54 protein-coding genes and 2 pseudogenes (2 of these 56 running past the window's edge) are annotated in these 55,850 nt (G+C 69.5%); 22 read left to right on the forward strand and 34 right to left on the reverse strand.

Annotated elements, in window-relative coordinates; translation table 11 throughout:
* The 3 genes in view from ACFXKG_RS28580 to meaB are tightly spaced (at most 11 nt apart) and all read left to right on the forward strand, a layout consistent with a single transcriptional unit that may run on beyond the window.
* A protein-coding gene (locus ACFXKG_RS28580) for a methylmalonyl-CoA mutase family protein (protein ID WP_384845078.1) crosses the window boundary here: on the forward strand, positions 1-1,013 show its 3' portion. The gene continues 835 nt to the left of window position 1, outside the view; the window shows 1,013 of its 1,848 coding nt (coding positions 836-1,848); its start codon lies off the left edge, out of view; the stop codon is at positions 1,011-1,013.
* Positions 1,013-3,148, forward strand: coding sequence for a methylmalonyl-CoA mutase (gene scpA, locus ACFXKG_RS28585; protein WP_384845081.1), 2,136 nt, complete (start codon positions 1,013-1,015; stop codon positions 3,146-3,148). The genes ACFXKG_RS28580 and scpA overlap by 1 nt, the downstream gene beginning before the upstream one ends.
* An 11-nt stretch (positions 3,149-3,159) precedes the next feature.
* Positions 3,160-4,158, forward strand: coding sequence for a methylmalonyl Co-A mutase-associated GTPase MeaB (gene meaB / locus ACFXKG_RS28590; RefSeq protein ID WP_384845084.1), 999 nt, complete (start codon positions 3,160-3,162; stop codon positions 4,156-4,158).
* Here the strand turns inward: meaB and ACFXKG_RS28595 are convergent.
* Positions 4,118-4,567, reverse strand: a complete 450-nt coding sequence (locus ACFXKG_RS28595) for a MarR family winged helix-turn-helix transcriptional regulator (RefSeq protein ID WP_384845087.1) — start codon at positions 4,565-4,567, stop codon at positions 4,118-4,120. The genes meaB and ACFXKG_RS28595 overlap by 41 nt on opposite strands.
* 45 nt (positions 4,568-4,612) lie before the next feature.
* Here ACFXKG_RS28595 and ACFXKG_RS28600 point away from each other — a divergent pair, with 45 nt between their 5' ends.
* The 8 genes from ACFXKG_RS28600 (at position 4,613) to ACFXKG_RS28635 (ending at position 12,156) form a co-directional block, all read left to right on the forward strand.
* A complete protein-coding gene (locus tag ACFXKG_RS28600) occupies positions 4,613-5,689 on the forward strand; it encodes an ABC transporter substrate-binding protein (protein ID WP_384845090.1) in 1,077 nt (358 codons plus the stop codon).
* Positions 5,690-5,910: 221 nt separating this feature from the next.
* On the forward strand, positions 5,911-6,981 hold the full coding sequence (locus tag ACFXKG_RS28605; RefSeq protein ID WP_384845093.1) for a HoxN/HupN/NixA family nickel/cobalt transporter: 1,071 nt from the start codon (positions 5,911-5,913) through the stop codon (positions 6,979-6,981).
* Positions 6,982-7,093: 112 nt separating this feature from the next.
* The gene (locus tag ACFXKG_RS28610; RefSeq protein ID WP_384845096.1) at positions 7,094-8,620 is read left to right on the forward strand and encodes an amidase; all 1,527 of its coding nucleotides are present in this window, start codon (positions 7,094-7,096) and stop codon (positions 8,618-8,620) included.
* Between the two features lie 39 nt (positions 8,621-8,659).
* On the forward strand, positions 8,660-9,361 hold the full coding sequence (nthB, locus tag ACFXKG_RS28615) for a nitrile hydratase subunit beta (protein ID WP_384845099.1): 702 nt from the start codon (positions 8,660-8,662) through the stop codon (positions 9,359-9,361).
* An 80-nt stretch (positions 9,362-9,441) separates the two neighbouring features.
* Complete coding sequence (gene nthA / locus ACFXKG_RS28620; protein ID WP_384845102.1) at positions 9,442-10,059, forward strand: nitrile hydratase subunit alpha; 618 nt, start codon at positions 9,442-9,444, stop codon at positions 10,057-10,059.
* The gene (locus tag ACFXKG_RS28625) at positions 10,059-10,430 is read left to right on the forward strand and encodes a nitrile hydratase accessory protein (RefSeq protein WP_384845105.1); all 372 of its coding nucleotides are present in this window, start codon (positions 10,059-10,061) and stop codon (positions 10,428-10,430) included. Before nthA ends, ACFXKG_RS28625 begins: the two co-directional genes overlap by 1 nt.
* 512 nt (positions 10,431-10,942) lie before the next feature.
* The gene (locus ACFXKG_RS28630; RefSeq protein ID WP_384845108.1) at positions 10,943-11,086 is read left to right on the forward strand and encodes a hypothetical protein; all 144 of its coding nucleotides are present in this window, start codon (positions 10,943-10,945) and stop codon (positions 11,084-11,086) included.
* 266 nt (positions 11,087-11,352) lie between these two features.
* Positions 11,353-12,156, forward strand: coding sequence for an ABC transporter ATP-binding protein (locus ACFXKG_RS28635; protein WP_384845111.1), 804 nt, complete (start codon positions 11,353-11,355; stop codon positions 12,154-12,156).
* Between the two features lie 201 nt (positions 12,157-12,357).
* On the opposite strand, the gene ACFXKG_RS28640 is transcribed toward ACFXKG_RS28635, so the two are convergent.
* On the reverse strand, positions 12,358-13,242 hold the full coding sequence (locus ACFXKG_RS28640; RefSeq protein WP_384845113.1) for an NAD-dependent epimerase/dehydratase family protein: 885 nt from the start codon (positions 13,240-13,242) through the stop codon (positions 12,358-12,360).
* A 134-nt stretch (positions 13,243-13,376) separates the two neighbouring features.
* On the opposite strand from ACFXKG_RS28640, the gene ACFXKG_RS28645 reads away from it, so the two are divergent.
* Together ACFXKG_RS28645 and ACFXKG_RS28650 are read left to right on the forward strand one after the other, a co-directional pair.
* The gene (locus ACFXKG_RS28645) at positions 13,377-14,276 is read left to right on the forward strand and encodes a LysR family transcriptional regulator (protein ID WP_384845116.1); all 900 of its coding nucleotides are present in this window, start codon (positions 13,377-13,379) and stop codon (positions 14,274-14,276) included.
* 395 nt (positions 14,277-14,671) lie between these two features.
* Positions 14,672-15,298, forward strand: a complete 627-nt coding sequence (locus ACFXKG_RS28650; RefSeq protein WP_384845119.1) for a GPR1/FUN34/YaaH family transporter — start codon at positions 14,672-14,674, stop codon at positions 15,296-15,298.
* 155 nt (positions 15,299-15,453) lie between these two features.
* On the opposite strand, the gene ACFXKG_RS28655 is transcribed toward ACFXKG_RS28650, so the two are convergent.
* The 16 genes and pseudogenes from ACFXKG_RS28655 to ACFXKG_RS28730 form a co-directional block, all read right to left on the reverse strand.
* Positions 15,454-18,900, reverse strand: coding sequence for a S8 family serine peptidase (locus tag ACFXKG_RS28655; protein ID WP_384845122.1), 3,447 nt, complete (start codon positions 18,898-18,900; stop codon positions 15,454-15,456).
* 112 nt (positions 18,901-19,012) lie between these two features.
* Positions 19,013-19,207 (reverse strand): hypothetical protein, encoded by a 195-nt coding sequence (locus ACFXKG_RS28660; RefSeq protein ID WP_384845125.1) that lies wholly within the window; start codon positions 19,205-19,207, stop codon positions 19,013-19,015.
* Between the two features lie 57 nt (positions 19,208-19,264).
* Complete coding sequence (locus ACFXKG_RS28665; RefSeq protein WP_384845290.1) at positions 19,265-22,366, reverse strand: AAA family ATPase; 3,102 nt, start codon at positions 22,364-22,366, stop codon at positions 19,265-19,267.
* Between the two features lie 104 nt (positions 22,367-22,470).
* A pseudogene (locus ACFXKG_RS28670) lies at positions 22,471-22,780 on the reverse strand (S-(hydroxymethyl)mycothiol dehydrogenase); the annotation flags it as partial.
* A gap of 114 nt (positions 22,781-22,894) precedes the next feature.
* Complete coding sequence (locus ACFXKG_RS28675; RefSeq protein ID WP_384845128.1) at positions 22,895-23,554, reverse strand: 3-oxoacid CoA-transferase subunit B; 660 nt, start codon at positions 23,552-23,554, stop codon at positions 22,895-22,897.
* Positions 23,551-24,222 carry a 3-oxoacid CoA-transferase subunit A gene (locus ACFXKG_RS28680; RefSeq protein ID WP_384845131.1) on the reverse strand — a complete coding sequence of 224 codons (672 nt, stop codon included), beginning with the start codon at positions 24,220-24,222 and terminating at the stop codon, positions 23,551-23,553. Before ACFXKG_RS28680 ends, ACFXKG_RS28675 begins: the two co-directional genes overlap by 4 nt.
* A pseudogene (locus ACFXKG_RS28685) lies at positions 24,219-24,428 on the reverse strand (3-oxoadipyl-CoA thiolase); the annotation flags it as partial. The pseudogene ACFXKG_RS28685 and the gene ACFXKG_RS28680, both read right to left, overlap by 4 nt.
* Positions 24,429-24,514: 86 nt before the next feature.
* Positions 24,515-25,171: an MBL fold metallo-hydrolase gene (locus ACFXKG_RS28690; RefSeq protein ID WP_384845134.1), complete on the reverse strand. Its 657-nt coding sequence runs from the start codon at positions 25,169-25,171 to the stop codon at positions 24,515-24,517.
* Positions 25,171-26,271: an S-(hydroxymethyl)mycothiol dehydrogenase gene (locus tag ACFXKG_RS28695; protein WP_384845137.1), complete on the reverse strand. Its 1,101-nt coding sequence runs from the start codon at positions 26,269-26,271 to the stop codon at positions 25,171-25,173. Before ACFXKG_RS28695 ends, ACFXKG_RS28690 begins: the two co-directional genes overlap by 1 nt.
* A gap of 51 nt (positions 26,272-26,322) precedes the next feature.
* Positions 26,323-27,357 carry a phosphotransferase family protein gene (locus tag ACFXKG_RS28700; RefSeq protein ID WP_384845140.1) on the reverse strand — a complete coding sequence of 345 codons (1,035 nt, stop codon included), beginning with the start codon at positions 27,355-27,357 and terminating at the stop codon, positions 26,323-26,325.
* Positions 27,354-28,664 carry a phosphopyruvate hydratase gene (eno, locus tag ACFXKG_RS28705; protein WP_384845143.1) on the reverse strand — a complete coding sequence of 437 codons (1,311 nt, stop codon included), beginning with the start codon at positions 28,662-28,664 and terminating at the stop codon, positions 27,354-27,356. Before eno ends, ACFXKG_RS28700 begins: the two co-directional genes overlap by 4 nt.
* Positions 28,661-29,653 (reverse strand): C-terminal binding protein, encoded by a 993-nt coding sequence (locus ACFXKG_RS28710; protein WP_384845146.1) that lies wholly within the window; start codon positions 29,651-29,653, stop codon positions 28,661-28,663. The genes eno and ACFXKG_RS28710 overlap by 4 nt, the downstream gene beginning before the upstream one ends.
* Positions 29,654-29,668: 15 nt before the next feature.
* Positions 29,669-30,721, reverse strand: coding sequence for a fumarylacetoacetate hydrolase family protein (locus ACFXKG_RS28715; RefSeq protein WP_384845148.1), 1,053 nt, complete (start codon positions 30,719-30,721; stop codon positions 29,669-29,671).
* On the reverse strand, positions 30,718-31,737 hold the full coding sequence (locus ACFXKG_RS28720; RefSeq protein WP_384845150.1) for a LacI family DNA-binding transcriptional regulator: 1,020 nt from the start codon (positions 31,735-31,737) through the stop codon (positions 30,718-30,720). Before ACFXKG_RS28720 ends, ACFXKG_RS28715 begins: the two co-directional genes overlap by 4 nt.
* A 40-nt stretch (positions 31,738-31,777) precedes the next feature.
* Entirely contained in the window at positions 31,778-33,037 is a 1,260-nt protein-coding gene (locus ACFXKG_RS28725; RefSeq protein ID WP_384845153.1) for an NAD(P)/FAD-dependent oxidoreductase, read from the reverse strand.
* Positions 33,034-33,357 (reverse strand): 2Fe-2S iron-sulfur cluster-binding protein, encoded by a 324-nt coding sequence (locus ACFXKG_RS28730; RefSeq protein WP_384845156.1) that lies wholly within the window; start codon positions 33,355-33,357, stop codon positions 33,034-33,036. Before ACFXKG_RS28730 ends, ACFXKG_RS28725 begins: the two co-directional genes overlap by 4 nt.
* A gap of 241 nt (positions 33,358-33,598) precedes the next feature.
* On the opposite strand from ACFXKG_RS28730, the gene ACFXKG_RS28735 reads away from it, so the two are divergent.
* Positions 33,599-34,144: a cupin domain-containing protein gene (locus tag ACFXKG_RS28735; protein WP_384845159.1), complete on the forward strand. Its 546-nt coding sequence runs from the start codon at positions 33,599-33,601 to the stop codon at positions 34,142-34,144.
* A 116-nt stretch (positions 34,145-34,260) separates the two neighbouring features.
* On the opposite strand, the gene ACFXKG_RS28740 is transcribed toward ACFXKG_RS28735, so the two are convergent.
* The 3 genes from ACFXKG_RS28740 to ACFXKG_RS28750 are packed head-to-tail and all read right to left on the reverse strand — an operon-like array spanning position 34,261 to position 37,133.
* Entirely contained in the window at positions 34,261-35,037 is a 777-nt protein-coding gene (locus ACFXKG_RS28740) for a polysaccharide deacetylase family protein (protein ID WP_384845162.1), read from the reverse strand.
* An 8-nt stretch (positions 35,038-35,045) separates the two neighbouring features.
* On the reverse strand, positions 35,046-35,903 hold the full coding sequence (locus ACFXKG_RS28745) for a fumarylacetoacetate hydrolase family protein (RefSeq protein WP_384845165.1): 858 nt from the start codon (positions 35,901-35,903) through the stop codon (positions 35,046-35,048).
* A 57-nt stretch (positions 35,904-35,960) separates the two neighbouring features.
* On the reverse strand, positions 35,961-37,133 hold the full coding sequence (locus ACFXKG_RS28750; RefSeq protein WP_384845168.1) for a cytochrome P450: 1,173 nt from the start codon (positions 37,131-37,133) through the stop codon (positions 35,961-35,963).
* Between the two features lie 120 nt (positions 37,134-37,253).
* Here ACFXKG_RS28750 and ACFXKG_RS28755 point away from each other — a divergent pair, with 120 nt between their 5' ends.
* The 3 genes from ACFXKG_RS28755 (at position 37,254) to ACFXKG_RS28765 (ending at position 40,055) form a co-directional block, all read left to right on the forward strand.
* A complete protein-coding gene (locus ACFXKG_RS28755) occupies positions 37,254-38,195 on the forward strand; it encodes a LysR substrate-binding domain-containing protein (RefSeq protein ID WP_384845171.1) in 942 nt (313 codons plus the stop codon).
* A 173-nt stretch (positions 38,196-38,368) separates the two neighbouring features.
* Complete coding sequence (locus tag ACFXKG_RS28760) at positions 38,369-39,454, forward strand: alcohol dehydrogenase catalytic domain-containing protein (protein ID WP_384845174.1); 1,086 nt, start codon at positions 38,369-38,371, stop codon at positions 39,452-39,454.
* A 70-nt stretch (positions 39,455-39,524) separates the two neighbouring features.
* Entirely contained in the window at positions 39,525-40,055 is a 531-nt protein-coding gene (locus ACFXKG_RS28765) for a VOC family protein (protein ID WP_384845177.1), read from the forward strand.
* A gap of 78 nt (positions 40,056-40,133) precedes the next feature.
* Here the strand turns inward: ACFXKG_RS28765 and ACFXKG_RS28770 are convergent, their stop codons facing one another.
* The 3 genes from ACFXKG_RS28770 to ACFXKG_RS28780 form a co-directional block, all read right to left on the reverse strand.
* Positions 40,134-41,045 (reverse strand): alpha/beta hydrolase, encoded by a 912-nt coding sequence (locus tag ACFXKG_RS28770; RefSeq protein ID WP_384845180.1) that lies wholly within the window; start codon positions 41,043-41,045, stop codon positions 40,134-40,136.
* Between the two features lie 67 nt (positions 41,046-41,112).
* A complete protein-coding gene (locus tag ACFXKG_RS28775) occupies positions 41,113-41,673 on the reverse strand; it encodes a TetR/AcrR family transcriptional regulator (protein ID WP_384845183.1) in 561 nt (186 codons plus the stop codon).
* Between the two features lie 202 nt (positions 41,674-41,875).
* Positions 41,876-42,226 carry a winged helix-turn-helix transcriptional regulator gene (locus tag ACFXKG_RS28780; RefSeq protein WP_384845186.1) on the reverse strand — a complete coding sequence of 117 codons (351 nt, stop codon included), beginning with the start codon at positions 42,224-42,226 and terminating at the stop codon, positions 41,876-41,878.
* Between the two features lie 108 nt (positions 42,227-42,334).
* On the opposite strand from ACFXKG_RS28780, the gene ACFXKG_RS28785 reads away from it, so the two are divergent.
* A complete protein-coding gene (locus tag ACFXKG_RS28785) occupies positions 42,335-43,459 on the forward strand; it encodes an IS630 family transposase (RefSeq protein ID WP_384845188.1) in 1,125 nt (374 codons plus the stop codon).
* A gap of 7 nt (positions 43,460-43,466) precedes the next feature.
* Here ACFXKG_RS28785 and ACFXKG_RS28790 read toward each other — a convergent pair whose 3' ends face one another.
* The 5 genes from ACFXKG_RS28790 to ACFXKG_RS28810 all read right to left on the reverse strand — a co-directional run bounded on the left by ACFXKG_RS28790 (position 43,467) and on the right by ACFXKG_RS28810 (position 46,931).
* Positions 43,467-44,153, reverse strand: a complete 687-nt coding sequence (locus ACFXKG_RS28790) for a maleylpyruvate isomerase family mycothiol-dependent enzyme (RefSeq protein WP_384845191.1) — start codon at positions 44,151-44,153, stop codon at positions 43,467-43,469.
* A 710-nt stretch (positions 44,154-44,863) separates the two neighbouring features.
* Positions 44,864-45,520, reverse strand: a complete 657-nt coding sequence (locus tag ACFXKG_RS28795) for a VOC family protein (RefSeq protein WP_384845194.1) — start codon at positions 45,518-45,520, stop codon at positions 44,864-44,866.
* Between the two features lie 152 nt (positions 45,521-45,672).
* Entirely contained in the window at positions 45,673-45,852 is a 180-nt protein-coding gene (locus ACFXKG_RS28800) for a DoxX family protein (RefSeq protein WP_384845293.1), read from the reverse strand.
* The gene (locus tag ACFXKG_RS28805; protein ID WP_384845197.1) at positions 45,853-46,023 is read right to left on the reverse strand and encodes a hypothetical protein; all 171 of its coding nucleotides are present in this window, start codon (positions 46,021-46,023) and stop codon (positions 45,853-45,855) included. It lies immediately after the preceding gene.
* Between the two features lie 119 nt (positions 46,024-46,142).
* Positions 46,143-46,931 carry an oxidoreductase gene (locus tag ACFXKG_RS28810; RefSeq protein WP_384845200.1) on the reverse strand — a complete coding sequence of 263 codons (789 nt, stop codon included), beginning with the start codon at positions 46,929-46,931 and terminating at the stop codon, positions 46,143-46,145.
* A gap of 1,010 nt (positions 46,932-47,941) precedes the next feature.
* Here ACFXKG_RS28810 and ACFXKG_RS28815 point away from each other — a divergent pair.
* Entirely contained in the window at positions 47,942-48,598 is a 657-nt protein-coding gene (locus ACFXKG_RS28815; RefSeq protein ID WP_384845203.1) for an FMN-dependent NADH-azoreductase, read from the forward strand.
* Between the two features lie 128 nt (positions 48,599-48,726).
* Here the strand turns inward: ACFXKG_RS28815 and ACFXKG_RS28820 are convergent, their stop codons facing one another.
* Entirely contained in the window at positions 48,727-49,359 is a 633-nt protein-coding gene (locus ACFXKG_RS28820; protein ID WP_384845206.1) for a TetR/AcrR family transcriptional regulator, read from the reverse strand.
* Between the two features lie 48 nt (positions 49,360-49,407).
* Between ACFXKG_RS28820 and ACFXKG_RS28825 the strand changes: the two genes are divergently transcribed.
* The 3 genes from ACFXKG_RS28825 to ACFXKG_RS28835 all read left to right on the forward strand — a co-directional run bounded on the left by ACFXKG_RS28825 (position 49,408) and on the right by ACFXKG_RS28835 (position 51,302).
* Positions 49,408-50,115 carry a DsbA family protein gene (locus tag ACFXKG_RS28825; protein ID WP_384845209.1) on the forward strand — a complete coding sequence of 236 codons (708 nt, stop codon included), beginning with the start codon at positions 49,408-49,410 and terminating at the stop codon, positions 50,113-50,115.
* Positions 50,108-50,290 (forward strand): hypothetical protein, encoded by a 183-nt coding sequence (locus ACFXKG_RS28830; RefSeq protein WP_384845212.1) that lies wholly within the window; start codon positions 50,108-50,110, stop codon positions 50,288-50,290. Before ACFXKG_RS28825 ends, ACFXKG_RS28830 begins: the two co-directional genes overlap by 8 nt.
* A gap of 148 nt (positions 50,291-50,438) precedes the next feature.
* The gene (locus ACFXKG_RS28835) at positions 50,439-51,302 is read left to right on the forward strand and encodes an SDR family oxidoreductase (protein ID WP_384845215.1); all 864 of its coding nucleotides are present in this window, start codon (positions 50,439-50,441) and stop codon (positions 51,300-51,302) included.
* Between the two features lie 629 nt (positions 51,303-51,931).
* Here the strand turns inward: ACFXKG_RS28835 and ACFXKG_RS28840 are convergent.
* The 4 genes from ACFXKG_RS28840 to ACFXKG_RS28855 form a co-directional block, all read right to left on the reverse strand.
* Complete coding sequence (locus ACFXKG_RS28840; protein WP_384845218.1) at positions 51,932-52,582, reverse strand: TetR/AcrR family transcriptional regulator; 651 nt, start codon at positions 52,580-52,582, stop codon at positions 51,932-51,934.
* Between the two features lie 445 nt (positions 52,583-53,027).
* Entirely contained in the window at positions 53,028-53,702 is a 675-nt protein-coding gene (locus ACFXKG_RS28845) for a lactate utilization protein C (RefSeq protein WP_384845221.1), read from the reverse strand.
* On the reverse strand, positions 53,699-55,189 hold the full coding sequence (locus ACFXKG_RS28850; RefSeq protein ID WP_384845224.1) for a lactate utilization protein B: 1,491 nt from the start codon (positions 55,187-55,189) through the stop codon (positions 53,699-53,701). The genes ACFXKG_RS28845 and ACFXKG_RS28850 overlap by 4 nt, the downstream gene beginning before the upstream one ends.
* On the reverse strand, positions 55,186-55,850 hold the 3' portion of the coding sequence (locus ACFXKG_RS28855) for a (Fe-S)-binding protein (protein ID WP_384845227.1). 91 nt of this gene lie beyond the right edge of the window; 665 of the gene's 756 nt are visible here — the last part of the coding sequence; its start codon lies off the right edge, out of view — the gene reads right to left on this strand; its stop codon occupies positions 55,186-55,188. The genes ACFXKG_RS28850 and ACFXKG_RS28855 overlap by 4 nt, the downstream gene beginning before the upstream one ends.

Here is a 55,850-nt window from a genome sequence, read left to right on the forward strand (position 1 = left end):
GCGCGGCCCGCCTGGTGTGGTCCCGGGTGGCGGAACTGTGCGGCGTCCCCGAGGCCGGAGCCCAGCGCCAGCACGCGGTGACCTCGCAGGCCATGCTCACCCGCCACGACGCCCGCACCAACATGCTGCGCGCGACGGTCGCGTGTGTGTCGGCCGTGGCCGGCGGCGCCTCGGCCATTACCGTGCTGCCCTTCGACGCGGCCGGCGCCACCCCCGGCGACCTGGGACGACGGGTGGCCCGTTCCACGCACGCCATCCTGCGTCACGAGGCTCACTTGGGCAGGGTCTCCGATCCCGCGGGCGGATCGCCCTACATCGAAACCCTCACCGACGCTCTGGCGGAAGCGGCCTGGGAGCACTTCACCGCCGTCGAACAGTCGGGCGGCATGCAAAGCCACCTGGACAGCGGGCAGTTGCACAGGGACCTGGCCGCAACGGCCCGGCGACGCCGGCGCGCCGTCGCGGTGGGGCAGCGCCCCCTCACCGGGATCTCGTCGTACGCCGTCCTGGACGACCCCCTCCCCCACGGACACGATCCCGCGCCCCGGCCCCCGGGCGCACTGCCCGAGGTGAGCTACGGCGAGGAGTTCGAGGCACTGCGCGACCGCAGTGACGCCCATGTACACCGCACCGGCGCCCGTCCCGGCGTGCTGCTCGTCGCCCAGGGCACGCCGGCCCGAAACAGCCGTGTGCTGGACAGCGCCCGCAATATGTTCGCCTCGGGCGGTATCGCCGCCGATCAGACGGTCGGCGCTGTCGACGAGCTGACAACCGTGCTGCGCGAGCGAGCCGCACGGGCGGTGTGCATCTGCGCGGCCGACACCGAGGGACTCGGCGCTCTGGCCGCCGCGGCCAGGGCATCCGGCGCGTCCGTCGTGTACGCCCTGGGGTCCACACTCCCGGCGGAGGAGCGGCAGGCCGGCTACGACCTCGACATCACCTTCTTCGGGCCACCCGGCGGGGACGTACCCGCACGGCTGCGACAGGTTCTGAACGATCTGGAGGTGCGGTGATGACACTGCCCGACTTCTCGGCCGCGTCCCTGCGCGGGGACGGCACCCCGGCCGATGCCCCGGGCCCGGTACCCGCGCCGTGGACCACCCCCGAGGGCCTGGAGATCCCGCCTGTCCACGGCCCCGCCGACCTCGACAGTGCCGGCTTCCTGGACACTCTCCCGGGCTTCGCGCCGTACGTCCGGGGTCCGTACCCGACGATGTACACCGCCCGGCCCTGGACCATCCGCCAGTACGCGGGCTTCTCCACCGCCGAGGAGTCCAACGCCTTCTACCGGCGCAACCTCGCCATGGGCCAGAAGGGCCTGTCGGTCGCCTTCGACCTGCCGACGCACCGGGGTTACGACAGCGACAACCCCCGCGTCGTCGGCGACGTCGGCATGGCGGGCGTCGCGATCGACTCGATCTACGACATGCGCCAGCTCTTCGAGGGCATCCCGCTGGACCGCATGAGCGTGTCGATGACCATGAACGGAGCCGTGCTACCGATCCTGGCGCTCTTCATCGCGGCGGCCGAGGAACAGGGCGTCAAGCAGGAACAGCTCACGGGGACGGTCCAGAACGACATCCTCAAGGAGTTCATGGTCCGCAACACCTACATCTATCCGCCCGAGCCGTCGATGCGGATCATCAGCGACATTTTCGCCCACACCAGTGAGCGCATGCCGCGCTACAACTCCATCTCGATCTCCGGCTACCACATCCAGGAGGCCGGTGCGACGAGCGATCTCGAACTCGCGTACACGCTCGCCGACGGGATCGAGTACGTCCGCGCCGGTCTCGCCTCCGGTCTGGACGTCGACCGCTTCGCACCGCGTCTGTCCTTCTTCTGGGCGATCGGCATGAACTACTTCACGGAGATCGCCAAGCTGCGGGCGGGCCGGCTGCTGTGGGCCCGGCTGATGGCCGGCTTCGGGCCGCGCGACCCGCGTTCCCTCTCCCTGCGGGCCCACTCGCAGACGTCCGGCTGGTCGCTGACCGCCCAGGACGTGTCGAACAACGTGGTCCGCACCTGCGTCGAGGCCATGGCGGCGGTCCAGGGGCAGACACAGTCGCTGCACACCAACGCCTTCGACGAGGCGCTGGCCCTGCCGACGGACTTCTCCGCGCGCATCGCCCGCAACACCCAACTCCTGCTGCAGACGGAGTCGGGCACCACGAAGGTCATCGACCCCTGGGGCGGCTCCTACTACGTCGAGAAGCTCACGCACGATCTGGCGGCCCGCGCCTGGCAGCACATCCAGGAGGTCGAGGCACTGGGGGGCATGACGAAGGCCATCGCGCAGGGCCTGCCCAAACTGCGCATCGAGGAGGCCGCCGCGCGCACGCAGGCCCGGATCGATGCCGGTCTCCAGCCCGTCATCGGTGTCAATCTGCACCGCTCGGAGACGGCGGAGGACGTCGACGTCCTGCGCATCGACAACGCCAAGGTACGCGAGCAGCAACTGGCCAAGCTGCGCCGGCTGCGCGCGGAACGGGATCCGGCCGCCGTACGGCGCACGCTGGACACGCTGACGCACGCGGCGTCGACCGGTGACGGCAACCTGCTGTCCCTGGCCGTCGACGCGGCGCACGCCAAGGCCACCGTCGGCGAGATCAGCGACGCCTTGGAGAAGGTCTACGGACGCCACTCCGCGACCGTACGTACCGCCAGCGGCGTGTACGGCGCGGAGGCCGGAAGGCAGGAAGCCACGGAACGCGTGCGGCGGGCCACCGATGCCTTCGAGGAGGCACACGGCCGCCGGCCGCGGATCTTGGTGGCCAAGATGGGGCAGGACGGCCACGACCGGGGACAGAAGGTGGTGGCGACCGCCTTCGCCGACCTCGGCTTCGACGTCGATGTCGGTCCGCTGTTCTCCACTCCGGAGGAGGTTGCCCGTCAGGCGGTGGAGTCAGATGTCCACATCGTCGGCGTCAGCTCACTGGCGGCGGGGCACCGCACGTTGGTGCCCCTGCTGCGCAGGGCGCTGGACGCCGAGGGAGCCGAGGACGTCCTCCTCGTGGTGGGCGGCGCGATCCCGGCTCAGGATGTCGACGAACTGCGCGCGGCGGGCGTCGCCGAGGTGTTCTCGTCCGGCACGCCCGTCGGTGAGTCGGCGCTGCGGGTGCTCGGCCTGCTCGACGGCCGGCCGTGACCGTGGTGGACGTGACCGCCGTGGACGTGGCCGGTCTCGCCGAGGGTGTGCGGGCCGGGGGCCGCGCCGCGGTGGCCCGCGCCATCACCCTGGTCGAGTCCCGGCACCCGGTTCACCGTCCCCCCGCCCAGGAGTTGGTCACCGCGCTGCTCCCGCACTCCGGGAACGCGGTCCGCCTCGGGGTGAGCGGTGCCCCGGGGGCGGGCAAGTCCACGTTCATCGACGCGCTGGGTATGCGTCTGGTGGACGCCGGCCACCGGGTCGCGGTGCTGGCCGTCGATCCGACCTCGGCCCTCACCCGCGGCAGTGTGCTGGGCGACCGCACCCGGATGGCCCGGCTGGCGGGACGCGAGGCCGCTTTCGTCCGGCCGTCCCCGAGCGGTGGAACGCTCGGTGGGGTGGCCGCGGCCACCCGTGAGGCCATGGTGGTCGTGGAGGCGGCCGGTTACGACGTCGTGATCGTCGAGACGGTGGGGGTGGGGCAGTCGGAGTTCGTGGTGGCCGACATGGTCGACACCTTCCTCCTGCTGACTCTGGGCCGCACGGGCGATCAGTTGCAGGGCATCAAGCGGGGCGTCCTCGAACTCGCCGATGTCGTCGCCGTGAACAAGGCGGACGGCGAGTACGTCGCCGAGGCACAGCGTGCCGCCCGCGAACTGTCCACCGCCCTGCGGTTGCTGCGCCCCGAACCCGGGGCCTGGCAACCGCCCGTCGTGGCCTGTTCAGCCGTGACCGGGACGGCACTGGACGAGGTATGGAGGAAGGCCGGAGCGCATCGCCGGCATCTTCTCGACCGGCGGCTCTTCGAAACCAAGCGCCGCCGTCAACTAATCAGCTGGACCGCCGAGTTGGTGCGCGAGGAACTCCTGGAGACGCTGTCCCGGCGCGAGGTGAAGGAGCTCACGGCTCGGCTGACGGCAGAGGTGGGCGCACTGCGGATCACACCCCGGCACGCGGCGGCACGCATCGTCACCGCGGCATGGGCGCAGGCGGGGGCGCCGCCGCCCTGAGGAGGTCGTGGGAGCAGGCGCCGCCGAGCAGTTCCGTCAGCTCCGCCCGGTGTGCTTCCAGCAGTGAGAGGGCTCGGTCGTAGCGCTCGTAGCCCGTCCTCGACAGGTAGACCACGAACTTGCGCGCGTCCTCGGGCTGCGGCCGGCGGAAGACGAGTCCCAGGTCGGTGAGCTCGTCGACACAGCGCGTGGTCGTGGCCGGGGGCAGCACCAGCGTGCGCGCGAGCTCCCCCATCAGCAGCCCGTGCGTGTGCGCCAGGGCGTCCATCACGCGCCACTGGTCCTCGCGCAGCCCGTCCTCGGCGAGGATCGCCTTGAGCAGCTGGCTGAGACCGCGCGCCGCAGCGGTCAGGCGGGCTATGCCGTCGGGCAAACTCGCGCCCGGCCCGGGGGCATCCGGATCCGCCATGTCAAACCTTTCCACGCTGCGGAAACCTCTTTAGACTACGGTGGTATGTCGTTGAGTGTCACCCTCGCCGACCCTCTGGAGGCGATGGTGTACGGGCCGTCCGCCAGGACGCTGCGCGTCGGCCTGGTCATCCCTCGCTCGGGCGTGATGGGCCTGGTGGGCCCCTCCGCCCTGGAGGCGGCGCTGCTCGCCGCCCAGGAGGTCAACCGCGCGGCCGGACCGGACGGCCGCCCTGTCGAACTTGTCGTCGCCGATTCCGGCGGCGATCCGTCGCAGGTGGCCAGGACGGTTTCGGATCTCGCCGCGAGCGGGGCGGTCGAGGCGTTCGTCGGACTGCACACCAGCCGCACCCTGCTCCATGTGGAGCGGGCCCTGGACGGACGCCTCCCATATGTGTTCACGGCGGGCTTCGAGGCGACCAGGACCCGGCCGGCGGTGTACTGCCCGGGGGAGACACCCGAGCAGTTCGCGGTCTCCCTGGGCCGCGTCATCAGGGAGCGAGGCGTGCGCGACTGGGCGATCCTGGGCACCGACTACGTGTGGCCCCGGGCGATGCGGGTGGCCCAGTTGCTGGCCGTCCCCCGGTACGACGGCCGCGTCGTCCTGGACCGCACACTGCCGCTGGGCCGGGCGGGCGAGGTCGCCGACGTCGTACTGGACGAGCTGCTGAGCAGTGGTGCGGGCGGCGTCGTCCTCAACACACCGGGCCGCGACCAGGTCGTCCTGCTCAAGGCCCTCCGGCGGCGCGGTCTCGACCGCAAGCTGGTGCGCGTGTCGGGCTGCCTGGAGGAGAACACCCTCTACGCGATCAACGGGGACGGCTCCGGCAACCTCTACGCCAGCTCGCACTCCTTCGACACGCTCGCCTCGCCCAAGCGGCTCGACCTGGAGGACCGCTACCGGTCGGCGGTCGGCGAGGAGGCACCGGTACTCAATGCCTGGGCCGAGCACTGCTACGACAGCGTGCATTACCTGGCCCGTTGCGACGCGCGCGGGCTGCTGACGGCCGAGGCGTTCACCACGCAGGTCACCGCGGAGGCGGGCAGTTCGGAGGCCGCGCCGCGGCCCGAGTACGACATGCACCTGGCGGTGGCGGAGGGTCTGTCCTTCACCGTGCTGTAGGACACGGCGAACCGCTACCGACACCGTCCTGTAATCAGCGCGATTCACGGACGTAACCTCCCCTCCATATCTTCTTCGAGATATCTTCCAAATGGAAATACCTCGTCGACGTTACTACGCTTGAGGCCGGCCCGTGAACGGCCAGACACGTGAATTTCGGCGTACGACGCCCCCAGCGGCTTCCGCTTCCCGCACTTCCGCCTGCTTCCACAGGAGGCCCCGTGTCCGACTCCCCCTCCCCCAGCCGGTCCGCCAGAGCCCGGCTGGCACTGATCGCCGGCATCATCCTGCTGCTGCATCTGGCGGGCTGGCTGCTGTACCGCACCGCCGCATCCGACCCCCATGTCCCGGCGGCGTTTCTCGGCGCCGGCGCACTCGCCTACGTGCTCGGCGTCCGGCATGCCTTCGACGCCGACCACATCGCCGCCATCGACGACACCACCCGGCTGATGATCCAGCGCGGGAAGCACCCGTACGGCGTGGGCTTCTTCTTCGCCATGGGGCACTCCTCCGTGGTCCTGGTGATGGCAGTCCTCGTCGCGGTCGTGGCCAACACCACCGCCGCGTCGGGCTTCGCCCACCTCCAGGAGATCGGAGGAACCGTCTCCGGCCTGGTGGCCCTGAGCTTCCTGACCCTGGTCGCGGTGCTCAACGCCCTCGCCCTGGCCGGCGTGGTGCGCTGCTGGCGGGATCTGCGCGCGGGGCGACTCGACGAGGAGGAGGTGGAGCGGCAACTGGCCAGGCGCGGGCTGCTCAACCGTCTGCTGCGCGGGCGCGCACGGGGCCTGGTCCGCTCGTCCTGGCACATGTTTCCCGTGGGCGCCCTGATGGGCCTGGGCCTGGAGACGGCCTCGGAGATCACCCTGCTGAGCCTGTCGGCGAGTTCCGCGAGCAACGGCGCGTCCTGGGCCGCCATCCTCGCCCTGCCCCTGCTCTTCGCGGCCGGCATGAGCCTGTTCGACACCCTCGACAGCCTGCTCATGACCCGCGCGTATTCCTGGTCGGCCCGCAACCCGGCCCGCAAGCTCTTCTACAACATGGCGACGACCTGGGCGACGGTGCTGGTCGCGGGGGTCATCGCCACCGTGTATCTGGCCGGCTTCCTCGCCGACGACCTCGGCGTCGCCTTCCTCGCGCCGTACGCCTCCCTGGGTGACCACTTCGAGGCGCTCGGCTACGCGACGGTCGGCGGCTTCGCGGCCATCTGGATCATCGCGACGCTCGCCTGGCGCTTCGGCCGCTTCGACCGCGAGCAGCCCCGCGCCGCGGTCGCACACAGCGGCACGCCCTGACCACCCCGGGACCCTCTTACGGAAAAGAGTCTCCCAACATGGTGACGTAACACACTTCCATATGCTTCCATCTGGAAATAACCTCCCGGCCATCCGTCCGAAAGCTGGTCACATGACGATCCCCGCCCCCACCCACCAGGACATGCTCGCCATCTCGGAGCGACTCGGTCTCGGGATCACCGAGGAACAGTCCAAGATCTACGCCGAGGTCGTCGCGAAGAGCATCACGACGTACGGGCCCGTGGCCGAGATCTCCGCCGAGGACACCCCCCTGCGGCCGGCCGGAGGTTCCCGCGAGCACACCGTTCCCACCGCGGAGGACAACCGCCACAACGCCTGGTTCGTGCGCTCGTCCATCACCGAGAAGAGCACGGGGCCGCTGGCGGGCCGCACCGTCGTCGTCAAGGACAGTATCCCGGTGGCCGGGCTGCCGATGATCGCCGGCTCGAACCTCTTCGAGGGATACGTCCCCGACTTCGACGCCGAGGTCGTACGCCGCGTCCTCGAAGCCGGCGGTACGGTCTCCGGCAAAGCTCACTGCGAATACCTCTGCTTCTCCGGTGCCAGCCACACCAATGTGACCGGCCCCATCCGCAACCCCTGGGGGGACGGATATTCCACGGGCGGCTCGTCCTCCGGCTCGGCGGCCCTCGTCGCCCTCGGCGAGGCCGACATGTCCCTTGGTGCCGACCAGGCAGGCTCGATCCGGATGCCGTCCTCGTTCTGCGGCATCGTCGGTCTGAAACCGACCACCGGTCTGGTGCCGTACACGGGTATCCCCTCACTCGACGCCGAGTTCGACCACGTCGGCCCCATGACCGCGGACGTCGCCGACAACGCTCTTCTGCTCAGTGTGCTCGCCGGCCCCGACGGGATCGACCCGCGCCAGCACGGGGTGGAGCCCTCCGACTACCAAGGCGCGCTCGACCAGGGCGTGAAGGGGCTGCGGATCGGCGTCCTCAAGGAGGGCTTCGAGGTGCCGGGCACCCAGCGGGCGGTGGCCGAGCGGGTGCGGGCCGCCGCGGACGTGCTCGCCCGGCTGGGTGCGACGGTCCACGAGGTGTCCGTGCCGCAGCACCGGCTCGGCCTCGACATCTGGTCCACGATCGGATGGACCGGAATGACGGAGACCGCGCTCAGGCACAACGGCATCGGCATCTACCGCGACGACCACTACCCCGTCTCCCTCATGGAGTGGGCACACCGGCACGGCTCCGCCATCGACCAGGCCCCGCCCAGCGTGAAGCTCTTCTTCGTCATCTCCGAGTACGTCACGAAGCACATCGGGTACGCCGGCTACGGCCGCGGCGTCAACGCCGCCCGGGTGCTGCGCGGCAAGTACGACGAGATCCTGAAGGACGTGGACCTGCTGCTGATGCCCACAACCCCGATGACGGCGCTGCCGCTCCCCGACCCGTCGTCCGGTATCGAGGACGAACTGAGGACGTCCCACCCGATGGCCTTCAACACGGCCCCCTTCGACATCACCCACCATCCGGCCCTCACCCTGCCGTGCGGCCCGGGCGACAACGACATGCCGGTGGGCCTGATGCTCGTCGGCAGGCACTACAAGGAGGCGACCGTGTACCGCGCCGCGAAGGCGTACGAAGACACGGGCGAAGGCGCCTTCCGTCCCTGACCACCCCCTCCCCCGAGGAACCATCAGCAAGGAGTCGTCATGATCGGCGTTCACGATGTCGGCGGATATCACATGGGTCCCATCCAGACCAAGGACGACGTCGTCTTCCACGAGGACTGGGAGGGCCTGACATTCGCCCTGCTCCTGGTGAGCGGAGTCCAGGGCACCTGGGCGCTGGACGAGTTCCGGCACATCATCGAGCAGATGCCCCCGGCCGAGTACCTGGAGACCCCGTACTACATCCACTGGCTGGAGTCGATCGAGGAGCTCTGCGTCCGCGACGGCTTCGTCACCCGTGACGAACTCGCCGCACGCCAGCAGGACATCCGCGAGGGCAGGGCACTGCCCGCCGTCACCGGCGAGCCGGACCCCGAGGTCGTCGAGAAACTGCGGGAGGGCACCCGCGGCATCGCCTACGTCGGCCTCGGAGCCCGGCGCCCGGACCAGCCGCAGAACTTCACGGTGGGCGACCGGGTCCGCGCCCACGTCCGCGCGGTGCCCGGCCACACCCGGCTGCCCTGGTTCGTGTGGGGCAAGACCGGCGTCATCGTCGCCTACAGCGGCACCTACCCCCTGGCCGACACGGTGGCGCACCGCGAGGGCGAGAACCCCGAACCCACTTACGCCGTCCGCTTCGAGGGCACGGATCTGTGGGGCCCGGGGGCAGAGCCGAACACCAGCGTGACCATGGACCTCTACGAGTCCTACATGGACGTCGTCACCGAGTCCGCAGCCGCGTAGCCGTGTCGGTTCCGGCGGCCTTTCCCGGTTTCCGGAACCGTTCCGTACTCCCGTAAGTCCGCACGAGAAAGACATCCGACATGAGCGAGAACCACCACCACCGCGAACTCTCCGACGGCGAGGTCCGGGCCAGGGCACTGGAGTCGCTGCTGCGAGAGAAGGGCGTGCTGCAGGGCAACGTCGTCGACGAGGTCGTCGACATCTACACCAACGACATCGGCCCGCTGAACGGGGCCAAGGCCATCGCCAAGGCGTGGACCGACCCCGAGTTCAAGAGCCGTCTGATGGCCAATGCCACCCGGGCCGTCGCCGAGCTCGGTATCAGCGGCATGGAGGGCGAGAACCTGGTGGCCGTCGAGAACACCGACGACCTCCATCACGTCATCGTCTGCACCCTGTGCTCCTGCTACCCCTGGCCCGTGCTGGGACTGCCGCCCCGCTGGTACAAGGACGCCCCCTACCGGGCCCGGGTCGTGCGCGAGCCCCGGAAGGTCCTGGCCGAGTTCGGCACCGTCCTCCCGGACGGCAAGGAGATCAAGGTCCTCGACAGCAACGTCGAGGTCCGCTACTTCGTGATCCCGCAGCGCCCCAAGGGCTCCGAGAACCTCTCCGAGGAGGAACTCGCCGAACTGATCACGCGCGACTCCATGGTCGGGGTCACCGTACTGCCGGACGTCGAGCCGAAGGTGGCCGCGTGATGACCGAGAACCCGACCCTGTGCGCCACGGACACGCCCGGCGCCGAGGTGGACCGCAACGTCAGCTCCATGCGGGGCGCGGTCGCCATGCCCCGCTCGAACGGCGAGCTGGTCTTCGACGAGCCCTGGCAGAGCCGCGCCTTCGGCATGGCGGTCAGCCTGTCCCAGGCCGGCTTCTTCGACTGGGACACCTTCCGCGGCCACCTGGCTGCGGCCATCGCCGAAAAGGGACAGAACGGCGTGGACGAATACTACGAGCGCTGGCTGGACGCCCTGGAGCGCTCCCTGGCCGGCAATGAATTCCTCGACGGCCCCCTCCTGCACGAACGTGAGGCAGAGTTCCGCGCCCACGCGCGAGACGAGGTCTTCTGACAGCAGGCCTGTGGGCATCCCGTTCCGGCTCGCGCGACCGTCTCCGGCCGCGCGCGCCGGGGCCCCAGCGCCGCCGCAGTACGAAACTCCGCGGGCGGCGGCGGCCCCCCACCTCCACCATGGTTTGCTACTGGCCCGCCCCACGGCGTGACACGTGGTTTTCTCACAGCCGGCGGGGGGCCACCCGGCCCGGCCCCCCCCCCCCGCCCCCGCCGGCGCCCCCCGGGTCCCCAGCGCCGCCGCTGTACGAAACTCAGCGGGCGGCTGCGCCACAACACCGGCCTCGGTGAAGAGGCGACAGCGTACGGGCCCTGGGCGGCTCCAACGGCCAGCCCGTCGGCCCCCTCCGAACACGACCCCGCCGGTGCGCGCGCCCTGAGCACCGGCGAGGTCGAACAGTTGCGAGATGACTTCATCACCGCCGCGCCGACCGCTACGGCGGCGACGTCGAAGGCCGCTCGCGGTTCCTCTTCGAGCTCTTCGACTGCGGCGAACCCGACTTTCCCCGGCAGGTGCGGGCCGACCATTCCCACGCCGCACCCGCCCTGCCGGTCACCGACGACTACCTGCGCGACCAAGTCGGTCTGAACCTGGCCTTCACCGACTACATGTGGCACTACAACGGCTTCCTCACCACCGCAGACGCCTCTCGGTAGTGCTCCAGGGGACTCCGCCCTTGGAGCACAGCTGACAGGCGGGAGGTGGCGGAATCACCAGGGGTTTCCGCACAGCTTCCGAGCAGAACCCAACCTCAAGTAAACAACGCCCGCCAGGTCTTCCGACGTAGGTCCCCCGAAGAGATGCTTAGATCTGCACATCAACCGTGTGGTATTGCCCGTTGTCAAAGGGTTGATGCGGATCCGATGCTGGACAGCGCCCGCCATGCAGGCTGGGCTACGCGGATCGACCACACTGAGGAGTCATGAACCCCACCCCGGTGCTTCAGGCCGACCGAGTCGATGTCGTGCGCGACGGGCGGCTTCTGCTGGACGGAATCTCGCTGACGGTACGCCCCGGAGAGCACTGGGCACTACTCGGGTCCAACGGCGCGGGCAAGACCACTCTGCTCAGCCTGCTCGGCGCCGTCGGCCACCCCACCCGGGGGCAGGTCGACATCCTCGGGCACACCTTGGGCCGCGTCGATGTCCGCGAACTACGAGGCGTGGTCGGCCACGTGAACCCCAGGCATCCACTCACTTCCCCGCTGAAGGTGTCCGACATCGTGCTCACCGGGCTCACGGGCACCGTCGAACGCGCGCCGCGCTGGTCCCCGACACCCGAGCAGGAAGCACAGGCGGACAAACTGACGGCCATGCTCGGCCTGTCCGACCGCGCCGACACGCGCTGGCCGGTGCTCTCCCAGGGCGAACGCGGCCGTGCGCTCATCGCCCGTGCCCTGATGCCGGACCCGAGCCTCCTGCTCCTCGACGAGCCCGCCACCGGCCTCGATCTGGCTGGCCGGGAACAACTTGTCGAGAGCATGGGCACGCTGCAACGCTCCCGGAGCGAGCTGGCCACGGTGATCGTCACGCATCACTTGGAAGAGCTGCCGCCCGGCACCACTCACGCCATGCTTCTCCGCGCAGGCCGAGTCCTGGCCTCGGGCCCGGTCGACGAGGTGCTCACCAGTGACAGCGTCAGCACCTGTTTCGGCCACGCGGTCCATCTCACCAGGACAGCCGGCCGACGCTGGCACGTGGAAACCCGCCGGGCCGACCTCCCCTGAGCCCCGCGGCCGCGGAAGGGTGCTCCGGACGGCCCGGAGCACCCTTCCTCCCGGCCCGGCAGTCCCGGCTCCGGACTCGGTCCGAGGTCCCGCCGGCCCCTGCCGCGGAGGCCGACCAGGCATCCGCTGTCCCTCTGCGACTCATCATGGAGCGAATGCCCCGCAGATCAGGGTGTCACCCTCGGCAGCGCACCGATTCCCTCATGTCTGGTCGTAGCCACCGCCAGTGATCACTTCGAGAAGCGACGGCCGAGTGGGATTCCATCCCAGGATCTCGCGCGCCGCGTTCCCGGTGGCTTGCTGATCGAGCAGAAGTGCCTCGCCGAAGGCACCAAGTCGCTCGAACGTCGAGGCACCGTCCTCGGCTACGACACGGCCTTCGAGGCCCCGGCGCCAGCTGGCCGCCTCACCCATCTCACGCACGGTCGGGTTGATACCGCTGACGCCGATAAAGCGGGAACCGGTCTCACCCTGCTCAAGCGCTGCCACATAAAGCTCGGCCAGATCGCCGACGTGGACGGTGCTCCAGTGCTGCGTCCCCGGACCGATCAGCCGCAGGGCCGGGAAGTCGCCACCGGTCGCCTCTGCGGACATCACGACGTTGGGAATTCCTTTCCCGTGGCCGTAGACGATGCCAGGCTCCACCAACAGGGAACGGACCTGGGAAGCCGCGAGAAGTCCGGCATCGATTTCCGGGCGCCAGGCCACGATGTCAGGTGCCTTGATCGGGGAGCCCTCGGTGATGTCCTCACCGGCCCCGTACACCCAGATGCCTCCGGTTCGCACGAACGCACTGCCCCTGCGAAGGCCCGCGAGGACAGCCTCGGCGAAGTCGATTTCAGCGGCCGCACTGGTCTCGTCACCGGGCGAGGCCGTAGTGATCACCGCGTCAGCCTGGGCCGCTAGCTGACGCACCACGTCGCGAGCACGCATGTCAGCGACAACGGGCAGGACACCCCCGCGTCTCACCGCCGCGGCCTTTTCCTCACTGCGAACAAGAGCGGTTACGGAATGGCCGGAGGAAAGAAGAGCCGAAAGGACGCCAGAGCCGATGTAGCCGGACGCGCCTGCCAGGAGAACGTTCATGATGTCACTGCTCCTGATGAATGAAGAGAGATCAGATGTCTGCTGGAAGTGTCACCGGGGCAGACCGTTCGAGAGAAGCGAACACTCTCGAACAGTGTCATCGCTGTCGGCGATAGCTGCCTTATGGTGGTCGCATGGAGCAGCGACAATTACAGTTCTTCGTCGCCGTGGCGGAAGAGCTCAACTTCACCAGAGCCACACAACGCACCCACGCTGTCCAGTCGACGGTCTCGGCAAGCATCCGCGCGCTGGAGGGAAGCCTGGGCGTGCCGCTCTTCGAGCGCAGCACCACGCGTGTCTCACTCACCGAGGCGGGAAAAGTCCTGCTGCCAGAAGCGCGGCGATCCCTCGACTCATTCGTCCAGGCACGTTCGGCAGTCGAAGGGCTACGCACCGGGGTCACCGGCAGCCTGCGTGTCGGAACTCTCTCAGGACTCACCGCGGTGGATCTCCCGGGCCTGGTCCAGGACTTCCGCCGACTCCACCCTGGAGTACGTCTCAGGCTCAGGGTGGATACCGGCGGCACGGACGGGTTGCTGCGAGCGCTGCGTTCACATGCTCTTGATGTCGCGTTCGTCGGCGTTCAGGCATCGAGCATCCCTGACATCCACCTCGACCACATCACCTCGTTCCAACCCCGACCGCTTGTCGCTGCCGACCATCCGCTGGCAGGCCGTGAACGAGTGGCTCCGGCCGAAGTAGCAGGGCAAGCATTCATCGACCTTCCCGCAGGCTTCTGCAACCGAACTCGATCTGACGACGACTTCAGACGTGCCGGGATCACCCGGATGATCGCCGTAGAGGTCAGCGACCTCAGCACCATTCCTGGATACGTCGAGTCAGGCACCGGCCTGGCTCTGGTTCCTCCGCTCGCCGCAGAAGCCGGCGCGCGCGTCGTGCCGATCGCCCTCGACCCGCCGGCGCAGACGTGGACGCTGGCTCTGGCCCGCAACAGCACCGCGGCACCGACGCGGGCGACGCGTGCCTTCACCGAACTGGTCGACAAGTACGTCGTACGACGCGACTGCTACTGACAAGGTCAAACCGCGGCCTGCGAACGGTAACCACCGACCGACTGATCGCGTCGCCAGACCCAGAGACGCGTCCCGCCGACCTGATGACGAATCCAGGTGCCCGTTCCACTCGACGTGCACCCGTGCACACGAGATGTGCGTATTTTGACGCTTGGAGCTGTGCGCACCGGATGGCACCCTGCTGTGAAGCACGACACCCCGAACGGGAACCGGATCACGTCGTCACCACGCCTGCGGCCTGCTCGCGACCGCCTGAGGCGCTGCCGCACATTCCCTGCGCGCACGCCTGAGCCCGAGCGACACGACTCCGCGTCTCCAGCCCCCCCGTCTTCGGCGGACCAAGAACGCATCGAACTCGGGTCACGCACGCCATCTCCAGAGCAAGGAGTCCTGCTATGTCACAACGACTCGCCGAAACGACCACGACCGCTCCGGCCGCCACCGTCCCGGCCGGCAATCCGCTCATCGCCGGTCTGCCGGGCTTCGTGGTCGGTTCCATCGCACTGGCACTGCAACTCACCGGGTTCGTCCCGGCCGACGCCGCCTCCGCGGTGCTGCCCATCACCTTCGGTGCGAGCGCCATCAGCACCCTGATGGCGACGATCTGGGCCACACGTGCCGGCCAGAACGCGGTGGCCTGCATCTTCGTCGCGTTCACCGGCTTCTGGGTGAGCTACACGCTGCTGGTGATGGGGCTGACCCACAACTGGCTCGCGATCCCCGCCGATCACATCGTCCGCGCGCAGACGTTGTTCCTGCTGTGCTGGCTCTTCGTCATCGGAACGCTGACATTGGGCGCGCTGCGCCTTCCGCTCGCGTTCACAGTCACGCTCCTCCTGGTCGACCTGTGCATCCTGTTCAACATCATCGGCGCACAAGGCGGCAGAGACTGGGCGAACACACTCGCCGGGGCCTGCGCTTTCGGCTTCGCCCTGATCGGCGCGTATCTGCTTGTCGGCGCCGTACAGGAGGAAGGAGGAGGCAAGCCCTACCCGCTGGGTCGCCCCGTTCTGAGCGCGTAGGAACTGCCCGGGCGGTCATGTGACGCGTCCGCCCCCGGGTCGTTGACAACGGCGGTCGGGAAGCCCTTAGGGGGAAGGGATCGTCGGCCGGTGGCGCCGGCCATATTCCGGGGCCGGGTGGCGACGTGGTGTCCCCACCCGGCCCCGGGCGGCTGTCAGCCGATACGGTAGGCCTGGATCACCGTCTGGCTGAAGGTGTTGCCGGAGCGGTCCTCACCGCTGGCGCGCAGCGATGCCCAACCGCCGCCGGACGGGACCCCAGGGTGGGTCAGCACGGCCTGACCGGTGGTGCCCCGGACCTTCGTGGGGACGCTCGTCCACGTCGCGCCGCGGTCGTACGACACCTCGACCTTCAGCGAGTCGACGCCCTGCTCCGAGCGGGGCCCCTGCTGCTGCACGGTGAACGGGACGGTGAAGCTCCCGCTGGCCGGTGCGACGCCGAACGGGTCGGTCGGCGGCTGGAAACGCAGCACGGTGATCGGCAGCGGGGCGGTCGTGTCGGTGCTCTTCGAGGGGAACGTCCAGCTGGCGTCGACCCGCTGCGAGCGCTGTCCGTGCCAGGAGGCGTCCCGTGACGCGGAGACGTCGAGCCGGTAGTCGGCCGTGTCGGCGGGCACCTCCCAGTACTCGTCGACATTGTCGAAGCTCGCCTCGTCCGGCCAGGGGCTGGTCAGCTTGCCGACCTCGGTCCCGTTTCGGTAGAGGGTTGCCACGGCGCGGCTGAACGCGCGGTCGTTCCAGTTGTGGTGGCCCGGGTCCGAGTCGCCCCACAGGGAGAACGCCGGGGCGATCCGGTTTCCGGTACGGGTCAGGAACTGTCCGTTCGCGGGAAGCGCCGGACCGACCGCCGGATAGTTCCAGGTCTCCTCGACGGTTGTGCCCGGCTGGTAGGTCCGCGGGTCGGACTGCTGCCGTCCGAGCGCGTAGTAGCTGCTGCCGTCAGGAGTCATGTACTGCCCGAGCACGCCCGTCCAGGAGACATCCGGGTCGGCGCTGTAGTACTCCACCCGCCGGGTGGCGAGCGGCACGTTGCGTACCACCGACACGGTGCTGGTCTGGCCGCCCACGAAGCCCGAGATGATCCGGGCCGCCCCGGGGCGCTGTCCGTCGCGCTTGCCGTAGGCGGCGTCCACCGTGGCCAGCCGCCGAAGCGGGACCTCGTAGGAGAGGCGGCTCGGAATGCCTCCCCGCTCGCCCTCCAGCAGGGCGTAGACCGGCCCCTCGATCAGCGCGCCGGGGTCCGCCGGTGCCGCCAGGACGGTGCGGTAGTAGTAGCGGAACGAATCGGCCCGGTCCTCGTCCGGGGTCGGCACGGCGGAGAAGGCCGTCGTCGAGTAGGACGGGCTGAAGACGCCGAAGGTCGATGTCTCCCGGTTGCCGGCCGGGTCGACGGCGGTGTGCTGGCCGCCGAAGTCGCGGAACCAGGGCGCGGCCTTGTCGTCCGGGACGCCGACGGCGGCCGGTCGGCCCTTGCGGGCGTCGAACCGGACCGATGTGTCCCCGTCGAGTGCGACCACCGGCCGACTTTCGAGGGTGAGATCCGTGACCACCTGCGTCTGCGGATCGGAGGTGTTGGTGAGGGCGGTGAGACCGTACCGGCCCTTGGGCAGCCGGAGGCGCGTCTCGGGCGTGATGGTGTTGATGATCGAGGTCGTCGTGGGGCCGGTCCGGTCGAGACGGTCGACGACGACCGTGGTCTGGTACGGCGCCGACGGCGTGTTCCCTTGGCGGTCCAGCGCGGTGAGGTCGAGGTCGTAGCTCTCCTCCTCGAACTGTGCGCCGAACGTGGTCCCCACCCGTATGGTGCCGTCGGGTGTCGCAGCCTCCAGCCGCCAGCCGTACGCGCCTCCGCTCGACGGGACTCCGGCCGACGGATCGACCGTCACGTCCACCCTGGACTCGCCGTGGGCCGGCACGCTGATCTCGGTGGCGGACAGCCGCAGCAGGCCCGCGGGCGGTGCCGCCCGGTCCGGCGTCGTGAGGGACGGGCGGATCCGCAGGTTCACCGGGGCGTCGGCGTCGTTGCGGTAGGTGACCGTCCTGGTCTCGGCCGGGTTCGCGCTGTGCGGCCAGGTGAAGGGCCCCGTCATGAGGGAGCCGGACGAGGCGGTGACCGCCTGGCCGGTGGCCCTGGCCACGTCGACGAGACCGCTCCCCTGGACGTGGACACTCTGCTCGGGCTGCGGACTGGCCGTGGACATGATCGCGGCCTTGAGGCGCTCACCGTCCCAGTCGGGGTGCGCCTGGGCAAGCAGCGCGACGGCACCCGCCGCCGCAGGTGCCGCCATCGATGTGCCGGACAGCGCGGTGTAGTTGTCGTCGACGGGGCCCTCCGGTCCTGCGGGGTCGACGTCCCCGACCGGAGTCCCCTTGGCCCGGGGGGCGATCACGGCCACGCCGGGGGCGGTGACGTCCGGTTTGATCCTGCCGTCACCGAGTCGGGGACCGCGGCTGGAGAACGACGCGATCGCGCCCGTGGAGTCGACCGCTCCGACGGTGAGGGCGGCGTCGGCCGCGCCCGGCGCCCCGACCGTGCCGTCGCCGGGCCCGGAGTTGCCGGCCGAGGCCACGAACAGGGTCTTCCCCTGCTCCGACAGGGCGTTCACCGCCTGGGACAGCGGGTCCGTGCCGGGAGTCGGCAGCCGGGTGCCGAGGCTCATGTTGACGATGTCGGCGCCCTGGGCCACCGCCCATTCCATGCCGGCGATGATGTCGGAGGTGAAGCCGCTGCCGCCGGCGTCCATCACCTTGCCGACGAGCAGCTCGGCGTCGGGCGCCACACCCTCGTACCGGCCGTCCGAGGCGGCGCCGCTGCCGGCGACGATGCCCGCCACATGGGTGCCGTGGCCGTTGTCGTCACCGGCGTCGCCGGAGCCGTTGATCAGGTTCCGTTCCGCGATCACCGCGTCCCGCAGGTCGGGATGGTCGTGGTCCCAGCCGGTGTCGAGTACGGCGACCTTCACGCCCTCGCCGGTGTAACCGGCCGCCCGGGCCGCCGGGACCCCCATCTGTGCGTTGCCGATGTCGTCACGGGTCTCGACCGGAGCGTCCAGCCACACCTTGGCCAGTCCCGACTCCAGCTTCGCAGCCCGCGTCGGTCCGGCCTCGCGAACGATGTCCGCCCAGAACTCCGTGGCCTCGCCGAGCCGCTGCCTGATGGCGGTCGCGTTGATGCTCCGTAAGGTGCGCTTGGCCTCCGCGCCCTCGGCCCTGGCGATCGCCTGGGGAGTACGATCGCCGGTGTGCTCGGCGATCAGCGGCAGCGTGTCGCTCCCGGCGTCGCCGTACCCGTTCCGGGCCAGGGCGGTGATGTCGAACAGCCGGGCGTCCAGGGCGCCACTGGCCACCAGGCCCAGCGCGTCCGACGGAACGACGCTGAACTCTCCCGCCTCCTCCCGCTGGTAGAAGGCGATGTCGGAGCGGCCCTCACCGGCCGTCACCTGCACCGTGCGTCGGCCACCGCCGAGTTCGGTGACATGGACGACATCGCCGGTGATCAAGGTGATCACCGTGCCGTCGGTGCGGTCCCCGCGGTCCGAGGTGGTCGACGCGCCGACGGGGGGAGATGCCGCGAGCACTGCGCCGGTCAGGGTCGCGGCCATGACCAACGCCGTCAGAGTGGTGGCCGGACGGGACCGACCGGGCCGTTGACTGTGGCGGCGACTGGATCTGGGGGGCATCAGGGGGTTCCTTTCCGAGAACGGGGGGACCAGTTCAGAGGGGTTCGAACCGGCCGTCATGGCCGTCGGCCTCGAGCCCCTCCTCGTCGGGCATGTCGTCCGCGCCGGGCAGGTCGGACTCGGTCGGCTCCTCACTCCGCGCAGAAGACGGCCGATCCGGATGATCCAGATGCGCCGGCGGCGGATCCGTGTTCTGGGCGTGCGGCTGTCTGTGCGGATCGACTCGCATGACATGTAAGCGTCATGGACGAATGGCCGCACGGCGATCAGGCATCTGACCGAAAAATTAGCCGCGTGGTTCCGAGGCCTCGGACTCCAGAGACAGAACGCCGGCCTCGACCGCGGCCCTGACGACGGCGGTTCGCGACGAGACTCCCAACTTGCGCATGGCCGAACTGAGTTGCGTGGCAACCGTCTTCGGGGAGACGAACAGCTCCGCCGCCACAGCCCGGTTGGTCATTCCCAGGGCGACCAAGGCCACGACCTGCCGTTCCCGCGGGGAGAGTCGGGGGCCGTAGCCACGCGGGCCCCGTCGCCAGGCCCGAGCCACCTCCATCCCGTGCTCCCTCAGCAGGTGGGCCACCCGGTCCCCGTCCGCCCGCGCGCCCAGCTCCCACAACCGCTTCTGCACAGTGGCGAGAAGCGCGAGTGCCCGGTCGGTGTCACCACCGCCGAGCAGACAACGCCCCCGTCTCTCCAGGGCGAGCATCTCATCGTACGGGCGGGGCAGGGCGCCCCAGTTCGCCGCCGCCTCCGCGAACAGCCCGGCCGCCCGGTCCAGATCGCCGTGGCCCTCCGCCACGATCGCGCGGCCGAGGGCCAGCGCCGCAACGGCTGCGGGCGCGTCCCGGCCGTCGATGCCGTCGGCGTACCGGCGCAGGAGCCGGCCGGCTTCGTCGAGCCGGCCGATGCCGATCAGGGCGTCGAGGTGGACCGGGAGGACATCGGTGGCCCACAGCCACACACCCTTGCGTTCCACCAACTCCATGATCCGGCCGGTGACTCCCCGGGCCTCCTCCCACTCGGCATCGGCCAAGTACAGCCGGGCGAGCGCGGCCGCCGAAAGACCGGCCTCGGGCTCGCACAGGCCGTCCTCGGCGAGTTCGCCGACGATCTTCCGCAGACGACGCCGGGCCGCTCCGCGATCGCCACCGGCGAGTGCCAGTACCGCGTGGATCTGCCGGGCCAGCCGGGCACTATACATGTTCGTGTCCCGGTCGGCCGCCAGCGCGGCGACCGTCGCATCGAGCCGCGTCCAGTCCCCCGTGCACCAGTCCAGATACGCGAAGGGGACCCGGACGGTGCTCCGCATGCGCCGGTAGCCGGTCGCTTCCACGAGATCCGCCGCCGCGGTCAGTCGTGAGCGGGCCTCACCGTAATGGCCCCAGAGGATCGCGATCTGGCCCACGTTGAAGAGGAACCGGGCTAGCAGCCTGCTCTCCGCGGCCGACGCGCCGGCTGCGGCCCGCTGGATCTCGTCCGCCGCCCGCCACCCGGTTTCCTCGCCGAGGAGGAGCAGGGCCGAGGCGCGGTTCGTCGTCACTCTGAGCCGGTCCGACGGGGACTCGATGCGGGGCAGCAGTGCCGTCGCGCGCGCGAGCCACGCGTGATGCCGTGATCCCGGCCAGTCCGGCACCAGCGGCATGGCCAGGGTGGACATCGCCGGAGCGGCCAGGTCCGGCCGGTCCAGCAGATGACCGACACCGTCCTCCATCTCGTCGAAGGCCGCGGACTCCTGACCGACGTCCCGCAGCAGTCGGCCGAGCAGCAGCTTGATTTCACCGAACTCCTGACGCGGCAGATCGTCGAGGGCCAGGACGTCTCCGACAGCGTCCAGCACGGGCTGCGCGAGGTCGCTGACGTGCCGCGCGCCGAAGACGGCCGCGCCCCCCATCTTGCGCACGAGCCGCGACCGGTCGGCCGTGGCGAGATCCTCCGAGGCGAGCAGAGCGAGCAGGGTCACGACCGCGGCGCGGTCGTCCCCGGACCCCAGTGCCACGTCGGCGCTGGCTTCCCCGTACCGGCACCAGCCTTCGACATCGCCCGCCTCGCGGCAGTGCCGGAACAGCCGCGCGACGGGCTCGGGCCGTATCAGGCGCAGGCCGGCGGCGGCTCTGCCGTGCAGATGGCGCCGGTCGGAGGCGGGTACCGCCTCACGGACGGCCAGGCAGTCCAGGGCGTGCCGGTAGGCGTACGCCCCGGGCGTCAGCTCCCGCAACAGCCCCGACCTCAGTGCCGCCGCCAGCCCCTTCCGGCCGGCCTCGGGCTCCAGGCCCGCCACCGCGGTCAGGAGCCGTTCCCCGGAGGGCGCGTCCAGCACGGCGGCGGCATCGAGCACTCTGCGCGCCGCGTCGTCGAGACGCTCCACCCGCTCCAGCACCGAGTCCCGCAGCGTCGCCGGAACCTGGAGCTCGGTCAGCACCCGCCGGATCCAGGTGCCGTCACGGTGCACGATGTCCTTGCGGTCACGCAGGAGAAGAACGCACTCCTCGACGGCGAGCGGGATCCCGTCCGTGTGCCGGTGCAGGAAGGACACGAACTCCCCGGAAACTTCCGGGGTGCCGAACATGGAGGCGACCAACTCGCGTGTGTCCGCCAGGTCCAGGGGTCGCAGAGTCAGTCGTTCCAGCTTGACGTCCGAGGGAACCCGCGAGGTCAGGCGCGGCAGGAGCGAGCCGTTCGCCACCTGGTCCGGGCGGTACGAGACCACGATCGACAGGCCGGGTCGTCCGGCCGCAGTCAGGGTGAGGAGCCACTCCAGGGTCGCGGTGTCCGCCCAGTGGGCGTCCTCGACGACCAGGACGCCGATGCCCAGCCGGCCCACCAGTTCCGTGAGCGCGCTCAGGATCCGGTGCCGGATCTCCTTGGGGTCGTCCAGCGCCTCCAGCGGCGGCGGCAACTGGTCGGCCCAGTCCGGGAACAGCGGCCGTAACGCGCCGGCCAGCGGGCTCAGTTGGAGACCGGTGCCCAGTTGGGGACTCAGCCGCCGGAAACCGTCGGCTACGGCGCCCAGGGTGAACGGTTCGGGCAGAGGCGGGCAGGTGGCGACCAGCGCGCGCCGCCCGGTCCCGGTCACGGAGGCGAGCGCCTTGTGCACGAGCCGCGTCTTTCCGATGCCGGCCTCGCCCTCGATCACGACAAGGGCCGGTCCGTTCTCGAACACGTTGAGGACGGCGCGAAGTTCGTTCTCACGGCCGATAAAGTCCGGGGCGGGGCGGGGACTCTGGGGCGGCGTCGGGCCGCGCCGGGGCTCCGTGTGCGGTGCTCGACGTGCCAATCTGCCACCTCCGGGTGCCTGCCCGACCTGAGCCGCCCCGGTACCGACACCCACACCGTAGCCCCGGCTCACGCCATTTTGGCATGACCGTCTCCAGTTCAGCACCGTCATGCGGGACGGCCTCAGGACGATCCGGACGCTGCCGTCGGCGCCCCGGGGGCCGTCGTCGGCGACGAACGTTTCGGAGCCGGCGAGGCGTTCGGCGCGTGCGGTCGTCACAGCACCACCACCGAAGGCAGCACGTCTCCGTGCCGCATCCGCTCGAACCCCTTTCCACGCGTCGAGGGTGATCGTCTCGGTGACGAAGGACTCCAGGTCCAGGCGGCCCCGCAGATACAGGTCGGTGAGCGTGGGGAAGTCCCGGGGCGGGAGGCAGTCGCCGTACCGGGAGGGCCTGAGCTCCCCGCCGCGTCCGAACACGTCCAGCAGCGGCAGTTCGAGCTTCATCTCCGGTGTCGGTACGCCGACCAGGCCAACCGCTCCCGCGAGGTCACGGGCGGAGAACGCCTGCCGGTAGGTCTCGGGGGCGGCCGACCGCCCCGGACGCCGTCGACACCACGCGCCGCACCCAGGCCGAGTCTCTGCGCTGCCCCAGCCGTCCCCGCTCGCTGCGCATCCCTCACACCGCGACGCGGCGGATCAGGAACCCGGGCGGAGCGGGATGCCGACGCGGTCGGTGAGTTCGTCGAAGGTGATACCGAACGTGTCCAGCACGACCGCCCCGTCGGGGCCGACAGCGAAGGTCGCGACGTCGGTGTAGACGCGGTCGACACAGCCCACACCGGTGAGCGGGTAGGTGCACGCCGGCACCAGTTTCGGTGAGCCGTCCTTGGCGAAGAGGGTCATCATCACGAAAACACTTCTCGCACCGATGGCCAGATCCATGGCACCGCCGACCGCCGGGATGGCATCCGGGGCACCGGTGTGCCAGTTGGCGAGGTCGCCGGTCATGGAGACCTGGAACGCACCGAGCACACAGACGTCGAGATGGCCACCGCGCATCATGGCGAACGAGTCCGCGTGGTGGAAGTAGGAGGCGCCCGGCAGTTCGGTCACCGGGATCTTCCCGGCGTTCGTCAGGTCCGGGTCGATCTCCGCCCCCTGTGCCGCGGGCCCCATGTTGAGCATGCCGTTCTCGGTGTGCAGGACGACACCGGAGTTCTCGGGCAGATGGTCGGCCACCAGGGTGGGCCGGCCGATGCCGAGGTTCACGAACGAGCCGTGGGGGATGTCGCGCGCCACGAGCGCGGCCATCTCGTGCGCGGTCAGCGGCACCGAACCGGGCCTGGACGGAGTCATGCGTCCACCTCCACCTGAACGAACCGGTCCACATAGATCCCTGGTGTCACCACGGCCTCAGGGTCGATCGCACCGGTCTCGACGATCTCCCCCACCTGCGCGACGACCAGTGAGGCCGCCGTCGCCATGACCGGTCCGAAGTTCCTCGCGGTCTTGCGGTACACGAGGTTGCCCATCCGGTCGCAGCGGTGCGCGCGGATCAGGGCGACGTCGCCGCGGATCGGGTACTCCAGGACATACGTCCTGCCGTCGATCACCCTGGTCTCCTTGTCCTCCGCGAGCGGTGTACCCACCCCGGTGGGTGAGAAGAACGCCCCGATGCCCGCGCCGGCCGCGCGGATACGCTCGGCCAGGCTGCCCTGTGGAACCACCTCCAGTTCGATCGCGCCGGATGTGTAGAGTCCGTCGAAGACCCAGGAGTCCGCCTGGCGCGGGAACGAGCACACCACCTTCCGGACACGTCCTCTCGCCAGCAGCGCGGCCAGTCCGGTGTCTCCGTTGCCGGCGTTGTTGGACACGACGGTGAGGCCGGTCGCGCCCTGCCGGATGAGGGCGTCGATCAGGTGGACGGGCATGCCCGCCATTCCGAATCCGCCGACCAGCACGGTCGATCCGTCCTCGATGCCAGCCACGGCTTCGTCGCAGTCGCTGTATGCCTGTGCGATCATGACACGTTCTCCGGTACGACGGCCAGGGCATGGCCCACGCCGATACAGGTCGCCGCGACACCCCACCGTTCGCCGGATTCGCGCAGCCGGGCGGCGAGCGTTGCCAGGAGGCGTCCTCCTGACGCTCCGAGCGGGTGGCCGATCGCGATGGCGCCGCGCTTGGCGTTGACAATGTCCGGATCGATTCCCCAGGCGTCGACGAGAGCCGCGGGATCGTCCGGGCGCACCTCGGCCAGTGCGCCCGCGTAGCGGCCGAAGCAGGTGCGTACGGCGGCGTGGACGAAGGCTGAACTCATCGCTGCTTCTCCTTCTCCCTCTCGCTCCCGGCCGCGGCGAGCCGCCGCTGTTCCGCGCCGATCGTGGTGCTCTCACCGTGTCCGGTGTGGACGACGGTCTCCTTCGGCAGGGCGAACAGCCGCCTGCGGACCGATTCCTCGATGAGCCGGGCGTCGGAGTACGACCTGCCGGTGGCGCCCGGTCCTCCGTGAAAGAGGGTGTCGCCGGTGAAGACACAGTCCAGGTCCGGGGCGTGGAGACAGACCGCTCCCGGGGCGTGTCCGGGGGTGTGCAGTACGCGCAGTGTGGTGTCACCCACCTCGATGGTCATGCCGTCCGAGAGATCCACGTCCCAGGGCTCGCCGGGATGGGTGAGATTCCACAGGGGTTCGTCGGCGGGGTGCAGGAGGACGGGGGCTCCGACCCGTGCACGCAGTTCGGGCGCGACACGTACATGATCATCGTGGGCGTGGGTGCAGACGATGGCCCTGACCGCACGGCCGGCCACCACCGCGAGAATGTCGGCGACGCTGTGCGGGGCGTCGATGACGACGCATTCCCGGTCGTCGCCGACCACCCAGATGTTGTTGTCCACGGCGAAGGTCTCGCCGTCGAGACTGAATGTACCGGACGTGACGGCGTGATGGATGGTGGTGTCGAGGTTGGGGGCCATCAGATGATCACCACGGAACGGAGCACATCTCCGTGGCGCATGCGCCGGAAGGCGGCTTCCACGTCACCGAGTGCGATCTCCTCCGTCACGAAGGCGTCGAGGTCGAGGCGGCCCCGCTGATAGAGGTCGACCAGCGGGGGAAAGTCACGGCCGGGCAGACAGTCCCCGTACCAGCTGGACTTGAGGGAGCCACCGCGGCCGAACACGTCGATCAGCGGAAGGTCCGGTACCTTCATGTCCGGGGTGGGAACCCCGACTAGGACGACCGTCCCGGCCAGATCCCGGGCGTAGAACGCCTGCTTCCAGGTCTCGGGCCGCCCCACCGCGTCGATCACGACATCGGCGCCTTCGGCGCCCGGGTGGGTCCGCGAGGCGATGTCCCTGATGGCCGCGACAGGATCGACGGCACTGGAGTCGACGGTGTGGGTGGCGCCGAGCCGGCGTGCCGAGTCGAGCTTCTTCGCGTCGATGTCGACGGCGATGATCGGACCGGCGCCCGCGAGGGCCGCGCCGGCGACGGCCGCGACTCCGACGCCCCCGCAGCCGATGACCGCGACGGACGTGCCACGGGTGACGGCTCCGGTGTTGATCGCCGCGCCGATGCCGGCCATCACACCGCAGCCGAGCAGACCGACCGCCGCGGGCCGGGCGGCAGCGTCGACCTTGGTGCACTGGCCTGCGGCGACCAGTGTCTTCTCGGCGAAGGCGCCGATACCGAGCGCGGGCGTCAGCTCCGTACCGTCGTCGAGGGTCATCTTCCGCGTCGCGTTGTGGGTGCGGAAGCAGTACTGCGGTTCCCCGCGTTGGCAGGCCCTGCACTCCCCGCAGACGGCACGCCAGTTGAGGATGACGAAGTCGCCCGCCGCGAGTCCCCTGGCATCCGGTCCGACGGCTTCGACCACGCCGGCGGCCTCATGGCCGAGCAGGAAGGGGAAGTCGTCGTTGATGCCGCCGTCGCGGTAGTGCAGATCCGTGTGGCAGACCCCGCACGCCTGTACGTTCACGAGTGCCTCACCCGGCCCGGGGTCGGGCACGTTGATCGGGACGATCTCGACGGGCTGTCCCTTGCCCCGGGCGATCACGGCCTTGACGCGGTGCATGTCGTTCCTTAGTGGTGTCGGTGTGTACGAATGGGGCCGCGCGGTCGCGGCTCAGCGGCTCCGTGGGGGCGCGGCGAGCCGTCGGGCCGCCGCGGTCACCACGGAACGGAGATCGGCGTCGGCGGCCCTCAGGAGGTCCTGTGCGACCGCGCGGACGAGGGATCCGGTGTGTTCGTCGAGGTACTCGACGGGCGAGAGCCCGTCGACACGTGCCAGCAGCAGCGCCGGCAGCAGGTGTGCGGCGCGGGCCAGCAGGTCCGCCGGGTTCTCCCAGGCGGTCTCGGCCCGGTAGGCGTCGGCCAGCGCCAGGGCGGACGCGGTCAGCGCGTCGGCGTGCCCGGGGAGCACGGCCGTCTTGAGCAGCAGGTGGGTGAGGGCGAAGGCGACGTCGAAGGCGGGATCGCCGTACCAGGCGCATTCGGCGTCGAGGAGTACCGGGCCTGATGGTCCCTGGAGCACGTTCTTGGGGCTGACGTCCCCGTGCACGAGCGCCGTGCGGGTCCCGGTCGTCGTACGGACGATCCGGTCGATCCGGTCCTTCAGCCCTGGGTGGCGTCGCGCGACGGCCAGGAAGTACGGGTCGACGCGCAGCTGCCGGAAATTGTCATCCGTCGCGAAACGGGAGGGCAGGCCGGCGTCGCGGGTGCTGGCGGCGTGCAACTGCCCGATCAGTGTGCCCAGCGCCGCGGCGTCCGTGACGCGCACGTCTCCGTCCAGGAGCCGGGCCTTCCAGACGGGGTACTGCTCGACGGGCAGGTAACTCATGGCGAACAGGCCGCGGCCGGGGTCGTGGGCGAGCGGCAGCGGCACCTGTCCCGGCGCCACGGCGGACGCGAAGGACAGCCAGTCCCACTCCACCGCGTTACGGGTGACCGGCGCGTGCCAGTCACCGGCCACCCTGAGTTTCTCCAGGGCCCCTTTCACACAGATGGTGCGCTCACCGAGGTCGACACGCCACAGTGCGGAGGAGACACCGCCCGTCAGCGGCTGCCAGACCTGTTCGGTGCCCGGGCCGGCGAGTCCATGGTCCACGAGGAACGCCCGGACCTCGGCGGGCACGGTGCCGTCGGCTTCGTTCGTGCTCATGCCGGGCTGCCCGAGGCGGACCGGTGGCGCGGGTAGGCGCTCATGCGGGCGAACTCCAGAGTGGTGTCCTCGGCGATCCGCAGCAGTTGGTTGTACTTCGACAGCCGGTCCGAGCAGCGCACCGATCCGATCTTTATCTGGCCGGCGGCGGTCCCCACCGCGAGGTCGCTGATGAAGGAATCCTCCGTCTCTCCGGACCGGGCCGACACCACGGGGACGTACGCGGCCTCGCGGGCCGCCCGGATGACGTCGAGGGTTCCGGTAAGGGTGCCGTTCTGGTTGACCTTGACCAGGACCCCGTTGGCGGCACCGGCGGTGACTCCGCGTCCGAGGCGCCCCAGGTTGGTGGTGAAGAAGTCGTCGCCGATCAGGTTGACGCGTTCGCCGAGCCTGCGGGTCAGTTCCTGCCAGCCGTCCCAGTCCTCTTCGTCGAGTCCGTCCTCGACGGAGATCACCGGGAAGTGATCGACCCAGTCGCAGATCATGTCGATCATCTCGGCCGAGGTGGCGTGGCGCCCTTCCCGTGTGAGGTCGTAGTCCCCGCGTTCGGCATCCCAGAGCGAGTGGGCCGCGACGTCGACGGCGATGCCCACGTCATGGCCCGGTGTCAGGCCGGCCCGTTCGATGGACTCCATCATCAGTTCCAGCGCCGCGCGACCCGATTCCAGACCCGGGCTCAGCCCGCCTTCGTCGGCCAGGAGGGTCGTCATCCCCTTGGTTTTCATCACCTCTGCGGCGCTGGAACGCACCCGACCGACCACGCTGATCGCCTCGTCGACGGAGGTGGCGGAGACGGGGACCGCGAGGAAGTCCTGCACGTCCATGCCGCGGCCGGCGTGCAGGCCGCCGCTGAGGATGTTGACCATCGGCATGGGAAGGGTCGGGGTGGTGACGCCCGCGAGCCGGGCGAGCCACCGGTGCAGCGGCATCTCCTGGCAGGCGGCGGCGGCACGGCTCGCGGCCAGGGACAGGCCCAGGACGGCGTTGGCGCCCAGCCGCCGCAGCTGCTCCGACCCGTCGAGACCGACCAGCGCGGAGTCCAGGCGGCGTTGTTCGAGGACGTCGAATCCGCGGACGGCATCGGCGATTTCGCCGTTCACGTGGGCGACGGCCGTACGGACGCCGAGTCCGGCGTATTCGGCTTCGCCGTCGCGGAGTTCCCACGCCTCGTGGGTGCCGGTCGAGGCTCCCGACGGCACGGCCGCCCGTCCCAGCACGCCGTGCGTGGTGACGACGTCGACCTCGACTGTGGGCCGTCCGCGGGAGTCGAGTATCTGGCGTGCGTGGACGCGTTCGATGAGGGTCACGTGTTGTCCTTCGGATCTCGGGCCGGGTTCGGCTCGTTGCACGGGTAGTGCGGTGGCTCGCCGGTCAGGACGCGGATGACTTCCTGGGTGGCCTTGGTGCGCAGCTCGGTCACGGATTCGTCGGAGGAGAAGGCGACGTGCGGTGTCACGGTCACGGCCGGGTGGGCGAGCATTCCGGCGTCGACCCGCGGCTCCTCTTCCAACACGTCGAGTGCCGCGGCGGCGGGCCGGCCCGCGTCAAGAGCCCTGACGAGTGCCGGAGTGTCGATCAGCGCGCCCCTGCTCACGTTGACCAGAAGCGAGCCGGGGCGCATCGCGGACAGCTCGGCGGGACCGATCAGATGGTGGGTCCGCGAGGTGAGCGGCGCGTGCAGGACCACGGCGTCGGCCCGTGCCAGCAGTTCGGGCAGGGAGACGGCTTCGACGTTCTCGCCGGCCGGGAGGTACGGGTCGCAGACCACCACCCGGCAGCCCAGGCCCGCCAGTTTCCGGGCGGTGGCCCGGCCGATCCGGCCGTAGCCGACGAGCCCCACCGTCTTCGAGCGCAGCCGTCCCAGACGCGCGCCGGCCGGGTTCCAGGAACCGGCGCGTACGTCGCGGTCGAAGGAACTGATACCGCGTGTCCAGTTGAGGACGAGGGCGACCGCGTGGTCCGAGACCTCTTCCACACAGTAGTCGGGCACGTTGGTGACCTGTACGCCACCGGCCGTGGCCGCCGCGACGTCGATGTTGTCCAGGCCCACCCCGAGACGGGCCACGGCCCGCAGCCGCGGGGCGCCCTCGATGGCCCGGGCGGACACCTGCGCCCAGCACGTCATGATCGCGACCGGGTCGTGCTCCAGTACGAGCTGGTCGATGTGTGCCGCCGGGGCGGCCTCGGGCGGGCCGGTGGCAAGGCCGAAGCCCGCCTCGTCGAGGAGGCGCCGCTCGATCGTTTCATCCGGCCAGGCACGGTCGGTGAGGAGAACAACTTCCTTGTGCTGTCCCATGGGGCAGCTCCTTTCTTACGGAGAGGTGAGGGGGCCGCCTGCGGGGGCCGGGCCCCGCAGGCGGGGCCGCTGCTCGCGGGCGGGTCCACCCGCGACGGCGACGATCTGCGTGCCAAGCCCTTCGACCGAGGCCTCCAGGACGTCGCCCGGCTGGAGGAACCGGCCGTGGTGGGAGCCGAAACCGGCCGGTGAGCCCGTGCAGACGACGTCCCCCGGCCTCAGTTGGGTGCGGTGCGAGATGTGAGAGATGACCTCGGCGATGCTGAAGAGCATGTCCGCCGCGGTACCCGACTGCATCACCTGCCCGTTCAGGCGCAGTTCGAGCCGGAGGCGCTGCGGGTCGCCGAGGTGGGCGGTCGGAACCAGCCACGGTCCGAGGGGGAGCCGGCCGGTGCGGCCCTTGGCGGCCAGCCAGTCGGCTCCCAGCGTCGGCACATCGGACCGGAAGATCGCCTGACGCAAGGTCAGATCGTTGGCGACGCAGTACCCGGCGACGCTGTCCAGTGCGTTCTCGGGGTCGACACATGCGGTGGGATGGCCGATGACGGCTGCGATCTCCACCTCCCAGTCGAGAGTGGTGTCGTCGGCGTCCAACTCGACCGGGGCGAACGGGGCACCGATCCGGGCGCCGCCCGTCATGGCCACGTACGGAGCCCCGGAGTCCCGGCGCCGCCGCCAGGCGTGTTCCGCCTCGGCGCGGACGGCGGGGGCCTCGTGCGGTGCCGCGGCGTCGAGTGCCGCCTCCAGCAACTGGTCGCGGTAGTTGCCGATCGCGCAGTAGCTCTGGGCGCCGCTGACGGGCGCGCGGACTTCCGCCGGCCGGACCGGGACGCCCTCACGGAGGATCCTCCGGCGCACGGACGGTGCGGCGAGCGTCCGCCCGATGGCCTCCGCGTGCCGTGGCCAGGCAGCCGTCACGGCGGCCGGGCCCGGGGGCAGACCGGCTATGAGGCGGTCGCCCGGCAGACACAGCCCCTCCCACACGACCACCGTCCTGGGCGGGCCGTTCCCCGGCGCCAGTACGGCCAGGACCGGCAGACCGGGATCACCGAGCCCGGGCGTCGTCACGCGCCGCTCCTCGGGACATCGGTACTGCCGCGGGTCACCAGGTAGCCGGCGGCCCGCGAGTTGTAGGGGGCGTCGTTCCCGGTGTCCCTCAGCCGCTGGAGCAGCCACATGGCACACGAGGTCGCCACCTCGTGCACGGGCAGGGCCATGGTGGTGAGTCCCCCGCCCCACCAGGAGAAGCCAGGTTCGTCACCGAACCCCACCACGGACATCTCACGCGGTACGTCCATGCCGCGCGCGGTGAGTTCCTGGAGGAGGCCTTCGGTGATCCTGACGGACGCGGTGACGATCGCGGTGGGCCGCCGCGGGGAGGACAGCACCGTGCCGACCGCTCGGCGGGCGTCTTCGATCGACGACGGCGGCGTGTGAATGATCAGCTCCGGGTCGGCGTCGGCGCCCAGGACTCCGGTGAAACCCTCCAGCCGGCGCGTGCTGGTCGAGCGTCCCGGGGGCCCGCCCAGGTAGGCGATCCTGCGGTGTCCCAGGGACACGAGGTGTTCGGTCGCCTGCCGCAGCACCTGCCGGTCGTCGACACCGAACCAGTGGTCGCCGAGCTTGTCCTGCTGGCGCAGGAACTGCACGTGCGGCATGGTCCTGAGGAGCCGGACGGTCCCCGCGCGGGGGTTGGGTGTGGGCACGATGATGACACCCGCGACCTGGGCCGCGGCCAGGCCCTTGACCTGGGCGAGTTCATTGTCCTCGTGATCGTCCGTCTCGGAGAGCATCACCTGGTAGCCGTGCTGCGCCATGGTCTGCGCGAGGGCGTGGGCGGCGGTGCTGTAGAAGCTGTTGCGCACGTCGGGGACGATCAGCCCCACGACCGTGCTGGGGGCGCCTCGGATCAGCCGGGCGGCGAGGTTGCCCACGTACCCCAGTTCGGCGGCTTTCTCCTTGACCCGGAAACGTGTCTCGCGGCTGATCCGCGGGTCGTCGGACAGGGCGCGCCCAACCGTCGATATGGAGATGCCCAGCTGGTCGGCGATGTCACGGGTGGTCACAGCTTGTCGTCCTGCCATGTGCTAACGATAGCATTGGAGCCGCGGCGGAAGGGATGTCTCACGAGACGGTCGCCTCCGCGGCCGCCGCCCGTGCGAGCAGGGCCTTCGCGTCGAGGCCCGGGTCGGCCAGCAGTTCCGGGGGCGGCGAGCAGCCCTCCGCCAGCAGCCTCCGTCCGAGCATGTGCCCGGCCGCGTGGTTGACCGACTCGACGTAAGCCAGGTTCCCGTCCGCGTACCAGAACAGCGAGAAGCGGCCGACGTCCGGGGCTCCGCGCAGCACATGCCGGTCCGCCGGTACGGGGAGCCCCGCGATCTGCAGCTTCAGCGCGCCCTGATGGCTCCAGAACCAGGGAACCTGGTCCGGGCCGACGCGGTCGCCGCCCAGGATCCGCACCAGCCGCCGAGCCTGGTCCGCGGCGTTCTGCACCGACTCAAGACGCAGACTCGCCCCGGCACCGGTCTCGAACCGCGCACAGTCGCCGATGGCGTAGACCCGCGCCCGGCTGGTCGCGAGCTGCCGGTCGACCAGCACACCGTCGGCCACGGCGATACCTGCACCGGCGGCGAGCCGGTCGTTGGGGACCATACCGACCCCCACGACGACCAGATCCGCCGGCAGTTCCCGACCGTCGGCGAGAACCACCGACTCGACACGTCCGCCCGTCCCGCGCAGTTCGGAGACGGCGGCGTTCAGCTCGAAGCGCACCCCGGACGCGGTGTGGACCGCCACGACATGCCCGCTGACGGCCGCGGAGGAGACGCGGGCGAGGACCCGCTCCGCGACGTCGACCACCACCGGGCGCAGGGCGGCTGCCGCGGCCGCGACCTCCAGCCCGATGAAGCCCGCCCCCACCAGGACCGGGTGCCGGGCCCGGGCCAGGAGGCGGCGCAGGCGATCGGCGTCCGCGCGCGTGGCCAGGCTGACGACGCCTTCGAAGCCGGCACCCCGTACGGGCAGACGGCGGGGGGTTCCGCCGGTGGCGAGCACGAGGGTACCGAAGTCCTGCACCGTACCGTCCGCGAGATGAAGGACATCGTCCACCGGGTCGATCTCCAGGACCTTCACCCCCAGACGGAGGTCGATGTCATGCGTCTCGTAGTGCTCGGCCGCATGGAAGCGCAGGCCGTCGGCGTCCCGCGTCCCGTCGAGGAACATCTTCGACAACGGCGGCTTCTCGTAGGGGAGTTCGCTCTCCTGACTGATCAGGACGATCCGCCGGGTCGATCCCGCCGCACGTAGGGCGTTGGCGAACTGCACGCCCGCGTGACCGGCGCCGACGACAACGATCGGATCCTGAGCTCCGCGCGGGGCGCTCATGCCTGCCGCTCCGGAACGTGCACGACGAGTCCGTCGAGTTCCTCGGTGACCTCGATCTGGCAGCTGAGGCGGCTGGATCCGCGCCGCTCGGAGGCGGCGACCTCCAGCATCTCGTCCTCGTCGTCGCCGGGGACGGGCAGGGCGTCCGCGAAGGCTTCGTCGACGTAGACATGGCAGGTGGCGCACATGAGGGAGCCGCCACACTCGGCGACGATCCCCGGCACCCCGTGGGAGATGGCCGCCTTCATCACGCTCACGCCGGAGTCGGCGCCGACCGCGTGCCTCTCGCCGTCGGCCTGAATGTAGGTGATCTGAGGCATGACTGTCTCCTGTCCAGCGCGTTACGGGAGTGTTTCGTCGTCGGATGTCTCCGACTGTTCCAGGTGGACGTGACGCCGACCACACCGAGTTCTCTGGCGGACCCATAGGCGAAGCCAATGGGGGTGGCCGAAGGCGTTCCCACCTCTTGACGAATGCCGGGACCACCTGTTGCGCTATCGATAGCACTCAGTCGACGGCGGCGGCGAAATGACGGGCGCGGGCCGCAAGAAAGGCGTACCAGTGAATCTGAATCCTCGACGCGTTGTGGTGGGCACCGACGGCCAGGGGCAGGCGGTCATCCTGTCGGACGGGCCGAATCCCCACACCAGGAACTTCACATCGACCCCGGGTCTTGCCGTCGCGCGGATCTGGGGAACGCGGGATGGTCTGACGACCGCCGTCCCGGACGGCGAGTCGACCGTGGCGGCGGGCCCGTTCCTCCCCCCTCCGGGCGGTTCGACCTTCGCGCTGATCCAGTACGCGCCCGATTCGGTGGCGCTGAGCCCGGGCTTCGACCCGGCCGCCGCGGGAGCGGAGTTCGCTGCCGACTCGCCGGACATGGCCGCCTCGATGGAGCCGGACGCGCCGGGTATGCACCGGACGGACACGGTGGACCTCGTCGTCGTGATCTCCGGGTCCATCTGGATCGAGGTTGACGGTGGGGTCGAGACGGAGTTGCACGCCGGCGACACGGTCGTGCAGCTGGGCGGCCGGCACGCCTGGCGGAACAGGAGTGCCGAGCCCGCGACACTCGCCTTCGTCCTGCTCGGTGCCGAGCGCGTCTGAGCCCCCGCGGTCCGGCGCCACGGCGGCTGCGCCGCGGCGCCGGACCGCGCATTCCCCCATCTTTCTTTCGTCCCGGCGGGCGACGGCGACGCCGCGCCCGCCGGGACGCGTACCGGTCAGGGGCGGGACGCGGCGGACGGCGGACAGGCGTCCAGCAGCCCTGCGGCGCTGGTCACGGTGACGGCGGGGTCGGAGAGCGCCTCTTCGAGGAACCGGCGCAGCGTGTGCAGCCGCTCGGCGTCCGTGAAGGAGACGAATGGGTGCACGGTCAGCGTCATCAGCCCGTTCGTGAGAACGGCGTCCGCGAGTGAGCGCCGCCAGTTGTCCAGCACCTGCGCGGGGCTCCGGCCGCCGTCGGGATGCATGACGTACTGCCAGTAGTCGTTTCCCTGCCAGTGCCACGGTACGACGGCCAGCCCACCGTCGAGGGTGTGGACCCGCAGGGGATCGTCCTCGGTCCGCTTTTCGATGCTGCTGTCGTAGCGGTAGCCGAGTTCGGTCAGGACCCGTGCGGTACGGCGGCCGCGGTAGCCGCCCGGCGCCCGGAAGCCGCGTGGGTCGGCTCCCGCCAGCCTCAGCGCCGCCGTGCCGTCCCACAGCAGCGTCTCCTGCCGGTCGTCGTCGAGTTCGGCCCACCGCTCGTGCACCCACCCGTGCAGTCCGACCTCGTGCCGATGCTCCAGCATGGAGCCGATCGCCGCGGGATGGTGAATGCCGTTCCAGCCCTCGACGAAGAAGGTGGCCCGCACCTGGAGTTCGTCGAAGAGCGCGAGTGCCGCCGGCAGACCGACGGACAGGCCCGGCTCGTCGGGGTCGGGGCGTACGGCGCGGCCCCGGCCGATGGCCAGGGCGCTGCCGAGGTTGTCCACGGTCAGACACAGTGCTGCGGACACGGCCGGGCTCACATCCTCACGCCGGGACCGGAGACGAAGGTGTTGCTCATCTCCCCAATGCCTTCGATCCAGCTGTCCAGCCGGTCCCCCGGGGCCAGGAACCGCGGCGGTGTGCGGGCCGAGCCGATTCCCGACGGCGTACCGGTGAAGATGATGTCGCCCGGGAGCAGGGGGAGCATGTCGGACAGGTAGGCGATGAGGTGTGCCACCGGGAAGACCAGGTCGTCGGTGCAACCGTTCTGCATTTCCTCGCCGTTGAGGGAGCAGCCGAGCCGCAGCCTGTCGGGGTTCTCGAACTCGTCGGGTGAGACGAGCACCGGTCCGATGGGCGAGTAGCCGGGGTGCGACTTGCCGAGCGAATGCTGCGGCGCGCCGCTGGGGCGCTTCTGGGTCCGGCGGTCGGAGATGTCCTGGCCGATGGTCAGACCGGCCACGTGAGACCACGCGTCCTCCTCGCTCACCCGGTGAGCCCGTTCCCCGATGACCACGACCAGTTCCACCTCCCAGTCCACGCTCGCACCGGTCAGCTCGATCTCGGCCACCGCGCCGGTGACGGAACTCGGGAACTTGGTGAAGACCATCGGTACGTCAGGTACGGCCCAGCCGGCTTCCTCGGCGTGCTTGCGGTAGTTGAGCCCGATACAGAAGGACTGGCGTGGCCGCGGGCTGACCGGACCGAGCCGACCGGGGTCGAGGGGGCTGCGGAGGCCCGCCGGGCCGTCCGCGGCCCAGGCCCGGAACGCGGCCCAGTCGGTGTACAGGTCTCCCAGCTCGGCGCCGAACCGGTGCCCGCTGGCTTCGGCGATGTCGAGACACATGCCGTCCTCGACGAGAACGGCTCGACCTGACTGGCTGGCAATGCGCATGTGTACCTCGTTCAGTGGTGATGCGGTCATGGGTGCCCACAGATCGAGTGGGGCGGATCAGGCGTCCCAGGTGACGGGCATGGTCAGGGGACCTCTGAACACCCATCCGCCCCAGCGCACCGGTTCGGCGTCGTCGAGCCGCAGATTGCGCAGCCGTCCGAACAGCGTCGGCAGGCCGGCCTGGCCGACGGCCGCGCGGGAGACCCATGCTCCGGCGCAGAAGTGAGGGCCGCCGCCGAAGGCGACGTGGTGCGCCACGGACCGGTGGATGTCGAACTCGTCGGCGTGGTCGTAGACCGTACGGTCCCTGTTGGCGGACGCCACCACCAGGCCGACGCGGTCACCGGGGCGAAGCTTCACACCGGCGACCTCCACTTCGGTGACGACCTGACGCGGGTACATGCCGATGGGGGAGACCCAGCGCACCGCCTCTTCGAACACCTTCTTCCACAGTGCGGCGTCTGCCATGACGTCGGCCCGCTGTGACGGGTTGGTCAGCAGTCCGTGGGCACCGACAAGGAGCGCGTCACGCGGCTCGTTGAGGCCACCGCCGATGACGACTTTGACGTTCCCCCGGATCTGGGCTTCGGTGAGGGGATCCACCGCATGCATCATCGAGGAGATGACCGAGTGGTCGGGCGATCCGCGCAGGAAGGCCATGGCCTCGGTGATCGCGTCGTCGACGGCCCGGGTCGCGGCGTCGCAGCGCGCCCACACCCCGGCGTCGTCGGCGTAGTTCCCGGCGCCGTCGATCAGCGCCTGGGACCACTCGATCAGCTGGTGCGCGGTGACGCCCCGCAGGCCGAGGAAGGCGGCCAGGTTCATTCCCGCCAGAGGCGCGGCGAAGTCGGTGAACAGGTCGGCGCGACCGGCGTCCGTGAACGCCCCGACCAGCGTCTCGGCGTTGCGCTGGAACAGCGGCAGCCAGTGTTCCCTGACCGCCCGGGGTTTCAGCGGCGCTTCGAGAGCGATCCGCTGGCGCCGGTGGTCCTCGCCGTCCTTGCGGAGGATCGTCTCGCCCATGACCCGTTCGGCGAGCGTCGGAGTCTCACAGTTGCTGAAGACGGCGGTGTTGCGTTCCACGTCCAGCACGTCCTGCTGGCGCGTGATCAGATACCTGCCCGTCGACGGCACCCAGCTGACCGGCTGGTTCTCACGCAGATGGGCGTACACGGGATAGGGATCGGTCCAGAGATCGGACAGCTGAACCGAGTCGATGGAAAGAGTCATGTCAGTCCTCGCGGCTCTGGGACAGGAGTGCGCGAACGATTGCACACTGAGCTTGTATCGTGACAGCCGGCACGGAGAGACTGAACCCGGAGTCTCTGACCAGGGGCATAGGAGGTGCTTATGACCATCGCCAACATCTCCTTGCGGCAGGTCGCCTACCTCGTTGCCGTTGCCGATCACGGATCGATGACGGCGGCGGCCGAGGCGAGCCAGGTGTCCCAGGCGTCCATCTCCCTCGGGATCAACGATCTGGAGCGCCGCCTCGGGGCCCGGCTGCTGCAGCGTCACCCGGGGCAGGGCGTGACCCTGACCGACGCCGGTGAGAGCGCGGTGCGCGACGCGAGGCGCGTCCTCGCGGCGGTCGGCGATCTCCAGTCGAGCGCACGCTCACCGGAGCACCGCATCAGAGGGCGCGTGGCCCTCGGATGTTTCACCACTCTCGCGCCGTTCTACCTGCCGCCGCTGTTCTCCTCGTTCGCCACCCTGCACCCGGCGGTAGAGATCGAGGTGACCGAGGGATCGCAGCAGGCACTGCGCCGCGCCCTGCTCGAAGGAACCTGCGAGCTGGCACTCACCTACGACACGGGCCTGGGGGCGGGAATCGCGCGCAGCCGCATCGTCTCGGGACGGGCTCAGGTTCTGCTCGCCGCGGGCCACGCCCTCGCGCAGCGTCAGGAGATCGACCTGCGGGACCTCGCCGACGAGCGGCTGATCCTCCTGGAACTCGACCCCAGCCCCACCAACGCCGAGAAACTGCTGCACGAGCGGGGGTTGGAGGCGGACATCGCCTACCGGTCCCCGAGTATCGAGGTCGTCCGGTCGATGGTCGCCCACGGCCTCGGCTACACGATCCTCGTGCAGCACTGGGCGTTGGCCCGGTCCGTGGACGGTCTGCCCGTCGTGAGCAGGCCCATCACCGGACCCGCGCCCGCGTTCCGGGTCGTCGCGGCCTGGAACGAGAACAACCCGCCGACCCCGCGCAGCGCCGCTGTGATCGCGGGGCTGCGGCAGGTCGCGGCGGACCGGGACAGCCGCGTCGAGCAGCCGAGCCCGTCGTACTGAACACCGCCCGAAGGCTTGACAGGGGAGAAACCCTGATGTTGTGCTAACGATAGCAGTAGCTCGGGCGTCGACCCTTGAGCAGTGCTCTCAGGCCCCCTACACCATCCCCGTCCCGGCGAGCCGCCCCAACCTAAGGACGAAGCGCAGTGTCAAAGACGATGCGAGCTGCTCGTATGCACGCCGTACACCAACCCCTGACCATCGACACCGTCGACGTACCGGAGCCGCGCCCCACCGACGTGCTCGTCGAGGTCAGGGCATGCGGCATCGTGCCCAACCTCGGCAACGTCCTCAACCACCTCGGCGAGTGGTACCCGGACCTCTTCCTGCCGCCTCTTCCGGCGGTCTTCGGGCTCGACCCGGCAGGTGTCGTGGTCGCCAAAGGCGACCAGGTGTACGGGATTGACATCGGCACCCGCGTCTACGTCAACCCGGGGCGCTACTGCGGCGGCTGCGCCGACTGCCGCTCGGGCAACGGCATCGCCTGCGATTCCTATACTTTCAACGGCTACTTCGGCTTCGGCCCCGGATCGGCGGCTCTTTTCGAGGACTACCCCTACGGGGGACTCGCCGAGTACATGACCGCCCCGGTGTACAGCCTGGTCACGCTCCCGGACAGCGTCCCCTTCGAGACGGCGGCCCGCTTCGGCTATCTCGGAACCGGCTACCGCGCGCTCAAGCGCGCCGGAGCCGGCCCGCGGACAGCGGTCCTCGTCAACGGCGCGAGCGGCACGCTCGGGCTCGGCGTCGTCCTCCTCGCACTCACCATGGGCGCCCCCAGGATTCTGGCCGTAGGCCGCGACGAAACGCTGCTCCGTCAGGTCAAGGCGATCTGTCCGGAGCGCATCGAGGTGTTCTCCACCCGCGGTGGCGGTTCCGTCGCGGAATGGGCCCGCTCCCGGACCGATGACCGGGGTGCGGGTGTCGTGATCGACGCCCTGGGGCCGGGCACCCGGGCGGACGCGCTCCTGGATGCCTACGCGGCCATGCGCCGGGGCGGTCAGCATGTCAATATCGGCGCCGTGCTGGGCGATGTTCCCCTCAACCTCAACAACCTGATGATCGGCGACCAGCGGGTGACCGGCTCAAACTGGTTCACCACGGGCGACGGCCAGGAGCTGGCGGACATGGCCGACAGCGGCGCCCTGGACCTGAGCTTCTTCGAGCACGAGGTCTTCAGGCTCGAAGAGATCAACGACGCGCTGGCGCTCTTCAAGAACCGGAACGGCGGCTTCAGTAACTACGTCGTCGCCCCCTGAACCACAGCAGTCCCGGCGGGCCGCCGGCCCGGCTGCACCGCACCACTTCACAAGGCCAGGAGTTTCAAGGATGACACCCGTAGCCACGCCTCTCCTCACCCCCGAGCGACTCAACCACTACGCCCTGGCGACCAAGGACATGGCGATCACGCACACCTTCTGGACCGAGATGATGGGGTGCGAGTTCAAGGCCGCCATCAGGGCCGACGGACACACCATGAGCACGGGCGAGGAGGCGCCCGGCTACCTCCACGCCTTCTACTCCTTCAAGGACGGCGCCTGCATCGCCTTCTTCGAACTCGCCGGCGGTCTCGACCCCGTCGACGACCAGGTGCCCTCGTGGGCCAAGCATCTCGCCCTGTCGGTCGACTCCCGCGAGGAACTGGCCCGCTGGCACCGCCACCTCGAAGCCGCCGGCGTTGCTGTCGCGGGCGAGGTCGACCACGGCGGCCTGTTCCACTCCCTGTACTTCTTCGACCCCAACGGCCAGCGCATCGAACTCACCTACCAGGCCAGGGCCCTGACCGACGAGGACCGCCGCCTCGGCTACGAGACCCTGGAGGGGTGGGCCAGGGACAAGGCCGCCGGCTCCCTCACGTAACGGCCCGGGCCCGTCGGCGGCCCGGGGGTTACGGGAATCCAGCGGGGGCCCGGTTCCCCTGTACGCCGGTGGTCGTGGTCAGGGCGCGGTGATCACGGTCTTGATCCAGGCACCTGCTTCGGCGAGGGCTTGATCCGCTTCGGGGATGATTCCGAGGTAGTTGTGGAAGACGTGGAACGCTCCGTCCCAGATCTTCAGTTCGGTGTCGACGCCCGCTGCCTGAGCATGGCCGGTGAGCCTCTCGGCATCACTGAGGAGGACTTCGTTGTCACCGACGTGGATGAGCAGCGGCGGGAGTCCGGCGAGGTCGGCGTAGTGCGGGCTGATCCAGGGATGCAGGGGGTCGGCGCCTTGGGGTACATAGGCGGCGGCGATCATCTGCATCGCCTCCAGGGAGAGCAAGGGATCGCGGTGTGCCCGTATGGTGACCGACTCGCCGGTGCAGGCTATGTCCGTGGCGGGGGAGATGAGGAACGCGCCGGCCGGGAGCGGGCGGTTCTCGTCTCGGAGCCGGACCAGGAGTGCGGCGACGAGGGTGGCACCCGCGGAGTCACCGGCGAGGACCACGTCGGCGGGGGTCTCCCCACCGTCGCCGATGAGCCATTCGTAGGCGGTGAGAGCGTCGTCCAGTGCTGCCGGGTAGGGGTTCTCGGGGGCGAGCCGGTAGTCGATGCTCAGCGCGCGCGTACCAGCGTTCAGGCTGAGGGTGGACACGATTCTGCGGTGTCCGACAGGCGCGCCCTGGATGAACCCGCCGCCGTGGAAGTAGAGGATCGCGCCGTGCGCCTCGCCCTCGTCCGGGACTGTCCACTCGCCGTCGACTCCGCCCGCGTCCGCGGGGTTGATCGTCACGCCGGGGACTTCGGGGAAGCCGGCCAGGAACGTGAGAAGGTCCGCACGCGACTGATCGATCGGGGGTACGGGCAGGCCGGCGGCGGCCTTCGCCTTCTCGCAGAGTGTGGCGAGGGTGTCTTCCATCTGCTGGCTCACGAGCGGTTTCCTCGTCTCGGGAGATGTGGGCGCGGGGTGTGCGGGCCAGCGCGCGTGACGTTCCTGGTCACGTGCGGGGTTCGGGGCGAACTCGCCGGTGCGCGTGGGACAGGACGCGCTCGATGCGGGTGAGGCGGGCAGCGAAGTCCTCGGGTGGGACCCCGTCCCAGTCGTCGACGAGCCAGGTGGTCGGCGCGGTGGTGATGGCCCCGCCGAAGAAGTCACTTACCTCTCGGGCGGTTGCCCGGTCGAGATCGCCGAACATCTGGCTCACGCGTCGCACGGCATGGGGGGCGAAGAGCTCGGTGACGGCTCGGCCGGCCGCGTGGGCGCACGTTCCGGTGAGGATCGCCCGGTAGAAGACACGGTTGTCGGCGACGTGCCCGACGAGTGCGGCGACGGGCGGATCGCCGTGCTGATCCTCCGGAAGGGTCCGGAGCAGGTCGCGGTCGAGAACATGGAGCGCGGTCGCCACCAACAGGGTGTCGCGGTCGCCGAAATGCTGGTAGAGGACCCGGCGGCTCACTCCGGCGGTCTCCGCCAGATCGTGCACCGACACGTCGGTGGTCGCCCGGAGCCTCACGAGGGACTCGGCGGCGGTCAGCAGCGCAGCACGCGAGCGCCGCACGCGGCGATCCGTCCCGAGGGTGCGTTCATCACTCACCACAGCCAAAGGAGTAACAGGTGTCCCCAGAGAATCATCTGTTACTTATTGGCGCCGAGGCCGACGGGTGCCGTTGACCGAGTGATCCGCACGCTCCACAGCTCCCGCTGCCTCGGCCACCGGTGCCCGGTGGAGCGTCTCGACCGTGACGCCCGATTCCGCAGCGTCAACGGGTCACGACTTCCTCGGACTGTCCCTGGTGCAGGCATGCCGACGCACCGGCACCAGCTGGTCGCGGCCGTCGTCGCACGACGGACTCGATCCTGCGCGCAGGTGTTCTCACCTCCCGCCGACTCGTGCCGACGTCTCCGCACCCAAGTCCCACAGGGCCTGGAGGGCAGGGCCGAGGCGGTATCCAACGCAAGGTAAGCGTATAGCCCACTCGTGGCGACCACACCGGTCGACGGTCACGCTCGACAACTCTGGCCTCGGCAAGCTGTGCCAGCCGGTCGGACAGCGCCTTGTCCGACAGCATGGGCAGGGGCCGCGCACAACTCGCTGCAGGTGCAGTCGCCACGCAGCAACTCGCGGACAACTAGTGCCGCATCAGGCAACGTTCGCCCTGTCGTGACGTGCCGTCCGGTTGCTGCGCAGGGCCGCACCGGAAGGCCAGAATGATCACGTTGTGGCTGAACGCGTGCGGGTCCGGGAGATCGATGACGACGAGGGCAAGCGGTTGCTGCGGATCATCCGTAGAGGAACCGGTTCGGTGGTGACCTGGCGGCGAGCCCAGATGGTGCTGTTGTCAGCGCAGGGCATGCCGGTAGCGAAGATCGCCGAGGTGACGTTCACCAGTCCGGACCGGGTCCGGGACGTGGTCCACAACTTCAACGTGGACGGCTTCGACTCGCTCTACCCCAAGTACAGGGGCGGTCGGCCGAAGACCTTCACCCTCCCGGAACTCCGGGAGATCAAGAAGACCGCCAAGTCGAAGCCGGCCGAGCACGGCCTGCCCTTCTCGACCTGGAGCCTGGCCAAGCTGGCCGACTTCCTAGTCGCCGAGGGGGTGGTCGACGAGATCAGCCACGAGGGTCTGCGCATCCTGCTCCGCGAGGAGGGCGTCTCGTTTCAACGCGTGAAGACCTGGAAGACCTCACGCGACCCCGACTACGCGGCCAAGAAGGCCCGCGTCGAGCACCTCTACGCGATCGCCGACGGCGAGGTCGTACCCGAGGAGGGGGAGCCCGAAGTCATCTTCTGCATGGACGAGTTCGGCCCGCTCAACCTCCAGCCCCACCCTGGCCGGCAGTGGACCGAACGCGGCGGACGACACAAGGACCCCGACCGCGAGCCGAGGCCCCGGCGCCGGGCGACCTACACCCGCCCACACGGAGTCCGGCACCTCTTCGCCGCCTACGACCTGGCCAAGGACCAGCTCTACGGGCACATCAAGAAGACCAAGAACCGCTCCAAGTTCCTGGAGTTCTGCCGCTACCTGCGCTCACTGGAAATACGCATTGCGATCGTCTGCGACAACTACTCGCCGCACCTGACGACGAAGCGGTGTCGCCGGGTCGCGACCTGGGCGGCGGCGAACAACGTGGAGATCGCCTATACCCCAACCAACAGCTCCTGGCTGAACCGGATCGAGGCCCAGTTCACCGCCCTGCGCTACTTCGCCCTCGACGGCACCGACCATCCCAGCCACAAGGCCCAGGCCAGCATGATCCGCCGCTACATCATCTGGCGGAACAAGCACGCCGACGACCGGCGCCTACGCGCCGTTGTTGCCAGGGTGAACGTCGCCTGATCCCAAGTCAGGGGACCAGCGGCCCGGCCAGCACACCCAACCCCGCCTCACGATCCCCAGCCCAGGTCACCGTTCCAGTATCCCGAGGCTTGCGCCCCCACAACATCAGCAGCAGGTCCTCGGCAGTGCCCGAGACCTCCGCGATCGGCTCACCGGTCCCGTAAGTCCAACAGCGGCCAGAGTCGGTGGTGGTGATCCGCACGGCACGCTCGGGACAGGTGGCGGCCCCCTTGGAGATCATGCGGGGCGCCATGGTGTCGAAGACCTCGGCGACACCGTCGACGGCGAGCGCCGCATCCATCGGCGTCGCCGAGCCGAGCGCGTGCTCGGCGTCCCACCGGTGCATCAGCGTCTCCTGGCTGCGGCGCCGACGCCAGAACCCGACCGTGTGCGGCGGGAAGAACGTCCACGCCTCGGTCGAGGGATCAACCGACAGGGCCTGCACAAGCGCGTCCGCCGTCTTGGCATACCAAGCCTTGAGACCAGCCCGGTCACGGGGTGCGGCACCCTCGTCGTAGCTATCGCCATGCCCCTCCTGTACCGCCGCGACGACCCACAGGTTCCCCGCTCCCATATGCACGGCCAGATCCACCAACCTCCAACCACCACAATGCTCGACCGGAGCCGACAAATCACCATCCAGCACGGCGCCGAACGCATCCAGTTCACGCCGAAGATCAACCAGGTAATCCATGGCGCCAAGATACAGCCCACCAGCTACGCGGGACTCGCCGCACGAACGGGGCGAACGTTGCTTGATGCGGCACTAGCTTCGCCCAGCGACCGTACAGGGCCACCAGTCAGTCGGTACCTCGTACTATGTGCGAGTCTGCGGCCATCGCCTCCTCCTCATCCTGCCCCGCAAGCAGCAGAGGCGGGATCCGGTCCGACTCGGTGGCAGGATTGTGGGCAGCGCCGAGCGGCAGAACGTCTCAGGCAAGGACAGCCCGGCTGCGAGGCGAACGCATCCGCCGGGAGACGGGACGGGCCCCGGTGCGATCGCCACCGCCATCGACTGGCACGTACATCCGCTGCGGTGAGACGGCTCCTATGTCGAGGCGCGGCGCCGACCGCCCGGATGCCCGCCACGAAACACTCCTCCGGTCAACGCCACCCCCGCAACTCGACCTCACCGCCGCACTCTGCCGCTACAAGCAACCGGTCTTCCTCACCACATAGAACACGGTCCAACTCCGCGAGAACCGGCCAGAACCGCAGCCCCTGGACTCTATTGGGATCCCACATCCGCATTTGCAGTCATCTGTGACCGCTTCCGACTGCCTCTGTCTCTTTGTTCAGGAAGTTGCGGTTCCCTCGAGTCCTATCGATCACATGCCCAGGTCGGTTTCGTAAAACTCCCAGTGCGGACTCGTGCAGGCCGGGAGTTCCGCATGTTATCGACCGTCAACGCGCGACGGGCGCGGAGACGCCGATCCCTCCGAGAGTGTCCGCGCCGAATCGCTCGATGTCCGAGTCCAGGTCGAGCGGCATGGTGGCTGTTCGGCCCGTCTCGCTGGTGATCAGTTCGGCGGGCATCAGCCAGCACACCTCGAACTCCAGCCCGTCGGGGTCGTGCGCGTACAGAGCCTTGGTGGTTCCGTGGTCGGTCTCGTTAACCAGCGCGCCAGCCTCGATCAGCCTGGTGCGGACCTGCTTCAGCTCGGCCAGCGTTTCCACTTCCCAGGCCAGGTGAGTGAGCCCGGCGGTACGCCCTCGGGCCTCGGGGCCATCAGCGGGGCCGTCGATCTGGAGAAGACCAAGGTCGTGGTCGTTAGAGGATCCCTCGGCCTGCAGGAACGCGACCTCAGGGACACGGTCTCCGTCGGCATGAAGGCGGAACACGGTACGAAATCCGAGGAGCGTGGTGTAGAAGGTGACGCTGCGCTCCACGTTGCGGACGTAGAGCACGGCGTGGTTGAGACGCTGTATCGCCATGGTGGGTCCCTTGATCGTCATTGGCTTGGGAGAGTCGGAGAACAGGGATTGATGGTTGAACGTGGCCGTCGCGGTCACGGCAACGTTGGCTCTGCCTGCCGGCGGGCCTGACTGCTCGCGGATCACGCGAGTCCGATCGGGCGGTTGGCAACTCGTTGTGCGCGGCATGATGGCATCAGGCTGCTCGGTGATTCGGGTGGATGAAGACCCGGTCGGCCGTATCCGACGCGTGGCTTCGCTGGGGGAACCCCTCCATTCCGTCACCGGTGCCGGAGCTGTCATGCTGAGGCAACGGCGAAGATCAGCGGTATGCAGGAGACCAGCAGCAGAACCGCCGGACCGGCCGAGCCTTTCGTGTCGCCTGCCCGAAGGTGTGTGAGTACGGCGCCCATGAAGAAGAGGACGACACCGACGGCGGCGGCGATCCCAAGTGGGCGCACGGCGAGACCGGTCAGCAGTCATGCCGCGCCGGCGAATTTGATGAGGCCCAGCGGCAGGAACCAGCGGTCCGCGATACCGACTTCGGCCAGGCCGACGGTCACTTTCTCGTTCCTGGTCACAGTGCCCCAGGCGGATCCCGACAGCAGCAGGGCGACCAGTACCGCGGAGATCGCGTAGCCGGTGAACATTGATTGCTCCCATAATGAATCGTGCTGGATGATCGCAACTCAAGCCGTCTCCTGGCCTCGGGCGACCGCGGGGGTTGGGAACTGCAGGCCGCCGGGCGCCCGCGTCCTTCTGAGATGTGTCAGGTGGTCTTTACGGCGCCGCCGTCGATCAGGTAGTCGGCGCCGGTGATGAAGGCGGCCCTCGGGGAGGCGAGGTAGACGATGAGATCTGCCACCTCGGCTGGGGCACCGAGGCGGCCCAGGGTGATGCCCGATTCGGCAGGCAGGGAGGCCAGCAGTTCGGCCTGGCTGATGCCTGCGGCTGCGGCCATCTTCGCGGCATAGCTGTCGGACGAGTCCCACAAAGTGGTGCGGACGGGCCCCGGCGAGACGGTGTTGACCCGTACGCCCTGCGGGCCGACCTCTTCGGCGAGGGCTCGGCTGAACGCTGTCAGCGCGGCCTTGGCGGTGGCGTAGGACACGGCCCCGGCGGAGGGCACGCGCGCGGCCATGGACGAGACGTTGACTATCACGCCGCGCTGTTGCAGGAGGCTGGGCAGCAGGGCCCTGGTCATCCGTACAGCACTGAGGAAGGTCAGGTCGAACGCCTGCTGCCAGACGGTGTCGTCGATCGCGACGATGTCGCCGACCGGCAGGTCGGAGGAGCTGGCGCCTCCGACGTTGTTGACCAGCAGATCGATCGCGCCGAGTTCGGCCAGCGCCCGGTCTGCGACGAGTTGGACTCCTTCGGCTGTTGCCAGGTCAGCGCGGGCGCCGATCGCACCGCTGTCCGCGAGCTCCGGGGTGACGGTCCGCGCCGCGCCGACCACTTTCACACCTTCCGCGATGAGGGCCTGGACGATCGCCAGCCCGATTCCCTTGCTGGCCCCTGTGACGACGGCGGTCTTCCCGGCAAGGTTCAGATCCATGTGCGTTGGCTCCTGAGAAGTAGGTCCGGCTTGCCGCACTGCGGCGACAGGCAAAGTGATCCCTGAAGGCGAATGCAGATTCCGCACGGAAGCGTCCCGGAAGGACGGCTACGGCCCGATGGGCCACGGCGAGGCGGCTGGGTGGCCCGGCAGGCACAGTGCCCCGCATATCACCCGATGCGGGGACCGATTGAGCCGGCTCGTTCACGTCAGGGAGCGAGCCGCCCGGCGAACCCCTACCGGGCGATCCGCCCGGCCGAGCCGGGTGCGTGGCCACAGGTGTTGCCAGCAGCCGTCGGACCGGTACGCGTGACGGGCCGACCATGCGCGTGTCTCCTTTCCGGGCACCGCCGAGAGAGGACGCAGCACCCGCGTCCCGGGCGCTCCCGGACACGTCTTACCCACCAGAACCTGAGGCCTACATCAACTTGAGGTTACCTTCAAATTACCCCGCGAGGCAACCACCCACACACACCAATCCGCCCCGATCGACAAAGCCCCGCGGGCATCCGCCACAACCGACCCGCCCGACAGTCACCCACCAGCGGCGATACGCCAGAAGCAGTAAGTTGATGGATCATTCAAGTTATGTTACGGTCCCGAAATTGAGACTACCGTCAAGTTGCGCGGGGTCGATGGGAGCACGGCCACCCGGCCTGCCCTGCGGGCCGGCTTGGCGCTCTCTCGTCACACGAGGAGGTCCATTCCATGTCCGTCGTCGGAGCGGGCCCGGCCATTGCGCGTCGCTTCAGCGCCCGACCGGGTACCGAGCCCGCCAGCGTTGCCGAGCACTACTGGCAGGCGCACACCAGGCGCGGCCAGCCCTGGATCGCCCACAACCTGCCGGGTGGCATCCGGTAGCCACCCGAGCAGTCCTGGCCATCGCACGCACCATGCCCATCAGCCCCGTCCCCGTGTCCGTCAACGGCGGTTGCGCAGCAGGGACGGGCAGCCGGGCGTACCCGCGAACCACCTTCGAAGAACACCGTTCCAACCGTTGGAGATTCATCATGCCCACCCTTCTGCACATCGACTCGTCCGTCCTGTCCGTGTCCGAATCCGCGTCGCGTTCGGTCGCGGAGACCTTCCTCAAGGTCTGGCGGGAGCAGCACCCCGGCGGCACGGTCGTCCACCGCGACCTTTCCGTGAGCCCGGCCTCCCACATCTCGGCGGCCGCGCAGCACGCCGGCTATGTCGACCCCGCCGAGCACACCCCGGAGCAGGCCGCGGCGTTCGCCGAGCGCAAGGAGCTGATCGAGGAACTCGAAAGGGCGGACGCCGTGCTGATCGGCGCCCCGATGTACAACCTCTCGGTGCCCTCCAGCCTCAAGGCGTGGATCGACAACGTGGTCCTGATCGGCCGCACCGCCATGGGCGCCGCCACTCTCAAGGGCAAGCACATCACCGTCATCACCAGCCGCGGCGGCGCCTACGGTCCCGGCACTCCCCGTGACGGCTACGACTATGTGCAGAACTTCCTCGAAGGCGTCTTCGGCATGATGCTGGGCATGGAGATCGAGTTCATCGTCCCCGAGCTGACCGGCGCCCCGGTCGACCCGGCCATGGCCGCACTGCTCCCGCTCTACGAGGCATCGCGTGCCCGTGCCCACGAAGAGGCCAAGGCCAAGGCCATGGGTCTGGCCGCGCAGTTGGCCGACGCCGCATAGAGGCGCCGGCGTCCCTGAGGCGCTGACCGCTCGGAAGGTGCGGCCCCTCCGCGCGGAGGGGCCGCACTCCCGTGCCGGTCGGCATCCTTTGGGGCGGCAACCGGAGGCGACGCCCGCACCGGTCCGCGTCAGGAGAAATCAGCGGCAGGCGCATGCGGCGGCGGTTCCGTAGAGAGAGGAACTGCCGGAACGGGGGTGCCGCCGGTCCATGCCGCATCAAGGGTGCGGTCGAGCACGCGGCGCCATCCCATCGGCGCGGCAGGGTCACGGCTGACCGTGCCGGCCAGCCAGAGCAGGCAGAACAGGTCGTTCTCCGTGAAGTCGGGGGACAGCGAGCCTTCCTGGTGGGCCTCACGCACGAGGTCGCGGCCGAGTGCGTTCGAAACGTCGCAGACCCCGAGCAGTGCGGTCGCATCTGGGTACCGCCGCAGGACCGCGTCGTTGAGGGCCGGGTCGTCGCGCTGTATATCGATCACGCCTCGTACGAACGCCTCCAGCCGCTCCCGGGGGGCGGGCTTCGCGATCACGTCGGCGCGCAGGGCTTCCAGCCGTTTCCCGGCGACCTCGGGTACGACCGCGTCGATGAGGGCTTCGCGCGAGCCGAAGCGGTTGTAGAGAGTGCCGATGCTCACACCCGCGGCCTGCGCGATCTCGTGCAGTGACGCGCCGAGCCCCTTCGCCAGGAAGGTGTCGAGCGCAGCGGAGCGCAGTTTGGCCGCGTTGTCCCGCGCGTCGCGGCGCAGCGGCTTGGACTCGGACATGCCCACCACCCCTCATATTGAGACGATACTCAAGTTGATGCTAGCCTCATGTTGAGGTTCGGCTCAAATTACCGGAAGGCGGCCTTGATGAAATCGGCAGCAGTCCCGACCTCTGCCCGGCTGACGATCGACGTGTGGGCGGATGTGCTCTGTCCGTGGTGCTATCTCGGGGAGGAGCGCCTGAGCAGGGCGGTCGAGATGTCTCCGCACGGCGCCAGCATCGAGCTGAAGGTCCACACCTTCCAGCTCGACCCGGCCGCACCCACCACGGTCGCCCCGACACTGGAATACCTGGCGAAGAAGTACTCGGTTTCGCCGGCGCAGGCGCGCGCGATGGAGGAGAGCCTGGCCAAGAAGGCCGTGGCCGAGGGGCTGCGCTACGAAGTGGACCGGCCGGCCGGCAACACGCTGGACCTGCTGCGCCTGGTGCACCTCGGCGGGGAGTACCAGGTCTCCTGGGCGTTCCTGCGCGCGATGCAAACCGAGGTGTTCAGCGGCAACGACGACGCCTTCGCCCACAGCACGCTGATCCGGCTCGGCGAGGCTCTCGGCATCCCCGTCGACGAGGTCCGCGACGTCCTCGCCACCGACCGCTACACCGACGCAGTGCGGGCCGATCACGACGAGGCTGTGCGCCTGGGAGCCCAGGGCGTGCCCTTCACCGTTCTCGGCAAGCGCCTCGGTATTCCCGGCGCGGTGAGCACAAGCCAGTACGCCGACGCGATCGAGCGGGCATGGGGGCAGGTCGATGGCTGAGACGACACCCGGGCCGGTGGCGCCGCTGCAACTCATCGAGAGCGAGGCGGACGGCTACTGCGACCCGGTGACCGGAGTGTGCGCCGTGCCCGGCACGGCCTTGCACGAGCCCGCCGCCGACCAGGACAACAGCGACCCTGACGGCAACAGCCAGGGCGCGGTGCCGGGCGATTGACCGTCCGGGGCGATCCTGACCGCGGATCGCCCTGGACGCCGCGGGTCGGGGCCGGTCGGTCGACCGGCCCGCTCCCCGCAACGCCGGTCGTCCACCCTGGCGCCGGCTGCTCACCCACGATGACGCAACGAAGCACGAAGGATGAAAAATGTTTCTCGTGACAGGCGCCACCGGACACCTCGGTTCCGCGGCCATCGATCACCTGCTCACCCAGGTCGGGGCCGACCAGGTCGTCGCCTTCGCACGGAGCGAGGCGAAGGCGGAACCACTGCGCGCCAAGGGTGTCGATGTGCGGTTCGGTGACTATGACAACTCGGCCGCGCTCGAACAGGCGATGCAGGGCGTTCGCAAGGTCCTGCTCGTCTCCTCGAACGACCACGGTAATCTTCTGACCCAGCACATGAACGTCGTCGGTGCCGCGGAAAAGGCCGGTGTCGAGCACGTGGTCTACACGGGCACGGCAGTCAAGGACGCGGAAGCCTCACCGATGAGCCCGATGCTCACAGCACATTTCCGGACCGAGGACCACCTCAGGAGCAGCGGCATCGCACACACCATCCTGCGGAACTCGATGTACACCGATGCACTGCCCTTCTTCCTCGGCGAGAAGGTGTTCGACCTCGGGGTCAACGTGCCCGCCGGGAACGGCAGAATCCCGTTCGCACTGCGCCGGGAAATGGGCGAAGCAGCCGCCAACGTCCTCCTCCAGGACGGCCACGAGGACAAGACCTACGAACTCACAGCGTCCGAAGCCCACACCTTCGCCGACATCGCGCACGTGCTGTCCGAGCGCTCGGGAAAGCCCGTCGCCTACGTGAGCCCCGATCCGCAGACGTTCGCCGACGGGCTGCGCAGCGCCGGCGTCCCCGAGTTCGGCGTCACAGCCCTCTCCGCGTTCATCACCGATATGCGCGAGGGACGATACGAGATCATCACGCGGGACCTCGAAAACCTGCTGGGCCGGAAGCCCATGCCGCTGAGCGAAAGCCTCACCGAGGTCTACAGCCTCTGACGGGATAAGCGCACAACCGCCCAGGGACCAGCGTCCCCGCCCGGTAGGCCGGCCACGACAACGACGACCGGCCTACCGGACACCACGCCCATCGCGAGCAAACCGTTCACACGAAGAAGATTTCCATGCCCCGTAAGAGGCGGCGCATCACGCAGCGGTTGCTCGCCGCACCGACGCTGCTCTACCGGACCGGGCTGGGGTGGATCATGACCGACGGACACCTGATGACCGAACACACCGGACGCCGGACCGGGCAGAGACGACGTACCGTCGTCGAATGCGTGCACAAGACACCCGAAGGCGGCGTGCACGTCGCCTCCGCCTCGGCCGCAAGGGCGCCTGGTTCCTCAACGTCCGCGACTCGGGAACAGCCCGGATCTTCCACGGCCGACGACGCTACGGCGCCACTGTCAGAATCGTCGAACCCGAACACAGGGGTGCCGACTGGACGCATCGCTACAGCACACCCGCAAGCCGCGAAGCTGTACGCCCGCCGCTTGCGCACCGAAGGCAAACCCGACACGACCACGATCGCCAGCTACCCCGACAGGGTCCTGCTGGTCGAGTTCCAGCCTCCCCCCGTATAACCAGGCCGGGAAAACCCTCCGGCCCGGACACCTGAACCGGTGTCAACTCGCCCCGGACTCGCCGCGCCGGAGCATGGCCTCGTTCAGCTGGCCGGGCGTCAGCGCATGCACCGGCAGCGGGCTCGCGGCCTCTGCGCGCAGCCCGTCCAGGAGGAAGGCGATGCCGCGCCGCCAGGCGTCCGGCGCCGTGTCCGCCATGAGCCGGACCAGCATGGACGTCGACCAGAAAATGAACAGGAGCATGTCCTCTCGCGTGAAGTCGGCACGCAGCACACCCGCCCGCTGAGCCCGCTCGATGAGCTGCCGCTCACGGTCCTCCGTCACCTGGCACACCACCGCCAGCTGTTCAGCGGCATACCGGCGGGACACCACATCATTCAGCGCGGGATCGGACGCTTGGAGCCGCGAGACGTCCTCGACGTAACGGGCGAAGCCCTCCCACGGGTCCTCACAGGCCAGCGCGCGCTCCACCACCTCATCCAGGGCATCCTTCGCGATGTCCGGCATGACAGCGTCGATGAGCGCCTCACGGGAACCGAACCGGTTGTACAGCGTGCCCGCGCTAACCCCGGCCCGCTTCGCGATCTCCTCCAGCGGCGCGTGCAGCCCCTTCTCCCGGAAGACCTCGACAGCAGCCACCTTGAGCTTCTCGATGTTACGGCGCGCGTCCGCGCGCAAGGTGCCCTCCGCCATCGAACCCTCCTCCAACTTGACGCTGTCGCCAAGATTAGTGCCACCCTCGACAGTATATCTTGATGCGTTCATCAAGATAGTGCGGAGCTGGATCCCCCAAGACACCACGCATTATCAAGCCCCACGGCAAAGGAACGGACTCTCCCCCTGCGGCGGAGACAGGAGCGGCCCGCGGTGGAGCAGACTCCGCCAGGGCCTGTCGTCCGGATCAGGCCGGATCAGGGAGCGCCCGCCTCGTCAGCGTCCGGCGTCCCTGTTGGTGCCGTGGATCGCAGAGCGGAGGAGGGAGGCAACGCGGGAGCGGGCCGTCCCGATCACGGCCCTCGGCGTGCTCACCGTGCCGGTCCCGCCGGTCACCGACTATCAGCGTTACCAACAGCGTCAAGCGTCTGGAGATGTGACGGTTGGCGGCCCCGCACCTACGAGCAGGTGCGGGGCCGACCGTTCAGGCTCGGTGGACACCGTTCGGCGGCGTACTGAGCAGTACCACGTCCAGTCTGCGGGGTCCGTGCACGCCTTCCACGCGATCGAGCTCGATGTCGCTGGTGGCGGAGGGACCGGAGATCCAGGTCAGCGGACGAGCGGGTTCCAGGCGTTCAAGGGCTTGCGGGACGGAGGAGACGACCTGGCTGGGGACTCGTACGACGCAGATGTGGTGGTCGGGGACGAGGGTGATCCGGCGGCGGCCCTGGTCCGGGGAGCCGTCCAGGACGAGAGTGCCGGTCTCTGCGACGGCGAGTGCGCAGCCGGTGACCACGCTGTCCACTTGGTCGAGTTCGTCCGGCGTGCTGGTGTCGGTGTCCTCCACGACGTGGACGCCGTCGTGGAGCAGCCGCAGCCAGTCGGCGGGCACTCCCGGGGGCGCCAGGACGCTGTGCGAGTCACGCTCTGTCAGCAGTTCCGCGATGAGGCCGGGCAGAGATTGCGCGGTCGCGCGATGCACGATCGCCCGGTAGTCGGCGAGGTTCTCCGCGAGGAGTTCCACGGTCTCGTCGACGGTGCGCTCCCCGTGCTCGTGTGCGTAATGGCGCTGAATGACCTCCTCGTACGGCGTGTCGTCGGCGGGTACGTCGGCCAGTGCCCGATGGACACGGGCCAGGATGATTTCTCGGCCGCTCACTGGGCGCTCTCCTCCGCTGCACCGGTTGCTTCTCGGGTACGCCGCCACCAATCCCGGAAGGGCTCGGCAGGCGCCTGCGGCAGATCTCGGCTGTCGGACCAGGCGCGGCCTGGTCCAGGTAGACGGCTGGGGTGGAGGCGGCGTGTGCGGGAGGCGATCCGCTGGCCGGCCGCCAGGGCTCCAGGGTGCTCAAGAGCCCACCGGGCGGCGCGCAGCGTGACTCGCTCGCCCCTGTGCCCCTTGGCTGGGGAGAGTTCGGCCGTCTCGCCGTTCCTGGTGACCGGCCCACCTTGGGCGACGCGTTCGCGTAGGTGCACCAGGACCTCGGGTATGTCGATCGCGACCGGACACACCTCGTAACAAGCGCCGCACAGGGATGAGGCGTACGGCAGGGATGCGTCGATCTCGCTGTCGGTGCCGCGCAGTTGGGGGCTGAGGATCGCGCCGATGGGGCCGGGATAGACCGAGCCGTACGCGTGCCCGCCCGCCCGTTCGTACACCGGGCAGACGTTGAGGCATGCCGAGCAGCGGATGCAGCGCAGGGCCTGGCGGCCGACGGTGTCGGCGAGCGTATCGGTGCGGCCGTTGTCGAGCAGGACGAGGTGGAAATCGCTCGGCCCGTCTTCGTCCGCGGTGCCGGTCCAGGTGCTGGTGTACGGGTTCATGCGCTCGGCCGTTGACGAGCGGGGCAGCGTCTGCAGGAACACCTCCAGGTCCCGCCAGGTCGGTACGATCTTCTCGATGCCGACGACCGAGATCAGTGTCTCCGGCAAGGTCAGGCACATCCGGCCGTTGCCCTCCGACTCGACGACGACCAGGGTGCCGGTCTCGGCCACCATGAAGTTCGCGCCGGAGATGCCCACCTTGGCCCGCAGGAATTTCTCCCGCAGGTGCAGGCGGGCCGCCTCGGCGAGGTCGGCCGGCGCGTCGCCGAGCCCTTCCGGTGCCGGGCGGCCCCACCGGGCCATCTCGGAGCGGAAGATGTCGCGGATCTCGCTGCGGTTGCGGTGGATGGCGGGAACCAGGATGTGCGACGGCTGGTCGTGGCCGAGTTGCACGATCAGTTCGGCGAGATCCGTCTCGTAGGCCCGGATCCCTTCGGCTTCCAACGCTTCGTTGAGGCCGATCTCCTGCGTGGCCATCGACTTCACCTTGACCACCTCACCCTCGCCGGTGGCCTTGACCAGGTCCGCGACGATCCGGTTGGCATGCGCCGCATCAGTGGCCCAGTGCACGGTGCCTCCGGCCGCCGTCACAGCATCCTCGAGTTGCAGGAGGTAGCGGTCCAGGTGGCGCAGGGTGTGGTCCTTGATCTGCTTGCCCGCCTCACGCAGCGCCGCCCAGTCGGACACCTCCGCGACCGCCGCGGCCCGCCTTTCGCGGATGGTGTGCGTGGCGCGACGCAGATTGCCGCGCAGGGTCTCGTCGCGTACCGCTTCCCGGGCCGCCTCGGGGAAGGCCGGAATACCGACGAACGTGCGACTCATGACAAGGGCTCCTCTTCGGTACTCGCCAGGATCTCCACGATGTGGAGCGGTCGTGTCCCGACCTTGAGCCGGGTCATGATGCCGCCGATGTGCATCAGACAGGAGTTGTCCGCGGTGCACAGCGCCTCGGCGCCGGTCGACTCGATGTTGCGGACCTTGTCCCTACCCATCTCTGCTGAGATGTCGGCGTTCTTCACCGAGAACGTGCCGCCGAAGCCGCAGCACTCCTCCGCGCCCGGCAGTTCGACCAGCTCAAGTCCTCTGACGTTCCGCAGAAGTTGATGTGGTCGGTCGCCCAGTCCCAGGGAGCGAAGCCCGTGGCAGGTCGGGTGGTACGTCACCGTATGCGGGTAGTACGCGCCCACGTCGGTCACTCCCAGCACATCCACCAGGAATTCGGTGAGCTCGTACGTCTTGGGGATCACCGGCGCCAGGGTGCGGGCCAGAGTGCCGCCCCGCCCCTCCGCGCGGGCGCGTTCGCCCATGCGCGGATACAGTTCCCGCACCATCGCACCACATGATCCGGACGGGGTCACGATCGCTTCATAGTCGGCGAAGACCTCGGCGTAGCGACGGGCGAGCGGCTCGGCCTGGTGGCGGTATCCGGTGTTGTAGTGGGCTTGTCCGCAGCAGGTCTGGTCCAGCGGGAACTCGACCTCGA

The organism is Streptomyces sp. NPDC059255, assembly GCF_042752355.1.
In the GTDB taxonomy this organism is placed as follows: domain Bacteria; phylum Actinomycetota; class Actinomycetes; order Streptomycetales; family Streptomycetaceae; genus Streptomyces.

Excerpts from the sequence above, each read along its gene's own strand:
- scpA (WP_384845081.1), top strand. The coding sequence starts at position 1,013 with ATGACACTGCCCGACTTCTCGGCCGCGTCCCTGCGCGGGGACGGCACC.
- ACFXKG_RS28760 (WP_384845174.1), top strand. The coding sequence starts at position 38,369 with ATGCACGCCGTACACCAACCCCTGACCATCGACACCGTCGACGTACCG.
- ACFXKG_RS28610 (WP_384845096.1), top strand. The coding sequence starts at position 7,094 with ATGACGATCCCCGCCCCCACCCACCAGGACATGCTCGCCATCTCGGAG.
- ACFXKG_RS28675 (WP_384845128.1), bottom strand. The coding sequence starts at position 23,554 with ATGACTCCGTCCAGGCCCGGTTCGGTGCCGCTGACCGCGCACGAGATG.
- nthB (WP_384845099.1), top strand. The coding sequence starts at position 8,660 with ATGATCGGCGTTCACGATGTCGGCGGATATCACATGGGTCCCATCCAG.
- ACFXKG_RS28820 (WP_384845206.1), bottom strand. The coding sequence starts at position 49,359 with ATGTCCGAGTCCAAGCCGCTGCGCCGCGACGCGCGGGACAACGCGGCC.
- ACFXKG_RS28750 (WP_384845168.1), bottom strand. The coding sequence starts at position 37,133 with ATGACTCTTTCCATCGACTCGGTTCAGCTGTCCGATCTCTGGACCGAT.
- ACFXKG_RS28825 (WP_384845209.1), top strand. The coding sequence starts at position 49,408 with ATGTTGAGGTTCGGCTCAAATTACCGGAAGGCGGCCTTGATGAAATCG.
- ACFXKG_RS28640 (WP_384845113.1), bottom strand. The coding sequence starts at position 13,242 with ATGAACGTTCTCCTGGCAGGCGCGTCCGGCTACATCGGCTCTGGCGTC.
- ACFXKG_RS28850 (WP_384845224.1), bottom strand. The coding sequence starts at position 55,189 with ATGAGTCGCACGTTCGTCGGTATTCCGGCCTTCCCCGAGGCGGCCCGG.
- ACFXKG_RS28830 (WP_384845212.1), top strand. The coding sequence starts at position 50,108 with ATGGCTGAGACGACACCCGGGCCGGTGGCGCCGCTGCAACTCATCGAG.
- ACFXKG_RS28650 (WP_384845119.1), top strand. The coding sequence starts at position 14,672 with ATGTCACAACGACTCGCCGAAACGACCACGACCGCTCCGGCCGCCACC.
- ACFXKG_RS28815 (WP_384845203.1), top strand. The coding sequence starts at position 47,942 with ATGCCCACCCTTCTGCACATCGACTCGTCCGTCCTGTCCGTGTCCGAA.
- ACFXKG_RS28660 (WP_384845125.1), bottom strand. The coding sequence starts at position 19,207 with ATGCGAGTCGATCCGCACAGACAGCCGCACGCCCAGAACACGGATCCG.
- ACFXKG_RS28755 (WP_384845171.1), top strand. The coding sequence starts at position 37,254 with ATGACCATCGCCAACATCTCCTTGCGGCAGGTCGCCTACCTCGTTGCC.
- ACFXKG_RS28635 (WP_384845111.1), top strand. The coding sequence starts at position 11,353 with ATGAACCCCACCCCGGTGCTTCAGGCCGACCGAGTCGATGTCGTGCGC.
- ACFXKG_RS28710 (WP_384845146.1), bottom strand. The coding sequence starts at position 29,653 with ATGGGACAGCACAAGGAAGTTGTTCTCCTCACCGACCGTGCCTGGCCG.
- ACFXKG_RS28810 (WP_384845200.1), bottom strand. The coding sequence starts at position 46,931 with ATGGATCTGAACCTTGCCGGGAAGACCGCCGTCGTCACAGGGGCCAGC.
- ACFXKG_RS28655 (WP_384845122.1), bottom strand. The coding sequence starts at position 18,900 with ATGGCCGCGACCCTGACCGGCGCAGTGCTCGCGGCATCTCCCCCCGTC.
- ACFXKG_RS28720 (WP_384845150.1), bottom strand. The coding sequence starts at position 31,737 with ATGGCAGGACGACAAGCTGTGACCACCCGTGACATCGCCGACCAGCTG.
- ACFXKG_RS28790 (WP_384845191.1), bottom strand. The coding sequence starts at position 44,153 with ATGGATTACCTGGTTGATCTTCGGCGTGAACTGGATGCGTTCGGCGCC.
- ACFXKG_RS28680 (WP_384845131.1), bottom strand. The coding sequence starts at position 24,222 with ATGATCGCACAGGCATACAGCGACTGCGACGAAGCCGTGGCTGGCATC.
- ACFXKG_RS28745 (WP_384845165.1), bottom strand. The coding sequence starts at position 35,903 with ATGCGCATTGCCAGCCAGTCAGGTCGAGCCGTTCTCGTCGAGGACGGC.
- ACFXKG_RS28805 (WP_384845197.1), bottom strand. The coding sequence starts at position 46,023 with ATGTTCACCGGCTACGCGATCTCCGCGGTACTGGTCGCCCTGCTGCTG.
- ACFXKG_RS28625 (WP_384845105.1), top strand. The coding sequence starts at position 10,059 with ATGACCGAGAACCCGACCCTGTGCGCCACGGACACGCCCGGCGCCGAG.
- ACFXKG_RS28700 (WP_384845140.1), bottom strand. The coding sequence starts at position 27,357 with ATGAGCACGAACGAAGCCGACGGCACCGTGCCCGCCGAGGTCCGGGCG.
- ACFXKG_RS28645 (WP_384845116.1), top strand. The coding sequence starts at position 13,377 with ATGGAGCAGCGACAATTACAGTTCTTCGTCGCCGTGGCGGAAGAGCTC.
- ACFXKG_RS28595 (WP_384845087.1), bottom strand. The coding sequence starts at position 4,567 with ATGGCGGATCCGGATGCCCCCGGGCCGGGCGCGAGTTTGCCCGACGGC.
- ACFXKG_RS28695 (WP_384845137.1), bottom strand. The coding sequence starts at position 26,271 with ATGCACCGCGTCAAGGCCGTGATCGCCCGGGGCAAGGGACAGCCCGTC.
- ACFXKG_RS28690 (WP_384845134.1), bottom strand. The coding sequence starts at position 25,171 with ATGGCCCCCAACCTCGACACCACCATCCATCACGCCGTCACGTCCGGT.
- ACFXKG_RS28725 (WP_384845153.1), bottom strand. The coding sequence starts at position 33,037 with ATGAGCGCCCCGCGCGGAGCTCAGGATCCGATCGTTGTCGTCGGCGCC.
- ACFXKG_RS28765 (WP_384845177.1), top strand. The coding sequence starts at position 39,525 with ATGACACCCGTAGCCACGCCTCTCCTCACCCCCGAGCGACTCAACCAC.
- ACFXKG_RS28835 (WP_384845215.1), top strand. The coding sequence starts at position 50,439 with ATGTTTCTCGTGACAGGCGCCACCGGACACCTCGGTTCCGCGGCCATC.
- ACFXKG_RS28665 (WP_384845290.1), bottom strand. The coding sequence starts at position 22,366 with ATGACGGTGCTGAACTGGAGACGGTCATGCCAAAATGGCGTGAGCCGG.
- ACFXKG_RS28730 (WP_384845156.1), bottom strand. The coding sequence starts at position 33,357 with ATGCCTCAGATCACCTACATTCAGGCCGACGGCGAGAGGCACGCGGTC.
- ACFXKG_RS28840 (WP_384845218.1), bottom strand. The coding sequence starts at position 52,582 with ATGGCGGAGGGCACCTTGCGCGCGGACGCGCGCCGTAACATCGAGAAG.
- nthA (WP_384845102.1), top strand. The coding sequence starts at position 9,442 with ATGAGCGAGAACCACCACCACCGCGAACTCTCCGACGGCGAGGTCCGG.
- ACFXKG_RS28600 (WP_384845090.1), top strand. The coding sequence starts at position 4,613 with ATGTCGTTGAGTGTCACCCTCGCCGACCCTCTGGAGGCGATGGTGTAC.